Source organism: Bacillaceae bacterium S4-13-56 (assembly GCA_040191315.1).
GTDB lineage: Bacteria > Bacillota > Bacilli > Bacillales > JAWJLM01 > JAWJLM01.
Window position 1 is genome coordinate 1 of sequence record JAWJLM010000042.1, and the last position, 47,573, is coordinate 47,573.

The 47,573-nt window shown below is 37.8% G+C and carries 44 protein-coding genes and 2 tRNA genes; 43 read left to right on the forward strand and 3 right to left on the reverse strand.

Features of this window, described 5'->3' with window-relative positions; all coding sequences use genetic code 11:
* The first annotated feature begins 275 nt into the window (after positions 1 to 275).
* Genes RZN25_11840 through rsmI form a run of 3 tightly spaced genes read left to right on the forward strand, consistent with a single transcriptional unit; the run spans position 276 to position 2,143 of the window.
* Positions 276 to 1,019 carry a tRNA1(Val) (adenine(37)-N6)-methyltransferase gene (locus tag RZN25_11840; GenBank protein MEQ6377508.1) on the forward strand — a complete coding sequence of 248 codons (744 nt, stop codon included), beginning with the start codon at positions 276 to 278 and terminating at the stop codon, positions 1,017 to 1,019.
* Positions 1,009 to 1,302 (forward strand): GIY-YIG nuclease family protein, encoded by a 294-nt coding sequence (locus RZN25_11845; GenBank protein ID MEQ6377509.1) that lies wholly within the window; start codon positions 1,009 to 1,011, stop codon positions 1,300 to 1,302. The genes RZN25_11840 and RZN25_11845 overlap by 11 nt, the downstream gene beginning before the upstream one ends.
* On the forward strand, positions 1,271 to 2,143 hold the full coding sequence (gene rsmI / locus RZN25_11850) for a 16S rRNA (cytidine(1402)-2'-O)-methyltransferase (protein MEQ6377510.1): 873 nt from the start codon (positions 1,271 to 1,273) through the stop codon (positions 2,141 to 2,143). The genes RZN25_11845 and rsmI overlap by 32 nt, the downstream gene beginning before the upstream one ends.
* Before the next feature lie 43 nt (positions 2,144 to 2,186).
* On the opposite strand, the gene RZN25_11855 is transcribed toward rsmI, so the two are convergent.
* Entirely contained in the window at positions 2,187 to 2,465 is a 279-nt protein-coding gene (locus RZN25_11855; GenBank protein ID MEQ6377511.1) for an AbrB/MazE/SpoVT family DNA-binding domain-containing protein, read from the reverse strand.
* 394 nt (positions 2,466 to 2,859) lie between these two features.
* On the opposite strand from RZN25_11855, the gene metG reads away from it, so the two are divergent.
* From metG to RZN25_11975, 24 genes are all read left to right on the forward strand, one after another.
* Entirely contained in the window at positions 2,860 to 4,833 is a 1,974-nt protein-coding gene (metG, locus tag RZN25_11860; protein ID MEQ6377512.1) for a methionine--tRNA ligase, read from the forward strand.
* A gap of 59 nt (positions 4,834 to 4,892) precedes the next feature.
* Positions 4,893 to 5,660: a TatD family hydrolase gene (locus tag RZN25_11865; protein MEQ6377513.1), complete on the forward strand. Its 768-nt coding sequence runs from the start codon at positions 4,893 to 4,895 to the stop codon at positions 5,658 to 5,660.
* 237 nt (positions 5,661 to 5,897) lie between these two features.
* Positions 5,898 to 7,094: a ubiquitin-like domain-containing protein gene (locus tag RZN25_11870; protein MEQ6377514.1), complete on the forward strand. Its 1,197-nt coding sequence runs from the start codon at positions 5,898 to 5,900 to the stop codon at positions 7,092 to 7,094.
* A 67-nt stretch (positions 7,095 to 7,161) separates the two neighbouring features.
* Positions 7,162 to 7,734, forward strand: coding sequence for a ribonuclease M5 (gene rnmV / locus RZN25_11875; protein MEQ6377515.1), 573 nt, complete (start codon positions 7,162 to 7,164; stop codon positions 7,732 to 7,734).
* Positions 7,727 to 8,614, forward strand: a complete 888-nt coding sequence (gene rsmA / locus RZN25_11880; GenBank protein MEQ6377516.1) for a 16S rRNA (adenine(1518)-N(6)/adenine(1519)-N(6))-dimethyltransferase RsmA — start codon at positions 7,727 to 7,729, stop codon at positions 8,612 to 8,614. The genes rnmV and rsmA overlap by 8 nt, the downstream gene beginning before the upstream one ends.
* A gap of 65 nt (positions 8,615 to 8,679) precedes the next feature.
* A complete protein-coding gene (gene yabG / locus RZN25_11885) occupies positions 8,680 to 9,552 on the forward strand; it encodes a sporulation peptidase YabG (GenBank protein ID MEQ6377517.1) in 873 nt (290 codons plus the stop codon).
* Between the two features lie 534 nt (positions 9,553 to 10,086).
* Positions 10,087 to 10,353 carry a Veg family protein gene (locus RZN25_11890; GenBank protein MEQ6377518.1) on the forward strand — a complete coding sequence of 89 codons (267 nt, stop codon included), beginning with the start codon at positions 10,087 to 10,089 and terminating at the stop codon, positions 10,351 to 10,353.
* Positions 10,354 to 11,023: 670 nt separating this feature from the next.
* Positions 11,024 to 11,209, forward strand: a complete 186-nt coding sequence (locus RZN25_11895; GenBank protein ID MEQ6377519.1) for a small, acid-soluble spore protein, alpha/beta type — start codon at positions 11,024 to 11,026, stop codon at positions 11,207 to 11,209.
* A gap of 609 nt (positions 11,210 to 11,818) precedes the next feature.
* Positions 11,819 to 12,670 carry a 4-(cytidine 5'-diphospho)-2-C-methyl-D-erythritol kinase gene (gene ispE, locus RZN25_11900; GenBank protein MEQ6377520.1) on the forward strand — a complete coding sequence of 284 codons (852 nt, stop codon included), beginning with the start codon at positions 11,819 to 11,821 and terminating at the stop codon, positions 12,668 to 12,670.
* Positions 12,671 to 12,983: 313 nt separating this feature from the next.
* Positions 12,984 to 13,799 carry a pur operon repressor gene (purR, locus tag RZN25_11905; protein ID MEQ6377521.1) on the forward strand — a complete coding sequence of 272 codons (816 nt, stop codon included), beginning with the start codon at positions 12,984 to 12,986 and terminating at the stop codon, positions 13,797 to 13,799.
* A gap of 162 nt (positions 13,800 to 13,961) precedes the next feature.
* Positions 13,962 to 14,255, forward strand: coding sequence for a septation regulator SpoVG (gene spoVG, locus RZN25_11910; GenBank protein ID MEQ6377522.1), 294 nt, complete (start codon positions 13,962 to 13,964; stop codon positions 14,253 to 14,255).
* Between the two features lie 204 nt (positions 14,256 to 14,459).
* On the forward strand, positions 14,460 to 15,839 hold the full coding sequence (gene glmU / locus RZN25_11915; protein ID MEQ6377523.1) for a bifunctional UDP-N-acetylglucosamine diphosphorylase/glucosamine-1-phosphate N-acetyltransferase GlmU: 1,380 nt from the start codon (positions 14,460 to 14,462) through the stop codon (positions 15,837 to 15,839).
* Between the two features lie 14 nt (positions 15,840 to 15,853).
* Positions 15,854 to 16,807 carry a ribose-phosphate diphosphokinase gene (locus RZN25_11920; protein MEQ6377524.1) on the forward strand — a complete coding sequence of 318 codons (954 nt, stop codon included), beginning with the start codon at positions 15,854 to 15,856 and terminating at the stop codon, positions 16,805 to 16,807.
* A gap of 146 nt (positions 16,808 to 16,953) precedes the next feature.
* On the forward strand, positions 16,954 to 17,604 hold the full coding sequence (locus RZN25_11925) for a 50S ribosomal protein L25/general stress protein Ctc (protein MEQ6377525.1): 651 nt from the start codon (positions 16,954 to 16,956) through the stop codon (positions 17,602 to 17,604).
* A gap of 100 nt (positions 17,605 to 17,704) precedes the next feature.
* Positions 17,705 to 18,262, forward strand: a complete 558-nt coding sequence (pth, locus tag RZN25_11930) for an aminoacyl-tRNA hydrolase (protein ID MEQ6377526.1) — start codon at positions 17,705 to 17,707, stop codon at positions 18,260 to 18,262.
* 73 nt (positions 18,263 to 18,335) lie between these two features.
* Positions 18,336 to 18,566, forward strand: coding sequence for an anti-sigma-F factor Fin family protein (locus RZN25_11935; protein MEQ6377527.1), 231 nt, complete (start codon positions 18,336 to 18,338; stop codon positions 18,564 to 18,566).
* Between the two features lie 244 nt (positions 18,567 to 18,810).
* On the forward strand, positions 18,811 to 22,353 hold the full coding sequence (mfd, locus tag RZN25_11940; GenBank protein MEQ6377528.1) for a transcription-repair coupling factor: 3,543 nt from the start codon (positions 18,811 to 18,813) through the stop codon (positions 22,351 to 22,353).
* A gap of 241 nt (positions 22,354 to 22,594) precedes the next feature.
* Positions 22,595 to 23,131, forward strand: coding sequence for a stage V sporulation protein T (gene spoVT / locus RZN25_11945; protein ID MEQ6377529.1), 537 nt, complete (start codon positions 22,595 to 22,597; stop codon positions 23,129 to 23,131).
* Between the two features lie 406 nt (positions 23,132 to 23,537).
* The gene (locus RZN25_11950; protein ID MEQ6377530.1) at positions 23,538 to 25,094 is read left to right on the forward strand and encodes a polysaccharide biosynthesis protein; all 1,557 of its coding nucleotides are present in this window, start codon (positions 23,538 to 23,540) and stop codon (positions 25,092 to 25,094) included.
* On the forward strand, positions 25,091 to 26,542 hold the full coding sequence (mazG, locus tag RZN25_11955) for a nucleoside triphosphate pyrophosphohydrolase (GenBank protein MEQ6377531.1): 1,452 nt from the start codon (positions 25,091 to 25,093) through the stop codon (positions 26,540 to 26,542). The genes RZN25_11950 and mazG overlap by 4 nt, the downstream gene beginning before the upstream one ends.
* Before the next feature lie 29 nt (positions 26,543 to 26,571).
* Positions 26,572 to 26,829 (forward strand): RNA-binding S4 domain-containing protein, encoded by a 258-nt coding sequence (locus tag RZN25_11960; GenBank protein ID MEQ6377532.1) that lies wholly within the window; start codon positions 26,572 to 26,574, stop codon positions 26,827 to 26,829.
* Positions 26,830 to 27,057: 228 nt separating this feature from the next.
* Complete coding sequence (yabP, locus tag RZN25_11965; protein ID MEQ6377533.1) at positions 27,058 to 27,369, forward strand: sporulation protein YabP; 312 nt, start codon at positions 27,058 to 27,060, stop codon at positions 27,367 to 27,369.
* 534 nt (positions 27,370 to 27,903) lie between these two features.
* A complete protein-coding gene (locus RZN25_11970) occupies positions 27,904 to 28,353 on the forward strand; it encodes a septum formation initiator family protein (GenBank protein MEQ6377534.1) in 450 nt (149 codons plus the stop codon).
* 223 nt (positions 28,354 to 28,576) lie between these two features.
* A complete protein-coding gene (locus tag RZN25_11975; GenBank protein ID MEQ6377535.1) occupies positions 28,577 to 28,972 on the forward strand; it encodes a S1 domain-containing RNA-binding protein in 396 nt (131 codons plus the stop codon).
* A 93-nt stretch (positions 28,973 to 29,065) separates the two neighbouring features.
* Here the strand turns inward: RZN25_11975 and RZN25_11980 are convergent.
* Positions 29,066 to 29,137 (reverse strand) — tRNA-Glu (locus RZN25_11980).
* A gap of 12 nt (positions 29,138 to 29,149) precedes the next feature.
* Positions 29,150 to 29,226, reverse strand: a tRNA-Met gene (locus RZN25_11985).
* A 276-nt stretch (positions 29,227 to 29,502) separates the two neighbouring features.
* On the opposite strand from RZN25_11985, the gene spoIIE reads away from it, so the two are divergent.
* From spoIIE to lysS, 16 genes are all read left to right on the forward strand, one after another.
* The gene (spoIIE, locus tag RZN25_11990) at positions 29,503 to 31,959 is read left to right on the forward strand and encodes a stage II sporulation protein E (protein MEQ6377536.1); all 2,457 of its coding nucleotides are present in this window, start codon (positions 29,503 to 29,505) and stop codon (positions 31,957 to 31,959) included.
* Positions 31,960 to 32,193: 234 nt separating this feature from the next.
* Positions 32,194 to 32,940, forward strand: a complete 747-nt coding sequence (locus RZN25_11995; GenBank protein ID MEQ6377537.1) for a VWA domain-containing protein — start codon at positions 32,194 to 32,196, stop codon at positions 32,938 to 32,940.
* Entirely contained in the window at positions 32,909 to 33,874 is a 966-nt protein-coding gene (locus tag RZN25_12000; protein ID MEQ6377538.1) for a protein kinase, read from the forward strand. Before RZN25_11995 ends, RZN25_12000 begins: the two co-directional genes overlap by 32 nt.
* 81 nt (positions 33,875 to 33,955) lie before the next feature.
* The gene (gene tilS / locus RZN25_12005) at positions 33,956 to 35,368 is read left to right on the forward strand and encodes a tRNA lysidine(34) synthetase TilS (protein MEQ6377539.1); all 1,413 of its coding nucleotides are present in this window, start codon (positions 33,956 to 33,958) and stop codon (positions 35,366 to 35,368) included.
* Entirely contained in the window at positions 35,369 to 35,917 is a 549-nt protein-coding gene (gene hpt, locus RZN25_12010; GenBank protein MEQ6377540.1) for a hypoxanthine phosphoribosyltransferase, read from the forward strand.
* A 121-nt stretch (positions 35,918 to 36,038) separates the two neighbouring features.
* Positions 36,039 to 38,024: an ATP-dependent zinc metalloprotease FtsH gene (gene ftsH, locus RZN25_12015; protein MEQ6377541.1), complete on the forward strand. Its 1,986-nt coding sequence runs from the start codon at positions 36,039 to 36,041 to the stop codon at positions 38,022 to 38,024.
* 334 nt (positions 38,025 to 38,358) lie between these two features.
* The gene (locus RZN25_12020) at positions 38,359 to 39,147 is read left to right on the forward strand and encodes a type III pantothenate kinase (protein MEQ6377542.1); all 789 of its coding nucleotides are present in this window, start codon (positions 38,359 to 38,361) and stop codon (positions 39,145 to 39,147) included.
* Positions 39,144 to 40,016, forward strand: coding sequence for an Hsp33 family molecular chaperone HslO (hslO, locus tag RZN25_12025; GenBank protein ID MEQ6377543.1), 873 nt, complete (start codon positions 39,144 to 39,146; stop codon positions 40,014 to 40,016). The genes RZN25_12020 and hslO overlap by 4 nt, the downstream gene beginning before the upstream one ends.
* Before the next feature lie 22 nt (positions 40,017 to 40,038).
* Positions 40,039 to 40,947 carry a peptidyl-prolyl cis-trans isomerase gene (locus RZN25_12030; GenBank protein ID MEQ6377544.1) on the forward strand — a complete coding sequence of 303 codons (909 nt, stop codon included), beginning with the start codon at positions 40,039 to 40,041 and terminating at the stop codon, positions 40,945 to 40,947.
* 85 nt (positions 40,948 to 41,032) lie between these two features.
* Positions 41,033 to 41,956, forward strand: coding sequence for a cysteine synthase A (gene cysK / locus RZN25_12035; GenBank protein MEQ6377545.1), 924 nt, complete (start codon positions 41,033 to 41,035; stop codon positions 41,954 to 41,956).
* Between the two features lie 317 nt (positions 41,957 to 42,273).
* Positions 42,274 to 43,098, forward strand: coding sequence for a dihydropteroate synthase (gene folP / locus RZN25_12040; protein MEQ6377546.1), 825 nt, complete (start codon positions 42,274 to 42,276; stop codon positions 43,096 to 43,098).
* A gap of 4 nt (positions 43,099 to 43,102) precedes the next feature.
* Entirely contained in the window at positions 43,103 to 43,471 is a 369-nt protein-coding gene (folB, locus tag RZN25_12045; GenBank protein MEQ6377547.1) for a dihydroneopterin aldolase, read from the forward strand.
* Positions 43,468 to 44,001 (forward strand): 2-amino-4-hydroxy-6-hydroxymethyldihydropteridine diphosphokinase, encoded by a 534-nt coding sequence (gene folK, locus RZN25_12050; protein ID MEQ6377548.1) that lies wholly within the window; start codon positions 43,468 to 43,470, stop codon positions 43,999 to 44,001. The genes folB and folK overlap by 4 nt, the downstream gene beginning before the upstream one ends.
* Positions 43,953 to 44,159, forward strand: a complete 207-nt coding sequence (locus RZN25_12055) for a helix-turn-helix transcriptional regulator (GenBank protein ID MEQ6377549.1) — start codon at positions 43,953 to 43,955, stop codon at positions 44,157 to 44,159. The genes folK and RZN25_12055 overlap by 49 nt, the downstream gene beginning before the upstream one ends.
* A gap of 29 nt (positions 44,160 to 44,188) precedes the next feature.
* Positions 44,189 to 45,169: a tRNA dihydrouridine synthase DusB gene (gene dusB / locus RZN25_12060; protein ID MEQ6377550.1), complete on the forward strand. Its 981-nt coding sequence runs from the start codon at positions 44,189 to 44,191 to the stop codon at positions 45,167 to 45,169.
* 460 nt (positions 45,170 to 45,629) lie between these two features.
* On the forward strand, positions 45,630 to 47,111 hold the full coding sequence (gene lysS, locus RZN25_12065; protein MEQ6377551.1) for a lysine--tRNA ligase: 1,482 nt from the start codon (positions 45,630 to 45,632) through the stop codon (positions 47,109 to 47,111).
* Positions 47,112 to 47,573 lie beyond the last annotated feature (462 nt).

Genomic DNA, 47,573 nt, shown 5'->3' on the forward strand with positions numbered 1-47,573 from the left:
CCACCGAAAACATTTGTCGCAACACCGAACTGACTCGAAGGAGGCGAGCCCTCGTGAACCGTGTTTCCTTTGGGCCTACACGCTGTAGGTCACGTCGGCGTTGTCACACGATGTGACGGTTTTAGCCGACGATCCTTAATATCGATGAGGTCCACCGCCTTACGTCGATGATCAAGGGCGCTTGCGCTTTTCTTATACATGTGAGGGGATCATTCTAAATAAGTCCCCTGTTTGATATGATAGTTATAAGAAAAAACATAGAGGAAGGTTCAAAAATGGTCATTCTCAAAGATGATGAACGTCTAGATTACTTATTAGCGGATGAAACGATGAAAATAGTTCAAAGTCCAACTGTTTTTGCATTTTCATTAGATGCTGTGTTGCTTAGCCGATTTACTTATGTTCCTATTCAAAAAGGAAAAATTTTAGATTTATGCTCTGGTAATGGAGTGATTCCTTTACTTTTATCGAAACGGTCAAAAGCACAGATTACAGGAGTAGAGATTCAAGAACGATTGATGGATATGGCTATTCGTAGCGTGGAGTATAATAAACTGCAACACCAAATTAACATGATCCATGGTGATTTGAAGGACATGCCGAAACAGTTAGGGCATAGTCAGTTTGATTTAGTAACATGCAATCCTCCTTATTTCACGAAACCTACTGAAGATCAAATAAATGTAAATGAGCATTTAGCTATTGCGAGGCATGAGATATATTGTACGTTAGAGGATGTCGTTCGGGCGTGCAGTCTTCTAGTAAGGCCTGGAGGAAAGGTATCCATTGTTCATCGCCCAGGTCGTTTAGTGGACATGCTTACTTTATTTCGTAACTATCGACTAGAACCAAAAAGGATTCAATTTGTTTACCCAAAGGCAGGAAAGGATGCTAATATTCTTCTTGTGGAAGGGATTAGAGATGCAAATCCAGATTTGAAATTAATGCCCCCTTTGTATACATACGGAGAGGATGATTCCTATACAAAGGAAATGGAGGAAATTATTTATGGATTTTAAGCATTTTGTTTATATTTTGCAATGTAAGGATGATACTTATTATACGGGCTACACAAATGATCTTGAAAACAGACTAGAGGTACATGCTTCGGGCAAAGGGGCTAAATATACAAGAGGTAGGGGACCTTTTAAGTTAGTATATACTCAACAATTTCCGACAAAAGAATTGGCTATGCAAGAAGAATATCGTATAAAAAAATTATCAAGAGCCCAAAAGATTGAACTAATTGTAGGGATGAAAGGAGAAAAGGATGGTTCAGATACAGAAAAGTTTTCATCATAAGCAAGGGTCACTTTATTTAGTTCCTACTCCTATTGGTAACCTAGAGGATATAACAATTCGTGCCATCCAAACACTAAAAGATGTGGATTGGATTGCGGCAGAAGATACTCGGCAAACGAAGAAGCTTACCAATTATTTTGAAATATCTACCCCGTTAATCAGTTATCATGAACATAACAAACAAACTAAGGGAGAATGGTTATTAGAAGAGTTAAGGAAGGAAAAGAAAGTAGCCATCGTTACAGATGCGGGGATGCCGGGCATATCAGATCCAGGATATGAGCTTGTAAGAGACTCTATTTCAGAAGGAATCCCCGTAATCCCATTACCTGGTGCCAATGCGGCAACGACTTCTCTGATTGCCTCAGGTCTTCCAACAGATCATTTTTATTTTTTTGGTTTTTTGCCAAGGAAGAAAAAAGAAAGGCAGGAAGAACTGCACAATTTAAAATCTCTATCTTGCACTCTCTTGTTTTATGAATCCCCTCATCGTTTGAAAGATGCATTGGAGGATTTGTTGCAAGTTCTGGGGGATAGAAAGGCAGTTGTTGCAAGGGAATTAACAAAGCGTTTTGAGGAGTTTTCCAGAGGGAATCTTTCAGAGCAGATCGCTTGGGCAGAAGAAAAGCCAAAAGGTGAATTTTGTATATTAGTAGAGGGATCTACAAAGGAAGAGGAAGCAGAAAATGATTTATGGTGGTCTGCTTTATCAATGATAGACCATGTCGAACATTATATGGAAGAAAAAGACATAATGAGCAAGGAAGCTATAAAAATGGTTGCTAAAGATAGAAATCTCCCGAAGCGCGAGGTATATCAAGCTTACCACCAAATTAATTAGTATATGAAAAACCCTTATCAGCTGATAAGGGTTTTCTTAACTCTTACTTATTTAGTTTTTCTTGAATTTCTTTAATGAGGATTTCTGCTCCTTCTTCGCTAAGGATTAATTTACCATTAGCTAAAGTAAGGTTATTATCAGAAACTTCTCCAGTCACCTGACAAGTCATATTTGGCTTATACTTTTTAAGTATAATGCGATCATCATCCACGTAAATTTCAAGGGCATCTTTTTCATTGATTCCTAATGTGCGTCGTAATTCGATTGGAATAACTACACGCCCTAACTCGTCAACCTTTCGAACAATACCTGTAGATTTCATCTTACTTTTATCTCCTCTCAAAATATATCTTCGTCATTATTCGACATATTTCTATCTTCTTTTGTTTATAATACCAACGATTGCCAAAGACGTCAATTGTTTTATTCTCCATTTTTATATGAAATGAATCAAAATGTGGAAATTTTTATACTAAAACAGGAAACCATCAACCATTTGTTGGGAAATACCTTTTTTTGTAATGAATCAGTTGAAGTCAATTCCTTAAATTTGATGGGTATTTTCGACATATACTGACATATTTCAATCTTTCTATAATTATAGAAGAAAGTAGAGTGAAATTTCCACTTTTAGATTGATTTAAATTGGAAATCCTGTGTGCTAAAAGATACAATAGAAGTTATATTAAAGGATACCTTACAGAATATTGGTTGTGATGAAGGAGGAACATACAATGGCAGAGGACAAAAAAACCTTTTACTTAACTACCCCTATTTATTATCCAAGTGGCAATTTGCATATTGGCCATGCCTATACAACAGTTGCAGGAGATGCCATGGCTCGATATAAACGTCTACGAGGCTATGACGTTATGTACTTAACTGGAACAGATGAGCATGGGCAAAAGATTCAACGAAAGGCTGAAGAAAAAGGGGTTACTCCCCAACAATATGTAGATGACATCGTTTCAGGGATAAAAGATCTCTGGAAAAAACTTGATATCTCTTATGATGACTTTATACGTACGACAGAAGATCGTCATAAAGAAGCGGTAGAGAAAATTTTTGCGAGGTTAATGGAAAAAGGTGATATTTATTTAGATCAATATGAAGGTTGGTATTGTACTCCTTGTGAGTCCTTTTTTACAGATCGTCAGCTATCTGAAGGAAACTGTCCAGACTGTGGGCGCCCGGTAGAAAAGGTAAAGGAGGAATCTTACTTTTTTAAAATGAGCAAATACGTCGATCGTCTCCTTGCTTATTACGAAGAAAACCCAACCTTTATCCAGCCGGAGTCCCGCAAAAATGAAATGATTAATAATTTTATTAAGCCGGGATTAGAAGATTTAGCTGTCTCTAGAACCACATTTGATTGGGGAATAAAGGTACCTGGGAACCCAAAACATGTCATCTATGTTTGGATGGATGCCCTAAGTAACTATATAACAGCTTTAGGGTATGGAACCGATCAAGATGAGCGTTATCAAAATTATTGGCCTGCAGATGTTCATCTGGTTGGAAAAGAAATCGTTCGTTTCCATACAATTTATTGGCCAATTATGCTAATGGCCTTAGATTTGCCGTTACCAAAAAAAGTATTTGCTCACGGTTGGTTATTAATGAAGGATGGCAAAATGTCAAAATCCAAAGGGAATGTCGTGGATCCTGTCTCGTTAATCGACCGTTATGGATTAGATGCACTTCGTTATTACCTTCTACGTGAAGTCCCATTTGGCTCAGATGGCGTTTTTACTCCAGAGGGCTTTGTCGAAAGAACCAACTATGATCTAGCTAACGATTTAGGAAATTTGTTAAATCGTGCAGTTGCCATGATTGAGCGCTACTTTGATGGCGAAATCCCAGCTTTTAAACAGGGTGAGACAGATTTCGACATTCAGCTTGAAAAATTAGCGACTGACACGAAGAGACGAGTAGAGAATGCTATGGAAGATATGGAGTTTTCAGTTGCCCTCTCTTCTTTATGGCAATTTGTAAGCAGAACGAACAAGTATATCGATGAAACTCAACCATGGGTATTAGCAAAAGATGAGGAAAAAAAAGGTCGTCTTGGTAATGTTTTGGCTCATCTTGCTGAATCACTACGTCAAATGGGAATTATGTTACAACCATTTTTGACGACTACGCCTCAACAAATTTTTAATCAGCTTGGAATTGGTGAGACAAAAGATCTCCAAAGTTGGGAAAGTTTAGAGGAATTTGGACTAATTAAAGAGGGTACCAAAGTTCAAAAGGATGACCCGATTTTCCCTCGACTAGATCAAGAAGAGGAAATCAAAGCCATTAAAGATATGATGGCGCCACCTGCACCACCTAAAGAAGAGGTTCAGGTGGAAGAGGAACAGTCAGAAATTACTATTGATGACTTTATGAAAGTTGATTTAAGAGTAGCGGAGGTCATTCAAGCAGAAAGAGTTAAGAAGGCAGATAAGCTTCTTAAAATTCAATTGGATTTAGGTTTTGAAAAAAGGCAGGTAGTCTCAGGAATTGCTAAGCATTATAGTCCTGAAGATTTAATTGGAAAAAAGGTTATTTGTGTGATGAATTTAAAACCTGTGAAATTAAGAGGCGAGCTTTCACAAGGAATGATTTTAGCGGGTAGTGATGAAGACGGTGGTTTATCATTAGCTACTGTCGATTCCTCCCTTCCAAATGGATCAAAAGTAAAGTAAGAATGGAAGAGCATCCCTTTGGGGTGCTTTTCCTTCTAATATAAAGAGGAGTGTTAATCATGTTGTTTGATACCCATGTGCATCTGAACGTAGCTCAATTTGCTGATGATTATGAAGAAGTGATACAAAGAGCAAGAGCTGCAGGAGTAGAAAATATGATAGTTGTTGGTTTCGATAGGGAGACAATTCCAGCAGCTATTGAACTTGCTGAAGCCTATAATTTTATATATGCTGCTGTTGGCTGGCATCCAGTTGATGCTATTGATATGGAAGAAGAAGATCTCCTTTGGTTAGAAGAGCTGTCAAGTCATCCTAAAGTTGTCGCACTAGGAGAGATGGGTCTGGACTATCATTGGGATAAGTCTCCAAAGGACATACAGAAAGATGTTTTTCGTAAACAAATTCAACTAGCAAAAAAAGTGAAGCTTCCAATTGTTATTCATAACCGGGAAGCTACTCAAGATATTGTTGATATATTGAAAGAGGAAGATGCTTCAGAAGTTGGGGGAATCATGCACTGCTTTAGCGGCTCGGTGGAGGTAGCAGAGGAATGTGTCGACATGAATTTTATGATTTCCTTAGGTGGTCCAGTAACCTTCAAAAATGCAAAGAAGCCAAAGGAAGTAGCAGAAGCAATTCCATTAGAAAAGCTACTTATTGAGACAGATTGTCCGTTTTTGACTCCTCATCCTTATCGAGGAAAAAGAAATGAACCTAGTTATGTAAAATTAATAGCTGAAAAAATAGCAGAATTAAAAGGAATTACCTACGAAGAAGTATCTAAAATTACGACAAAAAATGCACAAAATGTTTTTAAAATCAAGTGATTTTTTTCGGATGCAATAGAAATATGACAACGTATGCATAAAAGTGTCATCATTTCTATGTATATTTTTTATATGAAAATGGGCATAATGAAAGAAGCTAGTTTTTTTCTAGCTTCTTTTTTGTATATTAAAAACATAAGATATTAGATATAGCCTTTTCTTATGTAAATGCGTTGGGTGTTGACAGGCAATCTATAAGTCTATATAATACACTGCGTACAAAGGAGGCAAGACTTTATGAAAATTTTAACAAATTTAGAGTCAGCCAAAGGCATCTTAAGAAAGCCCAAAACGATTCTAATCTTGTTAAGTTCTATAGTATTTTTTGCCTTGTTTGGGATCATTACATATGAAGCAACCAAAGCAGAAATCACAATCACAGTAGACGACAAGGAATCAATTGTTTACACACATGCAAATACAGTTGAGGATTTGTTAAACAAACTAGATATTGAATTAGGAACTTATGACGAAGTATCCCCTGAAAAGGATACGTTGATTTCAGATGGCATGGAAGTTAATTACAAGAAAGCTAAAGAAGTGACTGTAACAATCGAAGATAAATCCGACCAATACTATACAACCGCTAATACAGTTGAGGAATTTCTAAGAAAAGCTGGAATCCATATAACGGATCAAGATCGTGTGACTCCAGGCAGAAAGGCAGCTATTGAGAAAGGGCTAAATGTTCAAATTACCCCTGCGATACAGGTTACCATTCAAGATGGGGAAAACGAGCAAAAAGTATGGACGACATCTGACACAGTGAGTGCATTGCTTGAGCAGGAAAAAGTAAAACTTAGCGAATTTGACCGTATCTCGCCAGAGCTAGATTCAACTCTTAAGGAAGATGCAACCGTAAAAATTACAAGAGTTGAAAAGGTAACAGATGTAGTTGAAGAGCCGATAGACTATGTAGTAGAAAAACAAAAAGATAGTTCCTTGACTAGAGGTAAAGAAAAGGTTATTCAACAAGGTGAAAAAGGATTAGTTACTAAAACTTATGAAGTAACCCTTGAAAATGGTGTGGAAGTCGAACGAACACTAGTTGAGGAAGAAATTAAAAAAGAAAGCAAAACACAAATTGTTGCAGTGGGAACAAAGGAACCATTTATTACTGTTTCCCGTAGTGACAGTGAGTTTTCAATGGAATTGTCGATGGTTGCCACAGCTTATACGGAAAAGTGTAATGGATGTAGTGGAATTACTTCTACAGAAATTGATTTGCGTAATAAGCCAGATGCAAAAGTTGTTGCAGTTGATCCGGATGTTATACCTTTAGGTTCAAAAGTTTGGGTAGAAGGATATGGCAATGCTATAGCTGGAGATACCGGTAGAGACATTAAAGGTAATCGGATTGACTTATTTTATCATTCCTCAGTGTATAATTTTGATTATGGAATACGACGTGTAAAAGTTAAGGTTTATAAGTAAAAGCGGAGGATTTATCCTCTGCTTTTTTCCTTTTTGGTGTACACTATAAAAAAACTAAGGGTTTATTTTGGAGGATTTGAAAGTGATCAAAGAAATCATCGTTGTTGAAGGAAAAGATGATACAACAGCAGTCAAGCGAGCTGTTGGTGCGGATACGATAGAAACGAACGGTTCTGCTATCAACGAAGAAACAATAAGTCAAATACGTCATGCACAACAAAAAAGAGGAGTCATCATTTTTACAGACCCTGATTATCCCGGACAAAGAATTCGGAGTATGATTGATCAGCAAGTAAAGGGTTGTAAACATGCTTTTTTACCAAGAGAAAAAGCGATTAGTAAAAAAGGTTTAGGAATTGAACATGCTTCCGATGAAGCGATTCGAGAAGCACTAGAAACGGTGTATGAACGCATTGATCATCCCATTAATGAAGAATTTACAAAAATGGACTTAATTGATTTTGGTTTAATTGGATTTGATCAGGCTAAAGATAGAAGGAAAAGGCTAGGGAACATTCTTCATATTGGTTTTGTGAATGGAAAACAGTTAATCAAGCGTCTGAATATGTTCCAAATCTCTCGTCAAGAATTTGAAGAAGCTATGGAGACCATTTATCAGGAGGAACAAAGGGATGGATAGTGAAAGAGCAATAGGGACTCCTTCTAAAACGAAAGAAGTCCTACAAAAACACGGTTTTTCATTTAAGAAAAGTCTTGGGCAAAATTTTATTGTAGATTCAAACATCTTAGAGAATATAGTAGACAAAGCAGGGGTCCATTCGAACAGTGGTGTCATTGAGATTGGACCTGGAATCGGAGCATTAACCGAGCATCTTGCTAAAAAGGCAAAAAAGGTCCTTGCATTTGAAATAGATCAACGCTTGCTTCCCATTCTCGAGGATTCTCTAAAAGATTATCCTGTGCAAATCATTCATCAGGATATTTTAAAAGCTGATGTGCAAAAAGAAATAAATACTTATTTATCTGAATGTAAAGACTTAAAGATTGTTGCTAATTTACCTTACTACATTACTACTCCTATCTTGATGAAGTTGTTAATGGACAAGCTCCCTGTAAGTTCAATCACTGTTATGATTCAGAAGGAAGTTGCTGAGCGTATGGCCGCTAAGCCCAACACAAAAGCTTATGGCTCCCTTTCGATTGCTGTGCAGTATTATACAGAGGCTAAGGTCGTTATGACTGTTCCTAAAACTGTTTTTGTTCCGCCGCCGAATGTGGATTCTTCGATTTTGCATTTAACTTTAAGAAAGCAACCACCAGTGGAGGTTGCTGATGAAGAGCTCTTTTTTGAACTAGTTAAGGCTAGTTTTGCTCAAAGAAGAAAAACTTTAAATAATAATTTATCCAATCATTTCAAAGGAAAGTTAGAAAAGGATAAGATTCAAGAGATTTTAAAGAAAGCCCAGGTAGATCCAACAAGAAGAGGAGAATCTCTTACGATGAAGGAATTCGCAAATGTCACTAACACCCTTAAGGAGACCTTAGAACAAAATAATTAAAATATGGAACGTCTTGGTTTCCTTTTCATAGGCTAATTTAGATGGTGCTGTGGAGGAGGATCAAGATGGATTTCCAAAAAGGAGATTTGGTGACACGAAATTCCTACAAACATGATCTTTTATTTCGAGTTCAGGAAATAGGAGATGAAGGGAAGGTCTTATTATATGGTGAATTTGTGAGGTTGGAAGCTGATGCACCAATAGAAGATATTCATCGAGTGGATGAAGAACGTAGGGAGAAATGGAAGCGGGAGACCCAGGAAAAGGAGGATGTTTCCTTTCGTCTTTTCCGTCAGGATTATCAAATGATGCATGCTAAAAGAGAGCATGAAGTAATGGAGAGTAGTTCTACCTCACATTCCTATTTTCAACTTCCTTCTAAAGTTCTTCATATAGATGGAGATGCCATATATTTAAAAAAATGTATTCAATTATATCAAAGATTAGGCATTCAAATTCATGGGGTGCATGTGTCCGAAAAAGAAATGCCTCATCAAATTGGCGCTTTAATCGATAAAATAAATCCAGATATCGTAGTTATTACTGGGCACGATTCTTACTCAAAGAATAAAGGCCAAAAATCGGATTTGCGTGCTTATCGTCATTCCAAGTATTTTGTAGAAACAGTAAGAGAAGCTCGCAAAAAAGTACCTCATTTGGATCAACTTATTATCTTTGCAGGGGCCTGCCAATCTCATTTCGAATCACTTATCCGTGCAGGTGCCAACTTTGCAAGCTCTCCTTCAAGAGTTAATATACATGCCCTTGATCCTGTATATATAGCTGCAAAAATTAGCTATACGCCGTTTATGGAAAAAGTAAGGGTGTGGGATGTACTTCGAAACACTTTAACTGGCGAGAAAGGTCTTGGAGGGGTAGAAACAAGGGGATTACTACGTACGGGAATGCCATATAATAGAGAAGAAATGGATTTATAATAAGATGAGGCTTATCACCATTAGGTTTGATGATAAGCCTTATTTTTATTCTGCATGAACGGGCAGTCAACCATGAAGCAAGCTTCACCAACAAGAATGAAAAACTTAATGTTTTATTTTCATGAAGTAATACCCCCTCAAATCTCAAGTGAAACGAAAAGAATAGCGGGGGGCTAAACTTCTCATAAATGTCCGATTGGTTCAAGGGCCATAGGTTATATCCTTGGGTGCTAACAATTAGTGGGGGGCGGCCACTGATTGAAGTTTCACTTTATAGGAAATTATAACTTTAGTCGGTGGATAGTACATCAAAAAATGTCGAAATATGTCCATATATCCGCAGTTTTTGGGGAATACAATACAAAGTCTAATAAAATTTTTACATATTTTTCACAGTTTTATGAAAGAATAACAACGAGCAAAAAAAATATGTTTATTTCGTTGACAGTTGGGAAATTCGACTGTTATAATATTATGTTTTATTTGACGGTTACGGGCTGTTGTGGTATAGTATTTATAGTGAGGTGGAGCACATTGGCGAAAACGTTAGTGGAAATCAAACAAGCTCTTGACGGACAAATTGGCAAGCGATTAACCCTAAAGGCAAATGGAGGAAGACGAAAAACCATCCAACGTAGTGGTGTCTTAGCAGAAACGTATCCTTCCGTCTTTATTGTAGAATTGGATCAGAATGAAAATTCGTTTGAAAGAGTGTCTTATAGTTATGCAGATGTATTAACGGAGACAGTAGAACTTAATTTCATCGAAGAATTAAACAGAATGGTGGTTGGAGAGCAGTAAACTTTGTTTACTGCTTTTTTGTTTTATCCTTCATGAACGAGCAGTCAATGATGAAGCAAGCTTTACCAACAAGGATGAAATTTTCATGGAAGTAATACCCATCTCAATTGTTAAGCGAAACAAAAAGGTAGGTGGGATAAATTGTCCGAAAATGACTGATTGGTTCAAGGGCCTTTAGGTCATACCCTTAGGTGCTAACAATCGTTGGGGGACGGCCACTGATTGAAGTTTCACTTTATTAGACTAAAAAAAGCTAGGAATGGGGCTTTTTTGAAAGATAAAATTTGTCTAGCTCCAGCGCCCTATCGACTAGAGACGGTTCCCTCCTCTCCATCGATAAGTCAACATCGATGAAGGAGGTTCGGTTAAAAACGCGACATCCGATTACTCGGCCCACCGAAAACATTTGTCGCAACACCGAACTGACTCGCAGGATGCGAGCCCTCGTGAACCGTGTTTCCTTTATCTCGGAGGATCGTAGGCTAAAACCGCCACATCGTGTGGCAACGCCTACGTGACCCACATCCTGTGGGCCTCACCGCCTTACGTCGATGATCAAGGGCGCTTGCGCTTTTCTAATGTATGTTAAAACCTTCCTCGAGTATGTTTTAGGGAACTACAAATAATAGGAATGTCGTAAACCTTATGAATAGAGAGGAGCTGTTTTCGAATGAGCAGACGTAGAGGTGTTATGTCTCCACAGCTTAAAGAGGAAATAGCAAAAGAACTTGGTTTTTACGACACGGTACAGAAAGAAGGTTGGGGCGGAATTAAAGCCCGTGACGCCGGAAACATGGTTAAGAGAGCCATTCAAATTGCCGAAGAACAACTTGCTAATGGTGGGCAGAACCGATAAGGGGCTGCCCCCTTTTTTAATGCAGATAGGAAAGTATAAAACTTTCCTATCTGCATAAGTGCAACTAAGGCATTCGCCACAAAGGCTTGGCGAATGCCAAGTTTTCTAATAAGAAAAGTAATCATTATGCCTCGCTTCACAGAGCCACTATCTACCATGAAAATAGATTCCTAATCAAACAAGGAGTATAAATCTTGTTCATCTTTGGGAATACCTTTAATAACAATATAGCCAGGTCGAAATAAACATTGGTAGCTCCTAAAAAAGGATACTCTGCATAAGAAACGGGTTGTGACGCTATAGAAGTACCATCTATTGTGACTAGATCACGTATACAAAAGTTTTACAGGGTCTTTTTTCATACAAAAGTATAAAATTTGTCAGCTCCAGCGAAAAAGCATCATCGAGTAATCTTCGCCCCGAGTAAGGAAAGCTACTTAGAGCTAATCTGCGGGGGATGGCCACTGATTGAAGTTTCACTTTATCTCGCTCGTTTGGTCTACCTTCTTTCATCCATGTTCAAGGGCACTTCCCCTTTCGAATAGATATTGATTCGTTTCTCAATTATGATACAATAACGAACGATAGGAAATAAAAGCAGGTGACAAGATGAAAGTAATGGAGAAGGCTCCAGCTAAAATAAATCTAGGGTTAGATGTTAAATATAAACGAGATGATGGATACCATGAAGTCGAAATGGTTATGACAACGGTAGACTTGGCTGATCGGATTGAATGTACACCTTTATCACAAAATAAAACAAAAATTGTTTCTCAGCATCGATTTGTCCCCAATGATGAAAAAAACTTAGCTTATCAAGTAGCAGAAGTACTTAAGAAAAGATTTAACATCCATTCTGGAGTAGAAATAAAGATTGATAAACAAATCCCGGTAGCAGCAGGGCTAGCTGGGGGTAGTAGTGATGCTGCTGCAACACTGCGTGCCCTCAACCGTTTGTGGCAGCTTAATCTTTCTTTAGATGAGCTTGCTGCTATTGGAGCAGAAATAGGCTCAGATGTTTCTTTTTGTGTTTATGGCGGGACGGCTATTGCTAGAGGACGTGGTGAATTGATTGAACATCTTCCCACGCCACCAAGCTGCTGGGTTGTTTTGGCTAAACCTAATTTAGGTGTATCAACTCAAACTGTATATCAACAATTAAAAGTGAAAGATATTAAACATCCTGAAATAGATCAAATTGTTCAAGGGATAAGAACTGGTAACTTCGAAAGAATCTGTGATCATGTAGGTAATGTATTGGAATCGGTTACACTAAAACTTCACCCAGAAGTTGCGTTAATTAAAAAACATATGGTCATTGGTGGAGCAGAAGCAGTCCTAATGAGCGGAAGCGGGCCAACCGTTTTTGCTCTTTCACAATATGAATCTAGGGTAGAACGATTATACAATAGCCTTCGGGGATTTTGTGAGGAAGTTTTTGTTGTTCGGTTATTAGGATAACTCTTTATGGACCTCTATCCCGCATGAACGGGCAGTCGTACCCTCACCTCAAGTCTTAAGTGAAACGAAAAGAGTAGGTAGGGGATGAACTCTCATGAAAATAAAACATTGAATTTTCATCCTTGTTGGTGAAGCTTTTTTCATGGCTGGTTGCCCGTAAATGTCCGATTGGTTCAAGGGCCTTTAGTTCATACCCTTGGGTGCTAATAATCAGTGGGGACGGCCGCTGATAGATTTAAGTTTCACTTTATTGAAAAATTCCGTACAAAAGTGATATATTATAGTAAAATTATTCGGATTTTGAGGTGTGGCCATGAAAAGAAGTGGACGATTAATTGCTATGACGCACTATTTATTAGACAGGCCCCATAGTCTTGTTTCTTTACCTTATTTCTCGGAAAAGTTTCACTCGGCAAAATCCTCGATAAGTGAGGATTTAGCTATTATCGACGAAAAGTTTCAGGAAATGGGAATCGGATATTTAGAAACCATATCTGGTGCAAGAGGTGGTGTGAAATACATACCAAAGGTTCAGCAAACAGATAGTAATGAATTCGCGGAGTGGTTGTGTCAAAGATTAGAGGAACAGGAGCGGCTCCTCCCAGGTGGATATTTATTCATGAGTGATTTATTAGGTAAGCCAGATGTAGTCAAAAAGATTGGAAGACTTTTTGCTTCTCAAATGGAAGGTAAGCCTGTTGACTATGTAATGACCGTCGCTACGAAAGGGATACCATTAGCTTATGGAGTTGCGGGTTTTTTGAATGTTCCGGTGGTAATTGTACGAAGAGACCCTAAAGTTACAGAAGGCTCAACAGTGAGCATTAACTATGTTTCTGGGTCCTCCCGAAAGATTCAAACAATGGTACTTCCAAAAAGAAGTTTAAAAGAAGGTGCCAATGTTTTCATAGTCGATGACTTTATGAAGGCTGGCGGAACTATTAATGGTATGAAAAGTTTATTAAACGAATTTAACGCAACAGTTGCGGGTATTGGAGTACTTGTTGAAGCTGAAGATGAAGATGAAGATCGTGTAGTCGATGAGTACACGTCTATTCTGAAAGTGAAAAAAGTAGATGAAAAGAACCGTAGCATTGAAATGCAAAAAGGAAACTATTTTGACAAATAAATAATTTTATAGATAAAAAACAGGATTAAAATGTTCGAAAAATGGGAATAATACGGATATTTTTAAAAAAAGTTAGAAAAACTTGCAAGAATAGAAGGATTTTGTTCGTTAATTGTTGAATAGATGGTAATAAGTTCTATAGGAAAAAGGTGGTGAAACATGATGGAAGTGACTGACGTAAGATTACGCCGCGTAAGTACCGAAGGAAGAATGAGAGCGATTGCATCTATTACATTGGATCAGGAATTTGTGGTTCATGATATCCGTGTGATTGACGGAAACAACGGGTTATTTGTAGCAATGCCAAGTAAAAGGACTCCTGACGGGGAATTTAGGGATATTGCGCACCCAATTAATTCAACCACTCGTGCCAAAATTCAAGATGCAGTTCTAGAGGAATATCACCGTGCAGGCGAGGTAGAAGAGGTAACTTACGAAGAAGCAGGTGCTTCGTAGGATTCACCGAACAACAGCAGGAGTCTAATCTAATGAGGTTAGGCTTCTTTTATTTGTTTTTTGGTAGTCGTTTTTTGTTTTCCCTCATCAACTATCATCTTCCCTCTTAAACTCACCTTATGTATATTTTACAAGTTTCTTAATGTTGAAAAGAATTGTATTTTAAGATATATTCGTAATGGACTAAATGGACGGAGGGAACTTATGATCAATCGATTTGCGGTGGTTTTGGCTGCTGGACAAGGCACTAGAATGAAATCAAAACTATATAAAGTGCTCCATCCTGTTTGTGGGAAGCCAATGGTGGAGCATGTAGTTGACCAATTAAGATTATCTCAGTTTACTGAAATTGTAACAGTAGTGGGCTTTGGGGCTGAAAAGGTAAAAGAACAACTTGGAGGCAAAAGTCAATTTGTCATTCAAGAACAACAGCTAGGAACAGGTCACGCTGTTCAAATGGCTGCACCTTTAATCAAGGATAAACAAGGAACAACTATCGTTATTTGTGGGGATACACCACTTCTTACAGCAGAAACTTTAAATTCCTTGTTGCAGCATCACGAGGAGTCAAAAGCTAAGGCGACAGTATTAACCGCTTGTGTTGAGGATCCGACAGGCTACGGAAGAATTATTAGAGATGAAAACGGACTTGTTGAGCGGATTGTCGAACAAAAAGACGCCTCAGAACAGGAACAAAGCATTCAAGAAATTAATACTGGAACCTATTGTTTTGATAATGAAGCTCTGTTCTCTGCCTTAGAGAAGGTATCTAATGATAATGCTCAAGGTGAATACTATTTACCTGATGTTATGGGAATATTAAGAAGACAAAACGAAATTATTAGTGCCTATCAAACCCCTCATTTTGAAGAAACCATAGGAGTGAATGATCGAGTTGCCTTATCAGAAGCAGAACGAATCATGCGCCGACGGATTAATCGTAAACATATGAAAAATGGAGTTACCATTCTAGATCCAGAAAATACTTATATCGATAGTGATGTGCAAATAGGCCGTGATACGATCGTCCATCCAGGTACTATAATAAAAGGAAATACGGTGATTGGGGAAGATGTAGAGATCGGACCTCACTCTGAAATTCGTGATTGTCAAATAGGAAATGGAACAGTGATTAAGCAAAGTGTTGCTCATGATAGTCAAATTGGGGAGCGGGTACAGATAGGGCCGTTTGCCCATATTAGACTAGAAACTTCCATTGAAGACCAAGCTAGAATTGGAAATTTTGTTGAAATGAAAAAAACAGCATTTGGTAAGGGCTCTAAAGCCTCCCATTTAAGCTATATTGGTGATGCTGAAATAGGAGAATCAGTTAACTTAGGTTGTGGTTCTATTACGGTTAATTATGATGGAAAAAATAAATATAAGACAGTGGTAGAGGACCATGCATTTATTGGGTGTAATGCAAATTTAGTAGCACCAGTGATTATTGGAAAAGGTGCCTTTGTTGCAGCTGGGTCGACAATTAATAAAAATGTACCAGCAGAGGCTTTATCTATTGCTAGAGCGCGTCAAACAAATAAAGAAGGTTATGCAGCTAAGATTCAGCAAAAGAAAAAAGATTAATGGAGGTTTCCAACATGTCTCATCGGTATGAAGATCAATCCTTAAAAGTATTTTCTTTGAATTCAAATCCATCTCTAGCTAAAGAAATTGCAGAGCGCATAGGTGTAGAATTGGGAAAATGTTCTGTTTCTCATTTCAGTGACGGAGAAATCCAAATTAATATTGAGGAAAGTATTCGTGGTTGTGATGTTTATGTAGTTCAATCTACTAGTGCTCCAGTAAATCAGCATATTATGGAACTTTTAATTATGATCGATGCTTTGAAGAGAGCATCTGCAAAATCGATTAACATTGTTATCCCTTATTATGGCTATGCTCGACAGGATAGAAAAGCTAGAGCGCGAGAGCCAATTACATCTAAGCTTGTAGCTAATTTAATTGAAACAGCAGGAGCTACTCGAGTCATTATGTTAGATCTTCATGCTCCACAAATTCAAGGGTTCTTTGATATTCCTAATGACCATTTGTTAGGAGTACCTATTTTATCGGATTATTTTCAAGGAAAGAATATGGAGGAAATCGTTATTGTCTCTCCTGACCATGGTGGAGTAACTAGAGCTAGAAAAATGGCGGATCGATTAAAAGCACCAATTGCTATTATTGATAAACGTCGTCCTAAACCAAATGTAGCAGAAGTGATGAACATTGTAGGAAATATCGAAGGAAAAACAGCTATTATTATTGATGATATCATTGATACAGCTGGTACTATTACTCTTGCAGCTAATGCCTTAGTGGAAAACGGGGCTACTGAGGTTTATGCGGCTTGCACACATCCAGTGCTATCGGGACCTGCCATAGAACGGATCAATAATTCCAAAATTAAAGAACTAGTGATTACGAACACGATTCCATTGCCAGAGGAAAAGCAGAGTGATAAAATCACAGTTCTTTCAGTTGCACCTCTCATTAGTGAAGCAATTATTCGTGTACATGAACGGCAGTCCATTAGTATCCTCTTTGACTAAAAAATATAAAAAAACTTGAAACGACAGCTTAATTGATCTGTCGTTTTTTCATTTTCCTATATTTCTTTTTAATACATGTTTAAGGACTGTCCAATTAGGGAAAATTTAACTACTAGAGGTACATTAAGAAGAAGGGGTGATGAAAAATGGGAGCCACATTAAAGGCTAGTAAACGTGAAAATTTTAGCAAATCCTATACAAAGGAACTGAGATCAGAAGGAGACATTCCAGCTATTGTATATGGTTATAGTCAAAAACCTCAAGCAGTACAAGTGAGTAGCATTGATTTACTTAAAACACTTAGAGATGAAGGTAGAAATGCAATAATATCTTTAACCATTGAAAACGGCCAAAAAGTAGATGTAATGCTGCAGGATTACCAAGCAGACCCTATAAAGAATGAGGTTTTACATGCGGATTTTTATGCAGTTAATTTAGATGAAGAAAGAGATGTAGAAGTTGCTATCCATTTGAATGGAGAAGCACAAGGAGTAAAAGATGGCGGAATCTTGCAACAACCACTTCACCATTTAAACATTCGGGCAAAACCTAATGATATCCCCGAACAAATTACAGTTGATATTGATCAACTTGAAGTTGGAGATAGTATCATGGTTGGGGATCTAAAAGGTTCTAAAAATTATGAGATCGTCGATGCTGATGATAATACTATTGTTACAATATTACCTCCACAAGTCGAAGAGGTTGTGGAATCTGGTGAACAGCAGGAAGAGCAACCAGAAGACTCAGAAGAAACCCCTGAAGATGAAAAGGGGGAAGAGGAATCCTCCTCTTAAAGAAATAGGGAGCGCTGAACTTCAGTGCTCCCTATTTTTACATTTGGTAAAAGTCATGTAAAATAGAAAAAGCAAATGATTGGTTGAAAGGAAGTTAAGAATGAAGTGTATTGTTGGTTTGGGTAATCCTGGAAGAAAATATGAAAGTACGCGGCATAACATTGGTTTTCTAGTAATTGATGAATTACTTAGAAGGAATGGATGGGCGTTAGATAAACATAAATTCAATGGGGATTATACTGTGGAAAATCTGCATGGGGAAAAAATTCTCTTATTAAAACCTCAGACCTACATGAATTTGTCTGGTGAATCCATTAGACCTATGATGGATTTTTATCAAATAGAGCCGCAAGATATTACGATCATCTATGATGATTTAGATTTACCTCCCGGAAAAATTCGCTTGAGACAAAAAGGTGGTCACGGAGGTCATAATGGCATTCGATCAACCATTGATCACTTAGGTACAAAAGAGTTTAATCGTATTCGAATTGGGATAGGTAGACCTACACCTCCTATGCCTGTAACTGACCATGTATTAGGTCAATTTTTCAAGGAAGAAGTGGATGAGATTCTACATAGCATTAAGAATGCAGCTGATGCCTGTGAGTCTTGGGCTCAAAAACCTTTTATTGAAGTTATGAATGATTATAATTAAACATAAGGTTAAAGTATATTCTCCTCCAAGGAAGGAAAAACTTTGGATAATGATTAATTTTAGGAGGAGAAGCATGGCTATTATCTATCAATGTAGACATTGTAATCAACAATTAGGATCAATGGACGAGGAAGTAGTAGATACCTCAACACTGGGTATAAATTCACTATCTCATGAAGAAAGAAAAACTATGATCCAATATAAGGATAATGGAGATGTCCATATACAAGTAATCTGTGAGAATTGTCAGGAGGCACTTGATCGTAATCCTGATTTTCATGAGCTTGATACTTTTATTCAATAAGTGAATCAACTAACTTAAAATAGAAAAAATAGGCTTTGGTTGTAAACCAAAGCATTTTTCACTTGGCAGATAGGAAAGTATAAACTTTCCTATCTGTATAAGGACAGCTAAGGCAAGGGTTTCCACTCAAGAGTATAGGGCTTCTAAGAAAGCAAGATTCGCTTTCAAGAATCCCTTTAACGAATGCCAAGTTTTCAAAAAAACCAAGGTGTTCTTTTTAGGTTGCAATATAGGGGGAGCTACAATGGAGTCATTAAAAAAATTCATGAAGCAACAAAGGGATCTTACTTCTGTTTTTTCTGGAATTGAATCTGGTTTACAAGAACAATTAGTATCTGGGCTTTCTGGTTCAGCAAGAAATACCTTTATAAAAGTACTAGAAGAGGCAACAAATCGACCCATTTTATTAATAACACATCAACTTATGCATGCACAAAAAATATATGATGATTTAGTAGAAATGAGCAAGGAAAAAGAGCGTCCGCCCGTATTCCTTTATCCAGTAAATGAACTTATCTCTTCAGAGATCGCAGTTGCTTCACCTGAATTAAAAAGTGAACGAATTGCAACATTAATGGACTGGACACAGCGGGAATCCGGGATTCTAATAGCGCCAATAGCCGCACTAAAACGCTTTTTACCACCGAAAGAGTATTGGAATACACATAGGCTAATCTTTCAAGTAGGGCAAATTGTCAATTTAGATGAACAGTTAAAGTTGTTAATTGAAATGGGTTATCACCGGGTTGATATGGTTAATACTCCGGGAGAATTTGCATTGCGCGGGGGAATTTTAGATATCTATTCTATTACAAATGAGCATCCTGTTCGTATTGAATTCTTTGATGATGAAGTAGATTCCATTCGACATTTTAATCCAGAATCCCAACGCTCCTTACAGCAAGAAAAGGAAATCATTATAGGTCCTGCTACAGAATTATTGTTAACAGAGGAAGATTACACAAGAGCTAAGGATCGTTTAGAAGACGCATTGGCCCATACATTAAAAAAGACCCAGAACAAAGAACAAAAGGAACGACTGACAGAAAATATAGAATACGATTTAGATCGTTTGGGGCAAGCGGAACGTTTTCAGGAAATGCACAAGTATATTTCTTTATTCTATGAAAATCCTAGCAGTTTACTAGATTATTTACCCAAAAATGGAGTTATTGTTTTTGATGAGACAAACCGTATACAGGAAACGGCTCAACAGTTAGATAAAGAGGAAGCAGAATGGCATGGAAGTCTTTTAGAAGCGGGACAAATAGTGAGAGATATCAACATATCCTATGATTGGTTAGAGACCTGGGGGAAAATGAACCGCCAGCGAGTTTACATGTCTGTTTTTCTACGCCATATAGCAAATACCCAGCCACAAAATATAGTAAATGTCTCTTGTCGAGCGATGCAACAGTTTCATGGACAGATGAATGTTTTACAAAATGAAATGAAACGTTGGGAAAAAGGGGGCTTCTCTGTTTTGTTTTTGGCTCCAAATGAGGAGCGGGCGGAGAAAATACAATCTGTACTAGAGGATTATGGGATGAAGGTTCATATCACCAACGGCGAACCTACTTTCCCATTAAAAACTCCAACTATTCAAATTGGACGATTGGAAAGTGGATATGAGCTTCCTATGCATAAACTTGCTGTGATTACGGAGCAAGAGCTTTTCAAAAAACAATCTCAACGCAAAGTTAGAAAAAAGAAAATTTCAAATGCAGAAAGAATTAAAAGCTACCAAGAGCTGAAAGTTGGAGATTATGTTGTCCATACAGATCATGGAATAGGTCGTTATGTAGGCATTGAAACTCTTGAAATCAAAGGTAATCATAAGGATTATATGCTTATTAAATACTCTGGAAATGACAAATTATATGTTCCTATTGACCAAATCGATCTAGTACAAAAGTACGTTGGTTCAGAAGGCAAGGAACCAAAGCTGTACAAGCTGGGTGGGTCTGAATGGAAAAAGGTAAAACGCAAAGTACAATCCTCTGTAGAAGATATAGCTGATGATTTAATCAAGCTTTATGCTGAACGTGAGGCTTCGAGAGGATATGCCTTTTCGAAGGATACAGAAATGCAAAGGGAATTTGAGGCCTCATTCCCTTATCAAGAAACAGAGGATCAAATCCGTTGTATCGAAGAAATAAAGAGGGATATGGAAAGAATCCGTCCAATGGATCGTTTGCTTTGTGGAGATGTTGGGTATGGAAAAACTGAGGTTGCTATTCGAGCTGCGTTTAAAGCAGTTGCGGATGGCAAACAAGTTGCCATATTGGTCCCTACAACCATTTTGGCGCAGCAACATTATCAAACCATAAGAGAAAGATTTCAAAACTTCGCGGTCAATATAGGTGTTCTTAGTCGCTTTCAAACTAAAAAGCGGCAGAAAGAAACCACGGATCTACTGAAAAAAGGCCTTGTTGATATAGTTGTGGGAACTCACCGACTCCTGTCAAAGGACGTTGTTTTTCGGGATTTAGGTTTGCTTATTGTGGATGAAGAGCAGCGGTTTGGTGTGAAACATAAAGAGAAAATCAAGCAGTTAAAGACAAATGTAGACGTATTAACACTAACGGCTACACCAATCCCAAGAACTCTTCACATGTCCATGCTAGGAGTAAGAGATTTATCGGTTATTGAAACACCACCTGAGAATCGCTTTCCGATACAAACCTACGTTATGGAATATAATCATATGTTAATTCGAGAAGCCATCGAAAGAGAGTTATCAAGAGGCGGCCAAGTCTTTTTCTTATATAATCGGGTGGAAAATATTGATAGAATGTCCCAAGAAATTTCCTCTTTAGTTGAAGAGGCCAGAGTACAGTATGCTCATGGACAAATGAATGAGAATGAATTAGAAAATGTCATGGTTTCTTTTTTAGAAGGTGAATTTGACGTTCTTGTAAGCACAACGATTATTGAAACAGGGGTAGATATTCCTAATGTGAATACTCTCATTGTCTATGATGCAGACAAGATGGGATTAAGTCAACTTTACCAATTGAGGGGTCGAGTAGGAAGGTCTAATCGAGTAGCTTTTGCTTACTTTACTTACCAAAAAGATAAGGTGCTTACAGAAGTTGCAGAAAAAAGGTTGGAAGCAATCAAAGAGTTTACCGAGTTGGGTTCTGGTTTCAAAATTGCCATGAGAGATTTATCCATTCGTGGTGCAGGGAATTTGTTAGGTGCACAACAACATGGTTTCATTGATTCCGTTGGATTTGATATGTATTCTCAAATGCTATCTGAGGCTATTGAAGCAAGGAAAGAAGGTAAATTACCACAAGAAGTCAAGGCTGTGGATGTTGAGCTTACATTAGATGTGGATGCCTATATTCCTGATACCTATATTCAGGATGAACGACAAAAAATAGATATGTACAAAAGGATTCGTGCCATAGAAGACGAACAAGATATTCAGGATATTCGAGATGAATTAATGGATCGTTTTGGTGATTATCCAGAGGAAGTTGAGAACCTTTTAACCATTGCAAAATTAAAAATGAAGGCTAAAAAAGAAAGGATTCAATCCATTTCCGAAAACCAGAAGAAAATAGAGTTGCTTATGGATGAAAAAGGGAGTCAAGAGATTGATGGTTCTAAATTATTTGCATTAGCCAGCACATATGGCAGAAAGGTACAGCTTGGCACGGATGGAAACCTGTTAAAAGTGGAGTTCAAATGGGACAAAGAAAGCTTTCCCCAAAGATATGAACAAGCTTGTGATTTTATAGAAAAATTAAGCGAGGTGAAGAGGGATCTTGCCCAGTAGATGCGGTTAGGTTACTTGTATTTTTATGAATAAAAACATGGAAATATGAACAAAATTATTATTGTAATAAAATATTCTAACTCAACCAGAACATGGATGTAAAAAAGAAATCTCTCCCTTTTTTGCATATTTCATGTGACTGAGTTAGATACTAAACGCATCTGCTGGTGATATCTGTTTATGTAGGAATGTTTGACAGATTCATCATTGTATGATCATCAAACGAAAGTGAGGCTTTAATATGAAAGCAACAGGTATCGTACGAAGAATTGATGATTTAGGTCGAGTGGTTATCCCTAAAGAAATTAGAAGAACCCTTCGTATACGTGAAGGAGACCCTCTAGAAATCTTTGTTGATCGTGAAGGAGAAGTCATATTAAAGAAATACTCTCCGATTAGTGAATTGGGAGATTTTGCAAAAGAATATGCAGAAGCATTGTTTGATTCTCTTGGTTACCCTGTTTTAATTAGTGACCGCGATGAATTCATCGCAGTAGCTGGTACATCAAAAAAAGATTACTTAAATAAAAATATAGGTCCTAAAATTGAAAAGGCGATGGAAAATCGAATGATTTCAGTCGATAGTGAAGAATCCAACATCGAAATCGTTGAAGGCAATGAAGAAGCGATTTCTTCCATCATTGTGGGTCCTATCATCGCTAATGGAGATCCGATTGGATGTGTAGCATTAATTTCTAAAGAGGGAAAATCACTTAGTAATGTTGAAAAGAAGGCTGTTGAGACGGCAGCAAGCTTTTTAGCGAAACAAATGGAATAACGAAAGAAAAGGGTGCCGTGTTAGGCTCCCTTTTCTATTTATAAAATATGTCTAGCTCCAGCGAAAAAGCATCATCAAGTAATCTTCAAAGTTTTTGCCCCGAGTAAGGAAAGCTACATAGAGCTACTTCACAGAAACAAGTGCTTTTCTTGTTTCGAAGGGCGCTTACGCTTTTCTTAACAGATAAGAAAGTATAAAATTTGTCTAGCTCCAGCGCTCTATCGACTAGAGTCGGTTCCCTCCTCTCCATCGATAAGTCAACATCGATTCACTTCGTGAACCGTGTTTCCTTTATCTCGCTCGATGAGGTCCACCGCCTTACGTCGATGATCAAGGGCGCTTGCGCTTTTCTTATGATAAGATAAAACAGAATTTTAATTTGCTTAATATAAAGAAGGTTTAATGCATGGCTGATGATTCAAGGAAATTATTTCACGGGGCGGTTATATTAGCTATAGCAGGTCTTATAAGTAAGGTCTTAAGTGTCGGCTATCGAGTTCCATTGCAAAATATTACGGGAGATGTTGGTTTTTATATCTATCAACAGGTCTATCCCATGATAGGTATCATATCGATGCTTGCTTTATATGGTTTTCCAGTAGCAATTTCTAGATATATAACCCTCTCTACAGAAGAAAAAAAGGGAGGGAATGACTTATTTCCAATCTTTCTTGTTTTATCGTTTTTATCGATACCTTTATTTGCGTTCGTATATTTCGAATCAGATGTAATCGCTCAGTGGATGGGAGATTCTAATCTGTCCTTACCAATAAGAGTAGGATCTTTTTCGATTCTTTTACTCCCTTTCACATCCATAGTAAGAGGTTATTTTCAAGGGATGGGTGATATGAAGCCTACCGCCTATTCTCAGCTAATTGAACAGTTTGTTCGAGTCAGTTTTATAATAATAGTCACCTATGTCTTAATGAAAAGAGGAATGGAACTTTATGTAGTTGGAGCGGGGGCAGCACTTGGGTCGTTTTTTGGAGGAGCAGCTGCCATCATCTTTTTGTTGATAGCGGTAAGGAAAAAGATGAAGGGAAAAGCATTTCTTTTTAGAAAAACTAAAACTTCATTGTTTTTACTAGTAAAGATTATTTTAATTTATGGTATCTATAGTAGTCTAAATCATATGGTCCTCCTTCTATTTCAATTTGTTGATGCTTTTACTGTACTTCCTTCACTAAAGGTATATGGGTTCAATCTTGAGGAGGCGAGAATTTGGAAAGGGATATATGATCGTTCTTATCCTTTGCTTCAAGTGGGAACGGTAGTTGGATCATCTATTGGTCTAGCCTTAGTTCCTACAGTTTCGGCCCACTTTCGTCATAAGGAAAAAGAAAAACTTGCGAATCAATTTTCCAGTACTCTAAAGCTAGGTTTCATTTTTGGAGCGGGAGCTAGTGGGGGCCTTATCTTTATTATGCCTTACGTAAACCAAATGCTTTTTGAGACAACCGATGGAACGAATGCATTGCAAATTATGGGTCTTGTTATACTATTTCAAACATTGACGTTAACCATGTCTTCCGTATTATATGGGATTGGAAAAATGAGAGGGTCGGCCTTTCTTGTGTTGGGAAGTATACCTTTCAAGATTATATTAAACATGATCTTTATTCCGCTCATTGGAATTATGGGGGCATCTTTAGCTACTGTTATCGTATCCTTTTTACTTTTTGTAGGGCACAGCATCCTAATTTTCAAAGAGTTGGGGAGACCTAAAAGAAAGTTTCCTGTCTTTGGTATCGGCGTTGCACTACTCACTATGGTCTCTTTTTTGCTTTTCATTCAATGGACATTACCTGATGTAATCAGCCGTGGTCAGGCTACCCTAGTGGCCATCACTCTTACTTTGTTTGGAGGAGCTCTTTACTATATGATGTTGGTTAGACTTCATTGCTTTACAAACGAAGAATTAAATCATCTGCCTAGAGGACTTAAAGGAGGAAAAAATAAATGAATGCCATCCATGTTGTTGGGTTGGGAGCGGGAGATATCGAACAGCTGCCTGTCGGAATATACCGCAAGTTAACTTCATCTAAGCATGTTATTTATACTCGCACCCATGACCATCCTGTAATCGAAGACTTGAAAAAAGAAGGATTGGAATTCTATTCCTTTGATTCAATTTATGAACAAAATGATCAATTTCAAGAGGTATATGAGCAAATCGCTTCATTTTTATTGGAAAAGGCGAGTGAACAGGAGATCATCTATGCTGTTCCTGGACATCCAATGTTAGCCGAGCAAACCACACAACTGCTTTTACATAACTCAAAAGGAATTGCTGTCCATATCGAGGGTGGTCAAAGTTACCTGGATGCCCTTTTCACCTCATTAAAAATAGATCCAATAGAAGGCTTTCAATTTGTGGATGGGACAAGTTTTCAAAGAAGGGACATAAACTACAGGCATCATCTTGTGTTCTGTCAGGTTTACGATCAAATGATTGCCTCTGAAATAAAACTTGAACTTATGGAAGATCTCCCAGAAGATTATCCTGTCACGGTTATTACAGCTGCTGGATCCACTCAGGAAACTATCAAAACGATTCCGCTGTATGAGCTGGATCGAACAGTAACACTAAATAACCTAACAAGTCTTTATGTTGCTCCTGTTCCAGAAGAACTTTTACATCATCGTTTCGAGACATTAAAAGAGGTCATTGCCACTTTAAGAGGACCTAATGGATGCCCTTGGGATAAAAAACAAACCCACGAGTCTTTGCGGCCCTATTTAATTGAAGAGGCCTATGAATTTATTCAAGCGGTGGACCAAGAAGATGATGATGGCATGATTGAGGAGTTAGGTGATGTTTTGCTACAGGTTATGCTTCACAGTCAAATTGGGCAGGACGAAGGCTATTTTCAAATAGAAGATGTAATTCGATCGATTACGGAGAAAATGATCAGAAGACACCCACATGTATTTGGTGATGAAACTGTACAGGATGCAGATGAGGTACTTGGAAAATGGGAAGATATTAAGGCAGAGGAAAAGGGTGAAAAAAAAGAATCATCCATTCTTGATGGGATTTCAGAGAGTTTTCCTGCCTTATTTCGTGCCATAGAAATTCAAAAAAAAGCAGCGAAGGTAGGGTTTGATTGGGAGCATGCAGAACCAATGTGGGATAAGGTTGAAGAAGAGATAAACGAATGGAAGAGTAGTTTGGTACATGAGTCTGAGTCCTCTCAAGAACTAGAGCTTGGGGATATACTATTTGCAATTGTGAATCTCGCAAGATACTATAAAATCAATCCGGAAATCGCGTTACAGAGAACTAACCATAAGTTCATCTCTCGTTTTTCCTTTATGGAAAACGCAATTAAGAGCGATAACAAGTCCATTTCAGACCTCTCTTTGGAGGAGTTAGATGGTTATTGGGAAAAAGCAAAAATGCAGGAATAAGTTTAAAAAGAAAGAAGTGAAAAGGGACGATGAGGCTCGATAAATTTTTAAAAGTATCACGACTTATTAAACGAAGAACGCTTGCAAAAGAAGTAGCGGATCAAGGAAGAATTCAGGTAAATGGCAGCGTAGCTAAAGCGTCAACGGATGTTGTTGTGGGGGATCAATTGGTTATCCGTTTCGGGCAAAAGTTTGTAACAATAGAAGTACTACAAGTAAAAGAAGCGGTGAGGAAAGAGGAAGCGCAAGATTTATATAAAGTACTTAAGGAAGAAGAAGTTCAATAGAGCTTCTTCTTTTTCTTTTCACTGTTTAGCTTTAGCAAAAAACCTTCATCGAGTAATCTTCTAAGTTTTTGCCCCGAGTAAACGCAGGAAGGAAAGCTACATAGAGCTATTTAGCAGAAAACAAGTGAATTTCTTGTTTCAAAGGTCGCTTACACTATTTCTTGTTTTCGTGTTCTAGTCTTGTCCTAGAGTGCATAGTATGTGGTAAGGACAAGGAGGGTATAAAGAATGAATCGATATGAAAATGAATTAGGAACGCGTAGTAGCAATGTGACGAATGTGGAACACACGGTAAAAATGACGCAGAGAAGACATCTTGAAATTACCGGAGTAAAGGATGTGGATAGCTTCGATAACGAGGAATTCCTTCTTCAAACTGTTATGGGATATATCGTTATTCGAGGTGAAAATCTACAGATGAAAAATTTAGATGTTACACAAGGAGTGGTCTCTATTAAAGGAAGAATTGATGAGATTAACTACTTGGATGATGAACATGGGGAGAAAGCTAAAGGATTGTTTAGCAAGCTTTTTAAATGAGTTTAGACACCCAATTTCTTACGATGTTGATGATGATCGCAGGTGGCGTCTATATTGGGATGGCATTGGATTCTTATCGAGAATTTGAAAAACTAATAAAAGGGCGCCACCTGCTCACGATAATTTATGAAATATTATTCTGGATTCTTCAGGGAATGATCCTATTTTATCTCCTCTTTATTGTAAATTATGGAGAATTGCGTCTATATATTTTTCTTGCCCTGTTGTGTGGCTTTGCAGCTTATCAGGCATTACTGAAAGAGAAGTACCTATTTATCTTTCATAAAGTGATCCATTTTGTACAAAAATGTATTCAGTTATGTCAAAAATTCATTCATTTCTTTATCATTCAACCGGTAAGGACATGTTATAAATGGATTAAAGCCCTATTCCTGTGGCTTATTTCCTCCCTATTGGCACTTCTATATCTAGTTTTTAAAATATTGGCCTGGCCGATACGCCTTATCGGTTCCCTTCTTTGGGCTATAACTCCAAATAGTTTTAAAAAATCGTTCCAACAATTTGCAGGAATTTATGGTAAAACAAAGAATACAGTATATAATTGGTGGACGAACTGGAGGAACAGGAGGTGACCCAAGAATGGGTATAGGTAGAAGGTCACAAGTGACTAAACTTGAATCGCCATATATGAAGGAATACGACGTCTATTTAGAAAGACGTTCAAAAAAGCGAAAGCGACTTTTTCGTAGATTAGCTCTGTTTGGTATTGTTGCATTTATCATGGCTTCTTCTTTAACATCTTATCACTTTAATCAACGAGCATTAAAAAAAGAAAAAGTTGGTGAGTTAATAGAGCTTCAAAAAGAGAAAGATCAAATAGTGGACAAGCAAAAGGACTTAAGAGAAGAAATTAAACTGTTACAAGATGAGGATTACGTCCTCCAAATTGCCCGTAGGGATTATTTCTTTTCTAAAGAAGGTGAAGTTATTTTCAAACTTCCAGATGAAGACCCATCTTATTGACACCTTTTTTTGACCTTAGCTATAATATAGTAATAAATGAAATTCTTCATACTATCAGAATTTATAACTTTAATCGGTTGATAGTATAAGTAAAACTAAGGCTTTCGCCATTAGGATTTGCACTCTAGGGTATAGGGCTTCTAAGATAGCAAAATACGCTTTCAAGAATCCCTTTAACGATAAGCCGAGTTTTTCCAAAAATTTAAGGAGGAGCCATTTTTATATGTCAATCGAAGTAGGCAGCAAGTTGCAGGGAAAGGTTACTGGAATCACTAACTTTGGTGCTTTTATAGAGTTGCCTGGCGGGGTCACTGGTTTGGTTCATATTAGTGAAGTTGCTGACAATTATGTAAAAGACATTAATGAGCACTTGTCTGTAGGGGATCAAGTGGAAGTGAAAGTCATTAATGTTGAAAAAGATGGAAAGATCGGGCTTTCCATTAAAAAGGCAAAAGAAAATTACGGACGTCGTAACCAGAAGCCATTCAAAGAAAAGGATCGTGAGGAATCCTTTGAACAAAAAATCTCTCGCTTTTTAAAGGATAGTGAAGATCGTTTAACATCCTTAAAAAAACACACGGAGTCAAAACGTGGAGGAAGAGGAGCGAGAAGAGGATAGCTTGCTGTCTAAATAATCATTTAACATATAATTGTAAAAAAGCACCCATCACGGGTGCTTTTTTACATATAAAAATAAAAATAAAAATGTGGATGACCCGTACGGGATTCGAACCCGTGTTACCGCCGTGAAAGGGCGGTGTCTTAACCGCTTGACCAACGGGCCATGTCCTAAAAATGGTAGCGGCGGAGGGGATCGAACCCCCGACCTCACGGGTATGAACCGTACGCTCTAGCCAGCTGAGCCACACCGCCAATATGAAAGACACAAAAAATATATTACAATAGGTGCGAAAAACTGTCAATATATATTTTTCACTTCAAACATTCGACGGATAGTACACATTTTCACAATAACCATACAAAAAATATGTTAATCCAACAAATTGTAAAAAAAAATAGGACCATAGTGACGAAAAGTTATTCATATCACGGAAACAAGTCGAACACTTTTAATGGGTTGTCCACTTGTTTTGACAAAAAAAAGACTCTTTCTATGTTTAAATGTGGAGAAAGAGGAGTGGTTCTAATATGACAGAGTATGTAAAGCCCGTGGAAGGACAGCCCTGGAAGGAACGAACAATTATTCAAAAAACTAGGTGGATGAATAAAATAGAAAGTACTTCTAGGGTGCTTTTAATTGAAAAAGGTTGGTTACTTTATGTTATCGGGTTTTTGTTGGGAAGAGCCTTGATATTAACAAGTATTTCTCCCTTCGCCATTGCATTCTTAGCTTCTGTTTGGCTGATACGAAAAGAAAAGGTAGGACTTACCTTTATCTTTACCGTATTAGGGGGGTTGTCGATCGGGTTTGATCAAGCTATTTGGATTGGCGGATCTCTTTTTATGATGTTACTTTCCATTTATTTTGTTCGGAATCTACCTATAAAGCAGAAGCATTTACCGGTGCTTGCCTTTATTTCTTCAGCTTCCGTCCGAGGCTTGTGGAATTATTATGGAAATCATATGACTGGATATGATTGGATCCTAACTGTTGCGGAAGCAACACTAAGTTTTGTCCTTGTTCTTATCTTTATGCAAAGTATTCCTTTATTATCACCAAAACGTTACCGAAAAACATTAAAAAATGAAGAGATTGTTAGTATCATTATTTTGCTTGCATCTGTTTTAACCGGATTGATTGGATGGTCTGTAATGGACGCTTCTATTGAACAAGTAGCTTCTCGATACCTTGTGTTGCTGTTTAGCTTAATTGGAGGGGCAGCTATAGGATCAACGGTTGGTGTCGTTGCTGGTTTGATTTTAAGTTTATCGAATGTTGCAACTTTATATCAGATGAGTTTACTTGCATTCTCTGGTCTGCTTGGTGGGTTGTTAAAAGAAGGAAAGAAAATCGGGGTTGGAATAGGTTTGCTTGTTGGAACCCTACTTATAGGGGTCTATGGAGATGGGGGTACTCATCATATTGGGACTTCAATGCTAGAATCCCTCTTTGCCGTTCTCATTTTTCTTTTAACACCCCATGAATTAATTAAAAAAATGGCGAGGTATATTCCAGGAACAGCAGAGCATTCAAAGGAGCAAGAACAATATATCCAAAAAATACGAGATGTCACAGCTAATCGTGTGGAACAATTCTCTGATGTATTTAATGCCCTATCTAAAAGTTTTACAATAGAAGACCCTTCCTTAAACCAAGAAACTATTGAGCGGGAAAAGGATTATTTTTTAAGTAATGTTACGGAAAAGACCTGTCAATCTTGTTTTATGAAGGAAGCTTGCTGGACCCGTAAATTTGAGACGACCTATGGTTATATGTCGGAGATTATGGAAAGTTTAGAAGAGGGGACCTTAGGTAACCAAAGAAAGCTGATGCGTGAATTCGAACGCCATTGTGTAAAGCCAGATAAGGTCATAGAAACCATGAAGCATGAGATGTCTTTTTACCAAGCTAATAAAAAACTTAAAAAACAAGTGTTAGAAAGTCGAAAGTTTGTTGCTGAACAGTTAAGAGGGGTTTCGGAGGTCATGGAGGGATTTGCTAAAGAAATTGTTAAGGAACGGAAAAACCATGAGGTTCAAGAAGCGGAAATTTTAAGAGTTTTGAATGATGCAGGAATCGAGCTTGAACAATTAGATATTTTCAGTCTAGATCCTGGGAATGTCGACATAGAAATGGTTGTTAGCTTTTATGAATATCACGGAGAGGGAAAAAAGGTCATTGCCCCTATGCTATCTGACATATTAGACGAAATGATTATACTTAAGAATGAAGAAATTGCACCTTTCCAAGGGGGGGACAGCCATCTATCCTTTGGTTCTGCGAAGGCTTATACAGTGGATACGGGGGTCTCTCACGCTGCTAAAAATGGAGGCTTTATCTCTGGTGATAGTTATACCACTATGGAACTGGGTGCGGGGAAATATGCTGTAGCCATTAGCGATGGGATGGGAAATGGGAAAAGAGCTCATGAGGAAAGTATGGAAACCTTATATCTCCTGCAACGCATCTTACATTCTGGCATTGAAGAAAAAATGGCGATTAAATCGATTAACTCTATTCTTTCTTTACGAACAACGGATGAAATTTTTTCAACTTTAGATTTGGCAGTAATAGATTTACAAACAGCTTTTACTAGATTCTTAAAAATTGGTTCGACCCCAAGTTTTATAAAAAGAGGAGATCAAATTATTAAAGTAGAGGCAAGCAATCTACCAATTGGAATTATTCATGAGTTTGAGGTGGATGTTGTAAGTGAACAGCTAAAAGCTGGAGATTTACTCATCCAAATGAGCGATGGGATTTTTGAAGGTCCTAAGCATGTTGAAAACGTTGATATGTGGCTAAAGAGAAAGATTAAAGACATGGAAACGAATGATCCTCAGGAAGTGGCGGATTTAATTTTAGAAGAAGTCATTCGAACGAAAGCTGGAGAAATAGATGATGATATGACAGTTGTTGTTACGAAAATTAATCATAATAACCCAGAATGGTCGTCTATTCCGGTATTTAATAAAATAAGTTAGATTCCTACGGTATACCGTAGGTTTTCTTTTTTAAAAAGAAAATTTGTCTAGCTCCAGCGAAGAAGCATCATCGAGTAATCTTCGAAGTTTTTGCCCCGAGTAAGGAAAGCTACATAGAGCTACTTCGCAGAAACAAGTGCTTTTCTTGTTTCGAAGGGCGCTTGCGCTTTTCTTAGGTATACTTTCTACTTTTTCTGTCTATGCTGTTGATAGAATTTAAAGGAGGAAGATAGGATGAACAAAGGGAAGTTGAAACAGATTCTATTAATCACAGATGGTTGTTCCAATAAGGGGGAAGACCCGGCGGATGTTGCACGATTAGCTTATGAACATGGAATTACCGTGAATGTTATTGGGATTTTGGAAGACAATCAAACAGAACAACCGGAGGGTTTGCAGGAAGTTGAAGAGATTGCACAATCAGGAGGTGGGATTAGCCAAATCGTTTATGCCCAAGCACTTTCTGAAACCGTACAAATGGTTACAAGGACGGCTATGGCTCAAACCCTTAAGGGCGTTGTCAATCAAGAGTTGAAGCAAATATTAGGTCCGAGCAAGGGTTTAGATGAGTTACCACCCGATAAGCGAGGAGAAATCATGGAAGTGGTTGAGGATCTTGGGGAAACTTGCGATATGGAGGTTCTTGTATTAGTGGATACAAGTGCTAGTATGAACAATAAACTACCAACAGTACAAGAGTCATTATTTGATCTTTCCTTAAGTCTGAATGCGAGAGAAGGACAAAATAAATTTTCTATCTACTCTTTCCCAGGTAGAAGGAAAGACTTAGAGATGATTATGGATTGGACCCCGCATCTTGAAAGTATTTCCTCAGTGTTCCCAAAACTATCAAGTGGAGGGATTACCCCTACCGGGCCAGCATTGCGCGGGGCAATAGAACAATTTTCAAATAAAACAAAACGCTCATTAAGGAGTTTGCTGAAAAAAGATGAACCATATATGGAAGATTTCGGATCTTAAATTGGTTGCTGGAGCAGTTATTAAGGGAAAATGGAATCATCGTTCCTATCAAATCATGAAAGAACTAGGTAGTGGAGCGAATGGTATTGTGTATCTAGCCGAATATCAATCTAAATCTGTGGCCATTAAATTCAGTGACAATAGTTCCACGATTGCTACCGAAGTCAATGTTCTAAAGAAATGTCAAAAGGTCCAGGGGAATCTCCTTGGACCTTCTCTTTTAGATGTCGATGATTGGACAAGTCCCAAGGGGGATATTGTTCCTTTTTATGTTATGGAGTATGTCAAAGGCATCCAACTTCCAAGGTATATTCAAATGAATGGGAGCAAGGCTTTAGGTGAAATGATGATTCAACTTTTAGAAGGGCTTCATGTTCTTCACCAATCAGGATTTATATTCGGAGACTTAAAACCAGAACATTTACTTATCGTATCAACACCACCAAGACTAAGGTGGATTGATTTGGGTGGAACCACTCCAATAGGCAAATCATTACGGGAGTATACTGCTTTTTATGATCGTGGATATTGGAAATTAGGATCACGAAGAGCTGATCCACAATATGACTTATTTGCAGCTGCTATGGTTATGATAGGCACCTATTATACAAGACAGTTTGATCGAGGTACCAATCCTCAGAATACGCTTTTAAACAGGGTGAAGATGTCAAAATCGTTAAGGCCGTTTGAAAAAGCCATTCAAAAAGCTTTACTAGGTAAATATCAAAGTGCCTTGGAAATGAAAAAAGATATAGAGATAGCAACTATGCGACTCACTCAACAAAAGCAAAAGCCCTATCCAACAGGAACAGCTACTGTAAGAACACATCAAAAGGCAATATCTAGAGATAATTACTTTGGCGAACCCATAGGGATAGGTGTTGTACTTCTTTTTTTATATGCATTTTTCCTAACCTTCCAATGGGTCGGATAGTCAGACTTTGATTTTGCAGAAAACATAATAACAATGGTAGGATAGTAAAGTAGATTGAATTCTTGAAACGGAGGAAATGAATTGGATATCCATCCGGTTTTTAAACTTATTGATACCTATCAAATGCTTCCAAGAAACGCTTGTGTTTTAGTTGGTGTTTCAGGAGGCTCAGATTCAGTGGCACTTCTACATTTTCTTCAATCCAATCAAACTCTTTGGGGGATTCGGATTATCGCCATTAGTGTTGATCATGGACTTCGAGGCAGAGAATCAGAGGAAGATTGTCTTTTTGTCAAAGAGTTATGTAAAAAATGGAAAATACCTTTTGAGGCAGAAAAAGTGGATGTAAAATCTTACAAGGCAAATAATAAATTAGGTACTCAACAAGCTGCGCGTGATCTTAGATATAAGGTTTTTCAGGAAAAAATGGAGCAATATGGAGCATCAGTTCTTGCCCTGGCACATCATGGTGATGACCAAGTGGAAACCTTTATTATGAAATTATCTCGAACCGTAGAACCCTCTCATTTAAAAGGAATTCCAGTATCTCGGCCCTTTGGGAATGGTCAAATTGTTCGTCCTTTTTTATTATTAACAAAGGAAGATATTTATCAATACTGTCAGAATCATCATTTAAGTTTCAGAGAAGATCCCTCAAATTTTGAAACGAATTACACAAGAAATGCGTATAGACATCATGTCCTTCCTTTTTTAAAAAGACAAAACCCTAAAATACATGAGCATTTGCATTACTTTAATAAATACCACCAAGAGGACGAAAGCTTCTTCCTTCAACAAGCGTTGAGTGCATTTAACGAAATTGTGGAAGTGAGAGGAACTAAGGAAATCATGATTTCCGTTAAAAAATTTACAAAGCTTGAGAATCCTTTACAAAGGAGAGTGTTTCATCTAATATTAAATTACCTTTATGAACAAGTTCAAAATCCAGTTAATTTATCCTTTATTCACACAGAGCAATTTCTCCATCTTCTTCATTCTGGACAAGCTCATAGTGCTATACATTTCCCCCATGGATTACATATTATCAAATCATATGATGATGTCCTATTTTCATTTGATCAATCTGGAGTAGAGCCATTTGAGATTTCTTTTACTCCTCCGGCAACCATAACTCTGCCAAATGGAATGGAAGTAAAATCGATATACAGTGATAAGTTGGGAGAAGAAGGCGTCTGTGAATTTGTTTGTGAGGGACATAATGTTCAACTCCCACTATGGATTAGGACACGAAGAGATGGAGATCGAATGAAAGTAAGAGGTTTAAATGGCCACAAGAAAATAAAAGATCTTTTTATCGATGAAAAAATCCCAAAAATTTTTAGGGATCAGTGGCCAATTTTAACGGATAATAAAGGGCAAATACTTTGGGTTATCGGTCTAAGGAAAAGCGAGCAGGGGTTCGATTCTTCATCAACTGGAACGAGGATCCGAATAACAGTCAGAACATCTTCACTCACCTGGGAGGAAAATTAAATGCATAACGAAATTGAAAAAGTTCTTATTTCTGAAGAGGAAATACAAAAAAAGATTAAAGAGTTAGCAGCTCAAATTACGGAAGAATACGAAGGGAAATTCCCGCTAGCAATCGGTGTATTAAAAGGTGCTATGCCATTCATGGGAGATCTCTTAAAAAGAGTTGACACTCACCTAGAAATGGATTTTATGGATGTATCAAGTTATGGAGGCGGAATGAAGTCAACAGGTGAAGTGAAAATACTAAAGGACTTGGACACAAAAGTAGAAGGAAGAGACCTTCTTATTATCGAAGATATTATTGATAGTGGGTTAACCTTAAGTTACTTAGTTGATTTATTTAAGTATCGTAAAGCAAAATCTATACGAATTGTTACTCTTTTAGATAAACCATCAGGAAGAAACGTGGATTTAAAAGCTGATTTGGTTGGCTTTGAAGTTCCGGATGAATTTGTGGTAGGTTATGGACTGGATTATCAAGAACGTTATCGAAATCTTCCTTATATAGGGGTGTTAAAGCCTGAGGTTTATCAAGTTGAGTCAGATTAAATTCTAGTCATGAATGAAAAAGGAATATACAAGCATAGATTAAAAGGGCAATTAGTTGTATTCCTTCATTTTATTATGGTATTATTTTATATAGTTTTCTCTGTTTGGGAGGAGGTAGGAAATGAATCGAATTTTTCGAAATACAATATTCTACTTATTAATTTTTCTAGTGGTCATTGGAGTCGTTAGTCTATTTAGTGGTGGTAACGATCCAACAAAGGATCTAAACTATAATGAATTTATGAATGCTTTAGAAAATGGACAAATAGAAGAAATGTCCATAAAGCCAAAAAATGATGTCTACGTTGTTCAAGGGTTATTAAAGCAAGATGAGGAGCAGTTTATCACTAATCTCCCTAATAATCCTGACACACTAACTAAGGTGGGACAGCTAGCAGAGGACCAAAGCTTATTGAAATGGGAACAAGCGGATGAACCGAGTGCTTGGGTAGCGTTTTTCACAGGGATCATACCGTTTGTAATTATTTTCATCCTATTCTTCTTCCTTCTTAACCAAGCTCAGGGTGGCGGAAGTCGTGTCATGAACTTTGGGAAGAGTAAGGCGAAGCTTTATAGTGAAGAGAAGAAAAAAGCGAAGTTTAAAGATGTTGCAGGTGCAGATGAAGAGAAGCAGGAACTTGTGGAAGTCGTTGATTTCTTAAAGGATCCACGAAAATTCTCAGCTGTAGGTGCAAGAATTCCTAAAGGGGTTCTTCTTGTAGGACCTCCAGGAACTGGTAAAACATTATTAGCACGAGCTGTAGCAGGGGAAGCGGGAGTACCTTTCTTCTCGATAAGCGGTTCAGACTTCGTTGAAATGTTTGTTGGTGTAGGGGCTTCTCGTGTACGTGATTTATTCGAAAATGCAAAGAAAAATGCGCCTTGTATCATTTTTATAGATGAAATTGATGCCGTAGGTCGCCAACGTGGTGCTGGTCTAGGTGGAGGACACGATGAACGTGAACAAACACTTAACCAATTACTTGTAGAGATGGATGGTTTTGGAGCTAATGAAGGAATAATTATCATTGCTGCTACAAACCGACCAGATATTTTGGACCCAGCCTTACTTCGTCCAGGACGTTTTGACCGTCAAATTACAGTGGACCGTCCAGATGTTAAAGGCCGCGAAGAGGTTTTAAAAGTACATTCACAAAACAAACCACTCGATGAATCTGTGGATTTAAAAACGATTGCCCTTCGTACCCCAGGTTTCTCTGGAGCAGACTTAGAGAATCTTTTGAATGAAGCAGCGCTAGTTGCTGCTAGAAGTGATCAAACGAAAGTCAACATGGAACATGTTGATGAAGCTATCGACAGAGTGATTGCAGGTCCAGCTAAAAAGAGCCGTGTGATCTCTAAGAAAGAACGTAACATAGTTGCTTATCACGAGAGCGGTCATACCGTTATAGGAATGGTATTGGATGATGCAGATATGGTTCATAAAGTAACAATTGTTCCAAGGGGTCAAGCAGGTGGATATGCGGTTATGCTTCCTAAAGAAGATCGCTACTTTATGACTAAACCTGAATTGTTTGATAAAATCACAGGTCTTCTTGGAGGACGTGTGGCAGAAGAAGTTATTTTTGGTGAGGTAAGTACAGGAGCACATAATGATTTCCAGCGTGCAACTAGTATTGCAAGAAAAATGGTTACTGAATATGGAATGAGTGATAAGCTTGGTCCATTGCAGTTTGTTAATGGTGGAGGGGGTCAAGTCTTTCTTGGTCGAGACATTCAAAATGAACAAAACTACAGTGAACAAATTGCATATGAAATTGATAAAGAGATGCAAACCTTCATTAAAGACTGCTACCAAAGAGCAAAAGATATCTTAACAGAGAATAAAGATAAGCTGGAATTAATTGCTCAAACTTTATTGGAAGTTGAGACATTGGATGCAGCACAAATTAAATCCCTTTTTGAAAAAGGCATAATGCCTGAACGTTCCTCAAGTGATGATGAGAAGAAAAAGAATGAAAATCCCATTCTAGCAGCGGATACTAAAAAGGAATCTAAACCAAGTGATCTTAAGGTGAACATCAATAAAAAGCAAGATGATGATCAGGAAAATTCATCTTCTAATGACGAAGACAAAAAAGAATAAAAGCTTTAAAACCCCTTTGCCTTAATAATGGTAAAAGGGGTTTTTTATCCCGCATGAACGGGCGGTGATACCCCACCCCAAGTCTTAAGTGAAACGAAAAGGGTAGGTGTGGGGATAAACTCCCATGAAAATAAAACATTAATTTTTTCATCCCTTGTTGGTGAATCTTCCCCCATGGGTGGCTGCCCGTAAATGACCGATTGGTTCAAGGGCCTTTAGGCATACCCTTGGGTGGGTACTAACAATCAGTGAGGGGCACTGATTGTTGTTTCATTTTATGGGTGTTTGGATTGTGGTATGATGTCGTTAGATTATATAGATAGTTGGTGGAGATATGTTATTCGTATTGGATGTTGGAAATACAAATGCAGTATTAGGTGTGTTCAAGGGTGGGGAACTAACTCATCATTGGAGAATGAAGACAGACCGGTATAAAACAGAGGATGAGTTTGGTATTCTCATTACTTCGCTCTTTTCCTATGATGGTCTATCTGTTTCGGATATAGATGGAATTGTTATATCATCTGTAGTACCACCGGTAATGTTTTCTTTAGAAAAAATGTGCCAGAAGTATTTTCACATAGAGCCTTTTGTAGTTGGTCGCTTTAATGTAGAAACAGGGCTAAATATGAAATACCCTAACCCTGCAGAAATAGGAGCCGATCGGATAGTAAATGCTGTAGGTGCTTTACAAGAGCATACCCCTCCTTTTATTATTATTGATTTTGGTACGGCGACTACTTTTTGTTATATTGATGAAGAAGGTGCTTATTGTGGAGGAGCCATTGCACCCGGAATTAACATTTCAACAGAGGCTTTATATTCTGCCGCAGCCAAACTCCCAAAAATCGAAATACAAAAACCTAAGAACATTATTGGAAGTTCCACTATAGAGGCTATGCAAGCAGGTATTTTTTATGGATATGTTGCTCAAGTGGATGGTATTGTTACCCGTATGAAACAATCGGTTGATAAGCATCCTAAGGTTATTGCAACAGGAGGATTAGCGAAACTGATTTCACATGAATCCCAGACCATAGAAATAGTCGATCCATTTTTAACCTTGAAAGGACTGTTTCATATTTATAACAGAAATCAAAAGGAAAAGGGGCATCAGGAATGAATCAAGATTATTTAATAAAAGCTACCGCCTTCCAAGGAACGGTTCGTGCTTATGCTATTCAGTCTACAAATACAGTGGAAGAAGCAAGGAGAAGACAGGATACATGGGCAACAGCCTCTGCCGCTTTAGGAAGAACAATGACTATTTCAACTATGATGGGGGCAATGCTCAAGGGGGACGATCAATTAACTGTTAAAGTTGAAGGCGGAGGTCCGATAGGTGCTATAGTTGTCGATAGTAACTCTAAAGGGGAAGTAAGAGGGTATGTTACAAATCCACATGTGGATTTTGAATCAAATGCACAAGGGAAACTAGATGTAAGGCGTGCCGTTGGAACAACAGGATTTCTTAGCGTGGTAAAAGACCTCGGGTTACGCGATTATTTTACAGGACAAGTGCCGATTGTTTCTGGGGAGATTAGTGAAGACTTTACGTATTATTTTGTTACTTCAGAACAAGTTCCTTCTGCAGTTGGAGCTGGTGTTTTAGTTAACCCAGATCACTCCATTCAAGCAGCTGGAGGATTCATTATACAGATGATGCCTGGTGCAACTGACCTAACGATAGATGCAATAGAGAAGCATTTATCGACTATCCGTCCTATTTCGACGATGATTGCAGACGGTCTTACACCGGAAGAGATATTAAAGGAACTCCTTTCCGAAGGTGATATTCGCTTCCTGGATAAGTTGGATGTTGAATTTAAGTGCCGATGCTCTAAAGAAAGATTGCAGAACGCAATTGCAAGTTTAGGTCATGATGAAATCAAACAAATGATAGAAGAAGATAAGGGAGCAGAGGCCACCTGTCATTTTTGTAATGAAGTCTATCATTTTACAGAAGATGAATTAAAACAATTAATGGATTGAAGGTACAGGGAGGAAAATACAGGTGAACCAGAGGGTATTGCTCGTTATTATTGCACTCCTTTTAATAACGAATATAGGAACTTTATTGACTAGGGAACAAGGAACAAACCCAAATAATACAACAGTAGATGATAACGGAACTATTCAACCGGAAAATGGGGTTGTAGGTCGTGTAGGTGATAAAGATATAACGGAGCAAGAATGGATGTCTGCGCTTCAAAAAGAGTATGGGGAAGAAATACTTCATAAATTAATTGACCATAAAGTAGTGTTTCAATTAGCGGAGGAAACGGGTATTACTATTAACGACAAATTAATTCAACGTGACTTGCTTGCAGCAGAATCCGTTCAAGGCATACTTACTGATGAAGAACGTAATCAAAGGCAAGAGCAATGGAAGAAGGATATTTTGTTTCGCTACTATTTGGAGGAACTTCTGACAAGGGATGTAGAGGTCCCAGAAGAAGAAATTAGAGAGTTTTACAATAAGGACCCTCAATACTTTAATTTTGATGAATCCTATCAACTTTCTCAAATTGTTGTAGACTCTCAGCAAGAGGGAAATCAAGTTTGGGAAGAGCTTGAAAACGGGGCATCCTTTGCTATGTTGGCAAGGGAATACTCAGAAGATCCTTATACAGCGAATAACGGAGGCTATTTAGGGTTTTACACGGATGAAAGCCAATATTTTTCTCCTTCTTTTTATGAGGAAGCTGCAAAGCTGAAAGAAGGAGAGTACACTAAACCCTTTCGAACGAATGAAGGAATAACCATTTTATATCTTCATAGAAAATTACCTGCTGTAACTTTTTCTTATGAAGAGGTGAAGGATCAAATACGAAGAGAAATTGCCATGGATTTAACTCGGTTACCATTGGATGCTGAACCATTATGGGAAGAGGCTGACGCAACTATTGTAGGAGATAAATAATACACAAATCGATTGACAAATGCATATAAATGGCTTACATTTTAAAATAAATCCTATAAAAATACTAGGAATTAGGAGTGGTGAAATGAAAGCTGTAAATTCAGTAATTGATTTAATTGGTAATACCCCTATAGTCAAGTTGAATCGTGTCACCGATGATAATAGTGCAGATGTATACGTTAAATTAGAATTTATGAATCCAGGTAGCTCTGTGAAGGACCGTATTGCCAAAGCAATGATTGAAGATGCTGAGGAAAAAGGAGCGCTAAAACCAGGAGATACTATTGTTGAACCTACTAGCGGGAATACTGGTATTGGCCTTGCAATGGTAGCTGCGGCTAAAGGTTATCGTGCCGTTTTAGTTATGCCAGATACAATGAGTATGGAACGTCGTACCTTGTTACGTGCATACGGTGCAGAGCTTGTTCTAACTCCAGGAAGCGAAGGAATGGGTGGAGCCATTCGTAAGGCTGAAGAGCTCCAAAAAGAAAAAGGTTATTTCATGCCTCAACAGTTCAACAATGAAGCAAATCCAAGAGTGCATGAGTTAACCACAGGTAAAGAAATTGTTGAGCAAATGGATCAGCTTGATGGATTTATCTCTGGAATTGGTACGGGAGGAACAATTACCGGTGCTGGTAAAGTAATTAAGGAAAACTTCCCTGAAGCTAAAATTTACGCTGTAGAGCCTGAAGCATCTCCGGTATTATCTGGAGGTAACCCAGGTCCTCATAAGATTCAAGGAATTGGTGCTGGCTTTATTCCAAAGATATTAAACACTGAAATTTATGATGAAGTTTTAAAGGTCTCTAATGATCAAGCATTTGAAACAGCACGAGAAGTTGCTAAAAAAGAAGGAATTTTAGGTGGAATTTCTTCTGGTGCAGCAATTTATGCAGCACTTCAAGTGGCGAAACAGCTTGGTAAAGGCAAAAAGGTATTGGCGATTGTGCCTAGTAATGGAGAGCGTTATCTTTCAACCCCGCTTTATCAATTTGAAGAAGAATAAAATCTATTTTCAAGTAATCCCTTCGATCATTCGAAGGGATTTTTTACAAGAAAGTATAAAATTTGTCTAGCTCCAGCGAAAAAGCTTCATCGAGTGATCTTCGAAGTTTTTGTCCCAAGTAACCGCACTAAGGAAGGAAAGCTACTTAGCGCTTCTTTGCAGAAACAAGTGCCTTTCTTGCTCAGAAGGGCGCTTGCACTTTTCTTAGCTTCTCCGACAAGTGCACATATCTTTGCTTGATAGGACTTTTCTCATTATGTTTAAAGAATTACTTTGTGTACAATAGTAAGGTGAAATAGTAAGGTGAGGTGAATATTATGTGTAGACTTATAATAAAAGATCGAGTTTTCGATTTAAATAAAAAGACACTAGTTATGGGAATCGTTAATGTTACGCCTGATTCATTTTCCGATGGCGGCAGATATCAATCTAAGCAAGCCGCTGTTACCCATGCCCAGCAATTGCTGAATGAAGGGGCGGATATCTTAGATATTGGAGGAGAGTCTACAAGGCCTGGACATGTACCTGTTTCTGCAGAGGAAGAGTTGGAAAGAGTCGTTCCTATTATTGAGGAAATTAGAAAAATTACTGATGTTCCTATTTCGATTGATACATATAAAGCAGAAGTTGCTAAGCAAGCTATATATGCAGGGGCATCTATTATAAATGATGTATGGGGGGCAAAGTGGGATCCTAAAATGGCAGAAGTAGCTGCAAGTAATGACGTACCGATCATTTTGATGCACAATCGAAAGGATAAAAATTATACTGATTTAGTTGAAGATATGATTGTAGACCTTGAGGAAAGTGTTTCAATTGTCAAAAGGGCGGGAGTCCAGGATGACAAAATAATTCTAGACCCTGGAATTGGGTTTGCGAAAACAATGGAAGATAATTTAATCGTGATGCGAGAGCTAGATCGTCTTACAAGAACGTTCCCCTATCCTTTTTTGCTAGGAACTTCAAGAAAATCCTTTATTGGACATGTGCTTGATTTACCTGTTGGAGAGCGAATGGAGGGAACAGGAGCTACGGTCTGTTTAGGGATACAAAAAGGGTGTCAAATTGTTCGAGTGCATGATGTTAAACCAATCAAAAGAATGGTTGAAATGATGGATGCAATGTTAGGGAAGGGGTACTAGTGCTATGGATAAAATTATTATGAACGAATTATCATTCTATGGTTATCATGGCTTATTTCCTGAAGAAAATAAATTAGGTCAGCGTTTCATTGTAGATTTAGAGCTCGAGTTAGATTTGTCTGATGCAGGACAGTCTGATGATATGACAAAGAGCATAGACTATGGGCATGTTTATAAAGTAGTTCAAGAAGTGGTGGAAGGAGAGGCGAAGCGTCTTGTAGAGGCAGTAGCTGAATCAATTTCTAGGAAGCTTTTTGACAGCTTCCCACTTTTAGAAGCAAGTACTATTAAGGTCATAAAGCCAGATCCACCAATTCCTGGTCATTACCGCTCTGTGGCAGTAAATATTTACCGGAAGCGTGACAACCCATGAAAAACATGGCGTACATTGCTTTAGGGTCTAATTTAGGAGAACGGGACATCTATCTGAAGAAGGCGATCGATCGATTGAAGTCCCACTCATTTGTCAATATTTTAAAATGTTCTAGTATTTATGAAACAGACCCAGTAGGTTTTGAAGATCAAGATCAATTTCTTAATATGGTTATAAGTATTGAGACGGATTTATCCCCTGAAGCTCTATTGGAGGAATGTCTTCGTATTGAAAAGGAATTAGGAAGGGAAAGATTGTTTCGCTGGGGTCCTCGTGTTATTGATCTTGACATCCTATTGTATAATCAAGAGAATATGGAATCAGAGAAATTAACAATTCCACATCCTAGAATGAAGGAACGTGCGTTTGTTATTCTTCCTTTATTTGAGATTGATTCGGAATTGATTTTCCCTGATCAACACGATACAATATCGAGTGTTGTTCAGAAATTGCCTGAAATCGAGAAAAAAGGAGTACGACTATGGAAGCGGATAAATGGGGAAGGCGGATCCGTGCCTATCGAAAGTTAAAAGGTTTTACCCAACAATCATTTGCCAAGAAGCTTCATATATCAGTATCGGTTCTAGGAGAAATTGAACGAGGGGTCCGTGTACCATCTGATTCAATTTTGAATGATATTTCAGAGGTACTTGATGTTCCTTTAGAGGAACTAACACCTAAATCTTAACAAAGACCTTCTAGTAAGGGAGGATGCTAATGTTTAACATCGGAGATATTTCTATAAAGAATCAAGTGGTTTTAGCGCCTATGGCCGGAGTTTGTAATGCAGCTTTTCGGTTAACTGTAAAAGAATTTGGTGCAGGTCTTGTTTGTGCAGAAATGGTCAGCGATAAAGGTATTTTATATAAAAATGAAAGAACGATGAATATGCTTTCCATCGATGAAGAAGAAAAACCAATGAGCTTGCAGATTTTTGGCGGTGCAAAAGAAACGCTGGTTGAAGCTGCTCGTTTTGTTGATAAAAATACAACGGCGGATATAATCGATATCAATATGGGATGTCCGGTTCCAAAAATCACGAAGAGTGATGGAGGTTCCAAATGGCTATTAGATCCAAAAAAAATTTATGAAATGGTTTCAGCAGTTGTAGATGCTGTAGATAAACCAGTTACAGTTAAAATGCGATCTGGGTGGGACGAGGATCATATATATGCTATTGAAAATGCTCTTGCTATAGAACGAGCAGGTGCACAAGCTGTTGCTGTTCATGGAAGGACTCGAGTTCAAATGTATGAAGGCTATGCGAATTGGGATATTGTCAAACAAGTAAAACAAGCGGTATCTATTCCGGTGATAGGGAATGGTGATATCACTACACCAGAAGATGCTAAAAGACGTATAGAGGAAACGGGTGTAGATGCTGTAATGATAGGACGAGCAGCGTTAGGAAACCCTTGGATGATTTATCGAACTGTTCATTACTTAGACAGCGGAGAGTTATTACCCGAACCCTCACCAATCGAAAAAGTGAAAGTTTGTCTACTTCATATGGATCGTCTCATTAATCTAAAGGGAGAACACACGGCCATATTAGAAATGAGAAAACATGCAGCATGGTATCTTAAAGGGCTTAAAGGAAATGGACATGTAAGAAATCGTATAAATGACTGTACAACTAGAGAAGGGCTAGAACAGATATTAAATGAATATGTGGAAGATCTACAGCAGGTCTCATAATCGTTGACAGTATTGAAACACTTTCCTATACTAAACCATAGGCTACGTCACCTTCTTAAAAGGTGTAACTATGGACAGTGGGAATTCGATGAGGAAGCTACCAGTCCAACTGGTAGCTTTTATTGTTTACTATCAGAATTTATAAATTTAGTCGACTGATAGTATAAGTAAAACTAATGCTTACGCCATTGGGACTTGAACTCTAGAGTGTAAGAGCCTCTAAGAAAGCAAATTTTGCTTTCAAGAATCTCTTTAGGATAAGCCCAATTTTTCTAATATTACTGGACGGAAAATCTATTTTCCCTACCTATTAGGTGTAAATGAGTAGTTTACCAAAAGAAGGAGAAGTACGTTTTCTAACTAAAACAGGAAGCTAGTAAAAAGCGACTAAAATGTCATTCGCTTGTTAATACTTCGGATAAGATCATAAAACGGAATAAGATTATTGGAGGGAAATGTAATGACGGAAGAATTAAATGAACATATAAAGGTGCGTCGTGAAAAACTGAAGGCTTTGATGGAGAATGGACAAGATCCATTTGGTACAAAGTTTGATCGAACACACTTATCTAGTGATCTAAAAAAAACTTATGGGGAATTAGATAAAGAAGCATTAGAGCAAAAAAATGTTGAATCAACAATAGCCGGTAGAATCATGACGAAAAGAGGAAAAGGGAAAGCGGGATTTGCTCATATTCAAGATCTATCTGGTCAAATTCAAATTTATGTTAGACAAGATTCCGTTGGTGAAGAGGCCTATGAAATTTTTAATTCTGCTGATTTAGGAGATATTGTAGGTGTAACAGGAACAGTCTTTAAGACAAAAGTAGGGGAACTATCTATTAAAGCTACTAAATTTACACTTCTTACAAAATCTTTGCGCCCTCTTCCTGAAAAATTCCATGGATTAAAGGATGTTGAGCAACGATATCGTCAACGCTATTTAGATTTAATTACGAATCCTTCTAGTAGAGAAACCTTTGTTTCTCGAAGCAAAATCATTCAGTCTATGAGACGTTATTTAGATGGAGTTGGATATCTAGAAGTAGAAACTCCAATGATGCACTCTATAGCTGGAGGAGCAACTGCTCGTCCTTTTGTTACCCATCACAATGCCCTAGATATGACTCTTTATATGAGAATTGCTATTGAGTTACATCTGAAACGTTTAATTGTTGGTGGGCTTGAAAAGGTATACGAAATTGGGCGAGTATTCCGTAATGAGGGAGTTTCCACACGTCATAATCCTGAGTTTACCATGCTAGAGCTATATGGTGCATATTTAGATTTCCATGATATTATGGAGCTTACTGAAAATTTAATTGCTTATATCTCAAAAGAGGTTTTGGGAACTACTACTGTAACTTACGGTGATTATCAAGTGGACTTAGAACCAAAGTGGAAAAGAGTTCATATGGTAGATGCAATTAAAGAACAAACAGGAGTAGACTTCTGGGAGCATATGTCAGATGAAAGAGCTAAGGAATTAGCAAAAGAGCATAGGATTGAGATTAAGGATACTATGACATTTGGTCATATCGTAAACGAATTTTTTGAACAAAAGATCGAAGAAACCTTAATTCAACCTACTTTCATTTATGGCCATCCAGTTGAAATCTCTCCACTGGCAAAAATGAATAAGGAAGATAGTAGATTTACAGATCGATTTGAATTATTTATTGTTGGTCGTGAGCACGCGAATGCATTCTCTGAATTAAATGACCCTATTGACCAACGTGAGCGTTTTGAAGCACAGATGAAGGAAAAAGAACAAGGAAATGATGAAGCTCATGAAATGGACGAGGACTTTTTAGAATCTCTCGAGTACGGTATGCCTCCAACTGGGGGACTTGGGATTGGAATTGATCGTTTGGTTATGCTTTTAACAAATTCACCATCAATTAGAGATGTATTACTGTTCCCTCAGATGAGACACAGATAATTTCCTCTATATAAACCTATCCTAGTCATTAGATTAGGATAGGTTTTTTTACAAGAAAGCATAAAATTTGTCTAGCTCCAGCGAAAAAGCTTCTTCGAGTGATCTTCGAAGTTTTTGCCCTGAATAATCGCACCTTACAAAGATAGAGACTCGAAAATCCATTGCTTAGTTGAACGAGTGTGGTGTGTTTGATACATAACCCCCTCCACTAAAATACGATAGAATTTTAGGTGGGGGTAGTTTAATATTATTAAACTCGTGGGAAAGATTAGTAGTTATTTTTTTGAGATAGGACTTGCGTTGGTGGTTTAAACATGTTAAATTATTAAACGTTGCTACAAAACAGCAAAAGTTATTTTAAAAAAGTTATTGACTTAAGTAACTCGCTGTGATATATTAATTAAGTCGCCGTTTTGAAGCGACACCATTTGAACCTTGAAAACTAAACAAAACAACCTGTTA

Coding starts and splice junctions, on each gene's coding strand:
- RZN25_11995 (MEQ6377537.1), top strand. CDS start 32,194: ATGAACAAAGGGAAGTTGAAACAGATTCTATTAATCACAGATGGTTGT.
- mfd (MEQ6377528.1), top strand. CDS start 18,811: ATGGAGTCATTAAAAAAATTCATGAAGCAACAAAGGGATCTTACTTCT.
- folK (MEQ6377548.1), top strand. CDS start 43,468: ATGAAAAACATGGCGTACATTGCTTTAGGGTCTAATTTAGGAGAACGG.
- RZN25_12000 (MEQ6377538.1), top strand. CDS start 32,909: ATGAACCATATATGGAAGATTTCGGATCTTAAATTGGTTGCTGGAGCA.
- mazG (MEQ6377531.1), top strand. CDS start 25,091: ATGAATGCCATCCATGTTGTTGGGTTGGGAGCGGGAGATATCGAACAG.
- RZN25_11920 (MEQ6377524.1), top strand. CDS start 15,854: ATGTCTCATCGGTATGAAGATCAATCCTTAAAAGTATTTTCTTTGAAT.
- hslO (MEQ6377543.1), top strand. CDS start 39,144: ATGAATCAAGATTATTTAATAAAAGCTACCGCCTTCCAAGGAACGGTT.
- pth (MEQ6377526.1), top strand. CDS start 17,705: ATGAAGTGTATTGTTGGTTTGGGTAATCCTGGAAGAAAATATGAAAGT.
- RZN25_11975 (MEQ6377535.1), top strand. CDS start 28,577: ATGTCAATCGAAGTAGGCAGCAAGTTGCAGGGAAAGGTTACTGGAATC.
- dusB (MEQ6377550.1), top strand. CDS start 44,189: ATGTTTAACATCGGAGATATTTCTATAAAGAATCAAGTGGTTTTAGCG.
- lysS (MEQ6377551.1), top strand. CDS start 45,630: ATGACGGAAGAATTAAATGAACATATAAAGGTGCGTCGTGAAAAACTG.
- RZN25_11845 (MEQ6377509.1), top strand. CDS start 1,009: ATGGATTTTAAGCATTTTGTTTATATTTTGCAATGTAAGGATGATACT.
- RZN25_11895 (MEQ6377519.1), top strand. CDS start 11,024: ATGAGCAGACGTAGAGGTGTTATGTCTCCACAGCTTAAAGAGGAAATA.
- RZN25_11865 (MEQ6377513.1), top strand. CDS start 4,893: ATGTTGTTTGATACCCATGTGCATCTGAACGTAGCTCAATTTGCTGAT.
- metG (MEQ6377512.1), top strand. CDS start 2,860: ATGAAGGAGGAACATACAATGGCAGAGGACAAAAAAACCTTTTACTTA.
- RZN25_12020 (MEQ6377542.1), top strand. CDS start 38,359: ATGTTATTCGTATTGGATGTTGGAAATACAAATGCAGTATTAGGTGTG.
- rsmI (MEQ6377510.1), top strand. CDS start 1,271: ATGGTTCAGATACAGAAAAGTTTTCATCATAAGCAAGGGTCACTTTAT.
- RZN25_11870 (MEQ6377514.1), top strand. CDS start 5,898: ATGAAAATTTTAACAAATTTAGAGTCAGCCAAAGGCATCTTAAGAAAG.
- RZN25_12055 (MEQ6377549.1), top strand. CDS start 43,953: ATGGAAGCGGATAAATGGGGAAGGCGGATCCGTGCCTATCGAAAGTTA.
- RZN25_11925 (MEQ6377525.1), top strand. CDS start 16,954: ATGGGAGCCACATTAAAGGCTAGTAAACGTGAAAATTTTAGCAAATCC.
- RZN25_11840 (MEQ6377508.1), top strand. CDS start 276: ATGGTCATTCTCAAAGATGATGAACGTCTAGATTACTTATTAGCGGAT.
- RZN25_11960 (MEQ6377532.1), top strand. CDS start 26,572: ATGAGGCTCGATAAATTTTTAAAAGTATCACGACTTATTAAACGAAGA.
- cysK (MEQ6377545.1), top strand. CDS start 41,033: ATGAAAGCTGTAAATTCAGTAATTGATTTAATTGGTAATACCCCTATA.
- RZN25_11950 (MEQ6377530.1), top strand. CDS start 23,538: ATGGCTGATGATTCAAGGAAATTATTTCACGGGGCGGTTATATTAGCT.
- folB (MEQ6377547.1), top strand. CDS start 43,103: ATGGATAAAATTATTATGAACGAATTATCATTCTATGGTTATCATGGC.
- glmU (MEQ6377523.1), top strand. CDS start 14,460: ATGATCAATCGATTTGCGGTGGTTTTGGCTGCTGGACAAGGCACTAGA.
- folP (MEQ6377546.1), top strand. CDS start 42,274: ATGTGTAGACTTATAATAAAAGATCGAGTTTTCGATTTAAATAAAAAG.
- hpt (MEQ6377540.1), top strand. CDS start 35,369: ATGCATAACGAAATTGAAAAAGTTCTTATTTCTGAAGAGGAAATACAA.
- ispE (MEQ6377520.1), top strand. CDS start 11,819: ATGAAAGTAATGGAGAAGGCTCCAGCTAAAATAAATCTAGGGTTAGAT.
- ftsH (MEQ6377541.1), top strand. CDS start 36,039: ATGAATCGAATTTTTCGAAATACAATATTCTACTTATTAATTTTTCTA.
- rsmA (MEQ6377516.1), top strand. CDS start 7,727: ATGGATAGTGAAAGAGCAATAGGGACTCCTTCTAAAACGAAAGAAGTC.
- purR (MEQ6377521.1), top strand. CDS start 12,984: ATGAAAAGAAGTGGACGATTAATTGCTATGACGCACTATTTATTAGAC.
- RZN25_11970 (MEQ6377534.1), top strand. CDS start 27,904: ATGGTAAAACAAAGAATACAGTATATAATTGGTGGACGAACTGGAGGA.
- yabP (MEQ6377533.1), top strand. CDS start 27,058: ATGAATCGATATGAAAATGAATTAGGAACGCGTAGTAGCAATGTGACG.
- spoVG (MEQ6377522.1), top strand. CDS start 13,962: ATGGAAGTGACTGACGTAAGATTACGCCGCGTAAGTACCGAAGGAAGA.
- yabG (MEQ6377517.1), top strand. CDS start 8,680: ATGGATTTCCAAAAAGGAGATTTGGTGACACGAAATTCCTACAAACAT.
- spoVT (MEQ6377529.1), top strand. CDS start 22,595: ATGAAAGCAACAGGTATCGTACGAAGAATTGATGATTTAGGTCGAGTG.
- RZN25_11935 (MEQ6377527.1), top strand. CDS start 18,336: ATGGCTATTATCTATCAATGTAGACATTGTAATCAACAATTAGGATCA.
- spoIIE (MEQ6377536.1), top strand. CDS start 29,503: ATGACAGAGTATGTAAAGCCCGTGGAAGGACAGCCCTGGAAGGAACGA.
- RZN25_11855 (MEQ6377511.1), bottom strand. CDS start 2,465: ATGAAATCTACAGGTATTGTTCGAAAGGTTGACGAGTTAGGGCGTGTA.